The organism is Gemmobacter sp. 24YEA27, assembly GCF_030052995.1.
In the GTDB taxonomy this organism is placed as follows: Bacteria; Pseudomonadota; Alphaproteobacteria; order Rhodobacterales; family Rhodobacteraceae; genus Pseudogemmobacter.
Window position 1 is genome coordinate 1 of the sequence record NZ_JASJPW010000006.1, and the last position, 56500, is coordinate 56500.

55 protein-coding genes and 6 pseudogenes are annotated in these 56500 nt (G+C 62.4%); 28 read left to right on the forward strand and 33 right to left on the reverse strand.

The genetic code is table 11. The features are described from left to right. The 7 genes from QNO18_RS23045 to QNO18_RS23075 all read right to left on the reverse strand — a co-directional run. Positions 1 to 381 (reverse strand): SDR family NAD(P)-dependent oxidoreductase (locus tag QNO18_RS23045; protein WP_283179812.1); only part of this gene is annotated, 381 nt, incomplete at its 3' end. A 4-nt stretch (positions 382 to 385) separates the two neighbouring features. Beyond that, positions 386 to 1537 (reverse strand): galactonate dehydratase, encoded by a 1152-nt coding sequence (gene dgoD / locus QNO18_RS23050; RefSeq protein WP_283179813.1) that lies wholly within the window; start codon positions 1535 to 1537, stop codon positions 386 to 388. Then, on the reverse strand, positions 1534 to 2421 hold the full coding sequence (locus QNO18_RS23055) for an aldose 1-epimerase (RefSeq protein WP_283179814.1): 888 nt from the start codon (positions 2419 to 2421) through the stop codon (positions 1534 to 1536). Before QNO18_RS23055 ends, dgoD begins: the two co-directional genes overlap by 4 nt. Positions 2422 to 2437: 16 nt before the next feature. Next, a complete protein-coding gene (gene araH / locus QNO18_RS23060) occupies positions 2438 to 3388 on the reverse strand; it encodes an L-arabinose ABC transporter permease AraH (RefSeq protein WP_283179815.1) in 951 nt (316 codons plus the stop codon). Positions 3389 to 3405: 17 nt separating this feature from the next. Further along, positions 3406 to 4674: an ATP-binding cassette domain-containing protein gene (locus QNO18_RS23065; RefSeq protein ID WP_283179816.1), complete on the reverse strand. Its 1269-nt coding sequence runs from the start codon at positions 4672 to 4674 to the stop codon at positions 3406 to 3408. Next, positions 4635 to 4916 carry an ATP-binding cassette domain-containing protein gene (locus QNO18_RS23070; protein WP_283179817.1) on the reverse strand — a complete coding sequence of 94 codons (282 nt, stop codon included), beginning with the start codon at positions 4914 to 4916 and terminating at the stop codon, positions 4635 to 4637. The genes QNO18_RS23065 and QNO18_RS23070 overlap by 40 nt, the downstream gene beginning before the upstream one ends. A 65-nt stretch (positions 4917 to 4981) precedes the next feature. Next, positions 4982 to 5977 (reverse strand): arabinose ABC transporter substrate-binding protein, encoded by a 996-nt coding sequence (locus QNO18_RS23075; protein ID WP_283179818.1) that lies wholly within the window; start codon positions 5975 to 5977, stop codon positions 4982 to 4984. Between the two features lie 207 nt (positions 5978 to 6184). Between QNO18_RS23075 and QNO18_RS23080 the strand changes: the two genes are divergently transcribed. The 9 genes and pseudogenes from QNO18_RS23080 to QNO18_RS23120 all read left to right on the forward strand — a co-directional run bounded on the left by QNO18_RS23080 (position 6185) and on the right by QNO18_RS23120 (position 11199). Beyond that, positions 6185 to 6874: a FadR/GntR family transcriptional regulator gene (locus QNO18_RS23080; protein WP_283179819.1), complete on the forward strand. Its 690-nt coding sequence runs from the start codon at positions 6185 to 6187 to the stop codon at positions 6872 to 6874. Positions 6875 to 7192: 318 nt separating this feature from the next. Further along, positions 7193 to 7324 (forward strand): annotated as a pseudogene (locus QNO18_RS23085) (IS481 family transposase); the annotation flags it as partial. 258 nt (positions 7325 to 7582) lie between these two features. Next, entirely contained in the window at positions 7583 to 7795 is a 213-nt protein-coding gene (locus QNO18_RS23090; RefSeq protein ID WP_283179820.1) for a hypothetical protein, read from the forward strand. A 181-nt stretch (positions 7796 to 7976) separates the two neighbouring features. Next, positions 7977 to 8528 (forward strand): DeoR/GlpR transcriptional regulator, encoded by a 552-nt coding sequence (locus QNO18_RS23095; protein WP_283179821.1) that lies wholly within the window; start codon positions 7977 to 7979, stop codon positions 8526 to 8528. Between the two features lie 21 nt (positions 8529 to 8549). Next, complete coding sequence (locus QNO18_RS23100) at positions 8550 to 9185, forward strand: hypothetical protein (RefSeq protein ID WP_283179822.1); 636 nt, start codon at positions 8550 to 8552, stop codon at positions 9183 to 9185. Then, entirely contained in the window at positions 9119 to 9682 is a 564-nt protein-coding gene (locus QNO18_RS23105) for a hypothetical protein (protein WP_283179823.1), read from the forward strand. The genes QNO18_RS23100 and QNO18_RS23105 overlap by 67 nt, the downstream gene beginning before the upstream one ends. A gap of 300 nt (positions 9683 to 9982) precedes the next feature. Continuing rightward, positions 9983 to 10767, forward strand: a pseudogene (locus tag QNO18_RS23110) (IS5 family transposase). Positions 10768 to 10808: 41 nt separating this feature from the next. Beyond that, positions 10809 to 10985: a hypothetical protein gene (locus QNO18_RS23115; protein WP_283179824.1), complete on the forward strand. Its 177-nt coding sequence runs from the start codon at positions 10809 to 10811 to the stop codon at positions 10983 to 10985. After that, positions 10978 to 11199: a hypothetical protein gene (locus tag QNO18_RS23120; protein ID WP_283179825.1), complete on the forward strand. Its 222-nt coding sequence runs from the start codon at positions 10978 to 10980 to the stop codon at positions 11197 to 11199. The genes QNO18_RS23115 and QNO18_RS23120 overlap by 8 nt, the downstream gene beginning before the upstream one ends. A gap of 112 nt (positions 11200 to 11311) precedes the next feature. Here the strand turns inward: QNO18_RS23120 and QNO18_RS23125 are convergent, their stop codons facing one another. Further along, on the reverse strand, positions 11312 to 11533 hold the full coding sequence (locus tag QNO18_RS23125) for a hypothetical protein (protein WP_283179826.1): 222 nt from the start codon (positions 11531 to 11533) through the stop codon (positions 11312 to 11314). Between the two features lie 657 nt (positions 11534 to 12190). Between QNO18_RS23125 and QNO18_RS23130 the strand changes: the two genes are divergently transcribed. The 5 genes from QNO18_RS23130 to QNO18_RS23150 are packed head-to-tail and all read left to right on the forward strand — an operon-like array spanning position 12191 to position 15651. Then, positions 12191 to 13423, forward strand: coding sequence for an amidohydrolase family protein (locus tag QNO18_RS23130; protein WP_283179827.1), 1233 nt, complete (start codon positions 12191 to 12193; stop codon positions 13421 to 13423). Continuing rightward, positions 13420 to 13554: a hypothetical protein gene (locus QNO18_RS23135; protein WP_283179828.1), complete on the forward strand. Its 135-nt coding sequence runs from the start codon at positions 13420 to 13422 to the stop codon at positions 13552 to 13554. Before QNO18_RS23130 ends, QNO18_RS23135 begins: the two co-directional genes overlap by 4 nt. Positions 13555 to 13564: 10 nt before the next feature. After that, on the forward strand, positions 13565 to 14290 hold the full coding sequence (locus QNO18_RS23140) for a hypothetical protein (protein ID WP_283179829.1): 726 nt from the start codon (positions 13565 to 13567) through the stop codon (positions 14288 to 14290). Positions 14291 to 14300: 10 nt separating this feature from the next. Beyond that, the gene (locus tag QNO18_RS23145; protein WP_283179830.1) at positions 14301 to 15347 is read left to right on the forward strand and encodes a linear amide C-N hydrolase; all 1047 of its coding nucleotides are present in this window, start codon (positions 14301 to 14303) and stop codon (positions 15345 to 15347) included. Between the two features lie 13 nt (positions 15348 to 15360). Then, a complete protein-coding gene (locus tag QNO18_RS23150) occupies positions 15361 to 15651 on the forward strand; it encodes a hypothetical protein (RefSeq protein WP_283179831.1) in 291 nt (96 codons plus the stop codon). 144 nt (positions 15652 to 15795) lie between these two features. On the opposite strand, the gene QNO18_RS23155 is transcribed toward QNO18_RS23150, so the two are convergent. Next, positions 15796 to 16608 (reverse strand): helix-turn-helix transcriptional regulator, encoded by an 813-nt coding sequence (locus tag QNO18_RS23155; protein WP_283179832.1) that lies wholly within the window; start codon positions 16606 to 16608, stop codon positions 15796 to 15798. Between the two features lie 115 nt (positions 16609 to 16723). Here QNO18_RS23155 and QNO18_RS23160 point away from each other — a divergent pair, with 115 nt between their 5' ends. The 5 genes from QNO18_RS23160 to QNO18_RS23180 all read left to right on the forward strand — a co-directional run bounded on the left by QNO18_RS23160 (position 16724) and on the right by QNO18_RS23180 (position 23653). Next, a complete protein-coding gene (locus QNO18_RS23160) occupies positions 16724 to 18292 on the forward strand; it encodes an ABC transporter substrate-binding protein (RefSeq protein WP_283179833.1) in 1569 nt (522 codons plus the stop codon). A 66-nt stretch (positions 18293 to 18358) separates the two neighbouring features. Continuing rightward, entirely contained in the window at positions 18359 to 19303 is a 945-nt protein-coding gene (locus tag QNO18_RS23165) for an ABC transporter permease (protein ID WP_283179834.1), read from the forward strand. Then, positions 19284 to 20177, forward strand: a complete 894-nt coding sequence (locus QNO18_RS23170) for an ABC transporter permease (protein ID WP_249499359.1) — start codon at positions 19284 to 19286, stop codon at positions 20175 to 20177. The genes QNO18_RS23165 and QNO18_RS23170 overlap by 20 nt, the downstream gene beginning before the upstream one ends. A 2-nt stretch (positions 20178 to 20179) precedes the next feature. Further along, positions 20180 to 22060: an ABC transporter ATP-binding protein gene (locus QNO18_RS23175; protein WP_283179835.1), complete on the forward strand. Its 1881-nt coding sequence runs from the start codon at positions 20180 to 20182 to the stop codon at positions 22058 to 22060. A 165-nt stretch (positions 22061 to 22225) separates the two neighbouring features. Then, a complete protein-coding gene (locus tag QNO18_RS23180) occupies positions 22226 to 23653 on the forward strand; it encodes a C69 family dipeptidase (RefSeq protein ID WP_283179836.1) in 1428 nt (475 codons plus the stop codon). 624 nt (positions 23654 to 24277) lie between these two features. On the opposite strand, the gene QNO18_RS23185 is transcribed toward QNO18_RS23180, so the two are convergent. Continuing rightward, entirely contained in the window at positions 24278 to 24586 is a 309-nt protein-coding gene (locus QNO18_RS23185) for a type II toxin-antitoxin system RelE/ParE family toxin (protein ID WP_283179837.1), read from the reverse strand. 1 nt (position 24587) lies between these two features. After that, a complete protein-coding gene (locus QNO18_RS23190) occupies positions 24588 to 24830 on the reverse strand; it encodes a type II toxin-antitoxin system ParD family antitoxin (RefSeq protein ID WP_283179838.1) in 243 nt (80 codons plus the stop codon). A 329-nt stretch (positions 24831 to 25159) separates the two neighbouring features. Between QNO18_RS23190 and QNO18_RS23195 the strand changes: the two genes are divergently transcribed. Then, on the forward strand, positions 25160 to 27184 hold the full coding sequence (locus tag QNO18_RS23195) for a TonB-dependent receptor plug domain-containing protein (protein WP_283179839.1): 2025 nt from the start codon (positions 25160 to 25162) through the stop codon (positions 27182 to 27184). Between the two features lie 72 nt (positions 27185 to 27256). On the opposite strand, the gene QNO18_RS23200 is transcribed toward QNO18_RS23195, so the two are convergent. The 9 genes and pseudogenes from QNO18_RS23200 to QNO18_RS23240 form a co-directional block, all read right to left on the reverse strand. Next, positions 27257 to 28681 carry an ATP-binding protein gene (locus QNO18_RS23200; RefSeq protein ID WP_283179840.1) on the reverse strand — a complete coding sequence of 475 codons (1425 nt, stop codon included), beginning with the start codon at positions 28679 to 28681 and terminating at the stop codon, positions 27257 to 27259. A gap of 428 nt (positions 28682 to 29109) precedes the next feature. Beyond that, positions 29110 to 29328: pseudogene (locus QNO18_RS23205) on the reverse strand (transposase); the annotation flags it as partial. Positions 29329 to 29854: 526 nt separating this feature from the next. Beyond that, the gene (locus QNO18_RS23210; protein WP_283179841.1) at positions 29855 to 31018 is read right to left on the reverse strand and encodes an ABC transporter permease; all 1164 of its coding nucleotides are present in this window, start codon (positions 31016 to 31018) and stop codon (positions 29855 to 29857) included. After that, a complete protein-coding gene (locus QNO18_RS23215) occupies positions 31018 to 31704 on the reverse strand; it encodes an ABC transporter ATP-binding protein (protein WP_283179842.1) in 687 nt (228 codons plus the stop codon). Before QNO18_RS23215 ends, QNO18_RS23210 begins: the two co-directional genes overlap by 1 nt. Further along, on the reverse strand, positions 31697 to 32962 hold the full coding sequence (locus QNO18_RS23220; RefSeq protein WP_283179843.1) for a hypothetical protein: 1266 nt from the start codon (positions 32960 to 32962) through the stop codon (positions 31697 to 31699). The genes QNO18_RS23215 and QNO18_RS23220 overlap by 8 nt, the downstream gene beginning before the upstream one ends. Next, positions 32959 to 33990 (reverse strand): HlyD family efflux transporter periplasmic adaptor subunit, encoded by a 1032-nt coding sequence (locus QNO18_RS23225; protein ID WP_283179844.1) that lies wholly within the window; start codon positions 33988 to 33990, stop codon positions 32959 to 32961. The genes QNO18_RS23220 and QNO18_RS23225 overlap by 4 nt, the downstream gene beginning before the upstream one ends. 11 nt (positions 33991 to 34001) lie before the next feature. Beyond that, positions 34002 to 34346 (reverse strand): hypothetical protein, encoded by a 345-nt coding sequence (locus QNO18_RS23230; protein WP_249498915.1) that lies wholly within the window; start codon positions 34344 to 34346, stop codon positions 34002 to 34004. 249 nt (positions 34347 to 34595) lie between these two features. Beyond that, positions 34596 to 35684 carry a helix-turn-helix transcriptional regulator gene (locus QNO18_RS23235; RefSeq protein WP_283179845.1) on the reverse strand — a complete coding sequence of 363 codons (1089 nt, stop codon included), beginning with the start codon at positions 35682 to 35684 and terminating at the stop codon, positions 34596 to 34598. Positions 35685 to 35852: 168 nt separating this feature from the next. Further along, a complete protein-coding gene (locus QNO18_RS23240; protein WP_283179846.1) occupies positions 35853 to 37409 on the reverse strand; it encodes an ABC transporter ATP-binding protein in 1557 nt (518 codons plus the stop codon). Between the two features lie 191 nt (positions 37410 to 37600). Here QNO18_RS23240 and QNO18_RS23245 point away from each other — a divergent pair, with 191 nt between their 5' ends. From QNO18_RS23245 to QNO18_RS23280, 8 genes and pseudogenes are all read left to right on the forward strand, one after another. Next, complete coding sequence (locus QNO18_RS23245) at positions 37601 to 38938, forward strand: LLM class flavin-dependent oxidoreductase (RefSeq protein WP_283179847.1); 1338 nt, start codon at positions 37601 to 37603, stop codon at positions 38936 to 38938. 23 nt (positions 38939 to 38961) lie between these two features. Then, positions 38962 to 40635 carry an ABC transporter substrate-binding protein gene (locus QNO18_RS23250; protein ID WP_283179848.1) on the forward strand — a complete coding sequence of 558 codons (1674 nt, stop codon included), beginning with the start codon at positions 38962 to 38964 and terminating at the stop codon, positions 40633 to 40635. Between the two features lie 42 nt (positions 40636 to 40677). Then, a complete protein-coding gene (locus QNO18_RS23255; RefSeq protein ID WP_283179849.1) occupies positions 40678 to 41634 on the forward strand; it encodes an ABC transporter permease in 957 nt (318 codons plus the stop codon). Continuing rightward, a complete protein-coding gene (locus QNO18_RS23260) occupies positions 41631 to 42335 on the forward strand; it encodes an ABC transporter permease (protein ID WP_283179850.1) in 705 nt (234 codons plus the stop codon). The genes QNO18_RS23255 and QNO18_RS23260 overlap by 4 nt, the downstream gene beginning before the upstream one ends. After that, a complete protein-coding gene (locus QNO18_RS23265) occupies positions 42311 to 42439 on the forward strand; it encodes a hypothetical protein (RefSeq protein WP_283179851.1) in 129 nt (42 codons plus the stop codon). Before QNO18_RS23260 ends, QNO18_RS23265 begins: the two co-directional genes overlap by 25 nt. 8 nt (positions 42440 to 42447) lie before the next feature. Then, positions 42448 to 43398 (forward strand): fatty acid desaturase, encoded by a 951-nt coding sequence (locus QNO18_RS23270; protein ID WP_283179852.1) that lies wholly within the window; start codon positions 42448 to 42450, stop codon positions 43396 to 43398. After that, on the forward strand, positions 43395 to 43637 hold the full coding sequence (locus QNO18_RS23275) for a hypothetical protein (RefSeq protein WP_283179853.1): 243 nt from the start codon (positions 43395 to 43397) through the stop codon (positions 43635 to 43637). The genes QNO18_RS23270 and QNO18_RS23275 overlap by 4 nt, the downstream gene beginning before the upstream one ends. Before the next feature lie 223 nt (positions 43638 to 43860). After that, positions 43861 to 44001 (forward strand): annotated as a pseudogene (locus QNO18_RS23280) (transposase); the annotation flags it as partial. Positions 44002 to 44036: 35 nt separating this feature from the next. Here the strand turns inward: QNO18_RS23280 and QNO18_RS25855 are convergent. From QNO18_RS25855 to QNO18_RS23340, 13 genes and pseudogenes are all read right to left on the reverse strand, one after another. Then, positions 44037 to 44165, reverse strand: a pseudogene (locus QNO18_RS25855) (IS5/IS1182 family transposase); the annotation flags it as partial. Between the two features lie 236 nt (positions 44166 to 44401). Beyond that, positions 44402 to 45568 carry an iron-containing alcohol dehydrogenase gene (locus tag QNO18_RS23285; RefSeq protein ID WP_283179854.1) on the reverse strand — a complete coding sequence of 389 codons (1167 nt, stop codon included), beginning with the start codon at positions 45566 to 45568 and terminating at the stop codon, positions 44402 to 44404. 59 nt (positions 45569 to 45627) lie between these two features. After that, complete coding sequence (locus QNO18_RS23290) at positions 45628 to 47073, reverse strand: NAD-dependent succinate-semialdehyde dehydrogenase (RefSeq protein WP_283179855.1); 1446 nt, start codon at positions 47071 to 47073, stop codon at positions 45628 to 45630. 91 nt (positions 47074 to 47164) lie between these two features. Further along, complete coding sequence (locus QNO18_RS23295) at positions 47165 to 47800, reverse strand: hypothetical protein (RefSeq protein WP_283179856.1); 636 nt, start codon at positions 47798 to 47800, stop codon at positions 47165 to 47167. Further along, positions 47793 to 48944: a transporter substrate-binding domain-containing protein gene (locus QNO18_RS23300; protein ID WP_283179857.1), complete on the reverse strand. Its 1152-nt coding sequence runs from the start codon at positions 48942 to 48944 to the stop codon at positions 47793 to 47795. Before QNO18_RS23300 ends, QNO18_RS23295 begins: the two co-directional genes overlap by 8 nt. Beyond that, positions 48944 to 50458: an amidase gene (locus QNO18_RS23305; protein ID WP_283179858.1), complete on the reverse strand. Its 1515-nt coding sequence runs from the start codon at positions 50456 to 50458 to the stop codon at positions 48944 to 48946. The genes QNO18_RS23300 and QNO18_RS23305 overlap by 1 nt, the downstream gene beginning before the upstream one ends. 3 nt (positions 50459 to 50461) lie before the next feature. After that, the gene (locus tag QNO18_RS23310; RefSeq protein ID WP_283179859.1) at positions 50462 to 51166 is read right to left on the reverse strand and encodes an ABC transporter ATP-binding protein; all 705 of its coding nucleotides are present in this window, start codon (positions 51164 to 51166) and stop codon (positions 50462 to 50464) included. Beyond that, entirely contained in the window at positions 51159 to 51890 is a 732-nt protein-coding gene (locus QNO18_RS23315; protein WP_283179860.1) for an ATP-binding cassette domain-containing protein, read from the reverse strand. The genes QNO18_RS23310 and QNO18_RS23315 overlap by 8 nt, the downstream gene beginning before the upstream one ends. Further along, the gene (locus tag QNO18_RS23320) at positions 51887 to 52876 is read right to left on the reverse strand and encodes a hypothetical protein (RefSeq protein ID WP_283179861.1); all 990 of its coding nucleotides are present in this window, start codon (positions 52874 to 52876) and stop codon (positions 51887 to 51889) included. Before QNO18_RS23320 ends, QNO18_RS23315 begins: the two co-directional genes overlap by 4 nt. Beyond that, positions 52876 to 53523 carry a branched-chain amino acid ABC transporter permease gene (locus tag QNO18_RS23325; RefSeq protein ID WP_283179862.1) on the reverse strand — a complete coding sequence of 216 codons (648 nt, stop codon included), beginning with the start codon at positions 53521 to 53523 and terminating at the stop codon, positions 52876 to 52878. The genes QNO18_RS23320 and QNO18_RS23325 overlap by 1 nt, the downstream gene beginning before the upstream one ends. After that, a complete protein-coding gene (locus QNO18_RS23330) occupies positions 53469 to 53744 on the reverse strand; it encodes a hypothetical protein (protein ID WP_283179863.1) in 276 nt (91 codons plus the stop codon). Before QNO18_RS23330 ends, QNO18_RS23325 begins: the two co-directional genes overlap by 55 nt. 9 nt (positions 53745 to 53753) lie before the next feature. After that, positions 53754 to 54980 carry an ABC transporter substrate-binding protein gene (locus QNO18_RS23335; protein ID WP_283179864.1) on the reverse strand — a complete coding sequence of 409 codons (1227 nt, stop codon included), beginning with the start codon at positions 54978 to 54980 and terminating at the stop codon, positions 53754 to 53756. 414 nt (positions 54981 to 55394) lie between these two features. Further along, positions 55395 to 55565, reverse strand: a pseudogene (locus QNO18_RS23340) (IS110 family transposase); the annotation flags it as partial. Between the last annotated feature and the right edge of the window lie 935 nt (positions 55566 to 56500).

The following is a 56500-nucleotide window of genomic DNA, read 5'->3' on the forward strand; positions in this document are numbered from 1 at the left end:
CGCACGGGCGCAGGACCATGCGCCATCCAGATTGATCGCGAAGGCCCGGCGCCATTCGGCCTCGGTTGTGTCCAGCGGTGTGTGGAAGACATTGACGCCCGCATTGTTCACCAGCCCATCGAGGCTGCGGCCGGCCTGTGCCGCCGCATCGGCAAAAACCTCCACGACCCGGCCGGGATCGGCGATATCGGCCGCCGCCTGCAGAATGCGGCCGCCGGGGGTGGCGAGCAGATCCGCCACCGTTGCCGCCAGCAGATCCGCATCCAGATCCAGTAAGAACAGATCCGCGCCTTCGGCCCGGAAATCCGCAGCAATCGCCCGCCCGATGCCCTGTGCAGCGCCCGTCACTGCGATGAAACGCCCGCTCAGCCTGCCTGTCATCTCGTCACCACTCTGCCACGGAGCCGTCTTCATGACGCCAGACCGGGTTGCGCCAGCGATGCCCGATCCGGGCCGCCTCGATCACGGCCTCTTCATTCACCTCGATGCCCAGACCCACGCCCTGCGGGATCGTGACCATACCATCGGCATAGGTGAAAACATCGGGATCGACCAGATAATCCAGCAGATCGCGCCCGGGCCCGTTGTAATGGATGCCCAGCGACTGTTCCTGGATGAAAGCATTGTAGCTGACCGCATCGACCTGCAGGCAGGCTGCCAGTGCAATCGGCCCCAGCGGGCAATGCGGCGCAAGGGCCACGTCATAGGCCTCCGCCATAGCTGCAATCTTGCGGCATTCGGTGATGCCCCCGGCATGGGAGAGGTCGGGCTGGATGATATCGACCACCCGGCTTTCCAGCACATGACGGAAATCCCAGCGGGAATAGAGCCGCTCGCCAAGCGCGATCGGAGTGCTCGAGCCCTTGGCAACCTCGCCGATCGCATCGAGATGCTCCGAAAGCAGCGGTTCCTCGATGAACATCAGCCGGAACTGTTCCAGCTCGCGGATCAGCGCCTTGGCCATCGGCCGGTGCACCCGGCCATGGAAGTCGACGCCAAGGCCGATATGCGGGCCGACGGCGGCACGCACCGTCGCCAGGGTCTCGACCACAGCGTCGATCTTGGCATGGCTGTCAACGATCTGCAGCTCTTCGGTACCGTTCATCTTCAGCGCCTGGAAGCCGCGCGCCACCGCCTGCTGCGCCGCCTTGGCCACATCCGAGGGGCGGTCGCCGCCAACCCAGGAATAGACCTTGATCCGGTCGCGGCACGGCCCGCCCAGCAACTGATGCACCGGCTGGCCGTAAGCGCGGCCCTTGATGTCCCACAGGGCCTGATCGACACCCGCGATCGCGCTCATCAGGATCGGGCCGCCGCGATAAAAACCGCCGCGATACATCACCTGCCAGTGATCCTCGATCTTCAGCGGGTCCTGCCCGATCAGATAATCCGCTAACTCCTGCACCGCCGCCTCGACGGTATGGGCGCGCCCCTCGACCACCGGCTCGCCCCAGCCCGAAATGCCCTCATCGGTTTCGATCTTCAGGAAGCACCAGCGCGGCGGCACGATGAAGGTTTTCAGCGCAGTGATCTTCACGACTTTTCTCCGGAAACGGCCCCGGCTGCGCCGGGCAGGGATGAGGGAACAAGGGTGATGCTGCCCGCAAGGCTTTCGCCGGGGGCAAGCGGGGTCAGGCCACCATGACCGGGCCGGGACAGCGCGTCGGGCAGATGGCTCATCGGCTCGAAAGCGAAAGGGGCGCCGTCCTGCGGAGCGTAAAGCTGATAGCAGCCAAAGACCGGATCGGCGCTGATGCGCAGGGACAGGCCACGCTGCGGCCAGTCGATCCTGGCGTGACCGCTCCATCCATCAAAGGCATTGTTGATCCAGCGGCCGGGCAGCGGGCGCGGCTGCGCGAAATCCAGATCTTCGGGCAGGACGGTACGGCCATCCGGCAGATGGCCGGGGCCTTCGGTCCAGACCCCCTGTGCCGGCGCGGTCAGCACCGCCCCCGGCAGAAAAAACGGATGCCAGCCAATGCCGAAAGGCAAGGTGTCGGCCCCGGTATTGGTCACTGCAAGGCTGATCGTGAGCGAGCCGGGCGTCAGGGTGAAGCTTTGCACCGCCTCATAGCGATGCGGCAGATCGGGGCCGTCATAGCGGTGGATCAGCCGGGCCGAGCTCTGATCGGAGCCGGCCAGGTCCCAATCGGCCTGCCAGCCGGCACCATGCAGATGCAGCGGCTCGGGCAGGGCATTGGGGGTCACGCGGTAGGTCTGCCCGCCAAAGTCAAAGCGGTTGTCGCGGATGCGGTTGCCCAGCGGCACCAGCGGAAAGCAGGCGCTGTCGCCCGGGGCCGCGCCCTCTGGCGTGGGGCGCATCAGGGCCCCTGCCCCAAGGCGGAAGTCAAGGATCACCCCGCCCCGGCAGCCCAGCCGAAGCGCAAGATCCCCCGACCTCAGCGTGATGGTCTTTGTCATTGCAGCACCCCTTCGCTCAGCGACGAATGCCGCTGGAGCTGCGCAGATTGTCGAGCAGCACCGCGAAGAGCAGGATCAGGCCGCGCACGACATATTGGTAGAAGGCCTGGATGTTCAGCAGGTTCATCACGTTTTCCGCGATGCCAAGGATCAGCACCCCGACGATCACGCCGGTCATCGTCGCCCGCCCCCCGGCCAGCGACACGCCGCCCAGCACACAGGCAGAGATCGCCGAGAGTTCCAGCCCGGTGGCGGCATTCGGCTGCCCCGAGGTGATCCGCGAGGCCAGCAGAACGCCGGCGATGGCACACATCACGCCCTGGATGGCAAAGATGGTCACCCGGGTCCAGACCACCTTGACCCCGGCCAGCCGCGCCGCGTCCGGGTTGCCGCCGATGGCCAGCGTATTGCGGCCAAAGACAGTGCGGTTCAGCACAACACCGAAGAGGATGAAGGCCAGCGCCAGCACGATGATCGGCGTCGGAATACCAAAGACACTGGACAGCGCGATATTGTAGAAGGCGGGCTCCTTGACCCCGACCGCGCGCCCGTCCGAAATGATAAGGCCAAAGCCGCGCACCAGCTGCATCGTCGCCAGCGTGGTGATCAGGGCGTTGATGCCGATCTTCGCGATGATCACGCCATTGACCAGACCGACCGCCGCGCCGGCGGCAATCGCCCCCAGGATGCCCAGCGGGATCGACCCGGTGGCATTGGTCACCATCACTGCCATCATGCCGGTAAAGGCCACCGTCGAGCCGACCGAAAGGTCGAAGTCGCGGGTCGCCAGACAGAGCATCATTGAGCAGGCGACCAGCCCGACCGTGACCACCGCCTGCAACAGGCCGATCACATTGCGGGTGGACAGGAAGTTCGGCACGAAGACCGACACCAGCACCAGAGCGATGGCGAAGATCACCAAAAGCCCCTGTTCGCCGAGCAGGATTTTCTTCAACGTCGTTGTCATTGTCTGATCTCCGGGCCTCAGGCGGCGGTGGAATGGTCCTGCCCATCGGGCAGCGCGGCGGCCAGCAGGGCCTGCTCTCTGAAGGTCTCTCGGGTGAATTCGGCGCGGATGCGGTGCTGGCACATCACCAGCACCCGGTCGCAGATCCCCATCACCTCTGGCAGTTCCGAGGAAACGACAAGAATGGTCATTCCCTGTTCGGCCAGTTTGTAGAGCAGATCGTAGATCTCGGACTTCGCCCCGACATCGATGCCGCGCGTCGGCTCGTCCACGATCAGCACGCGGATGCCCTCCTCGGCCAGCCATCGGCCAAGGATCACTTTCTGCTGGTTGCCGCCCGAGAGGTTCACGATGTCCTGGAACCGCGACGGGGTGCGCACCCGCAGCTGTCTGATCTGGTCTTCCGCCACCTGCGCCTCGCGCTTCAGGCGCAGGAAACCGCCCTTTGACCACAGGCGGCGCGCGGAAATGGTGATGTTTTCTTCGATCGAACGGCCATTGAGGATGCCGTCATGTTTGCGGTCTTCGGAACAGTACCCAATGCCACGCCGGATCGACTGGCGCGGATCGGTGGCGGTATAGCTTTCGCCATCCAGCGTCACGCGCCCGGCCTTCGCAGGATCCGCACCATAGATCAGCCGCATCAGCTCGGAGCGGCCCGCCCCGATCAGGCCGAAAAAGCCAAGGATCTCGCCTTTTTTCGCGCTGAAACTGCCCGGGGCGGACAGGCGCGGGCCGCTCAGGCCTTCGACCGTCAGCCGGGTCTCGCCCAGCGGGCGGCCACGCCAGTTCCAGATATCGGCAATCTCGCGCCCGACCATCTCCGAGACGATCTGCGCGCGGGTCACGCCTTCCAGCGTGTCATGATGTGCGGCCAGCCTGCCATCGCGCAGCACGGTCATGGAATCGCAGAGCTGGAAAATCTCATCCATGCGGTGCGAGACATAAAGGATCACTGTCCCTTCGGCCTTGAGCCGCGCGATCATGCGAAACAGCACCTCGCTTTCGCGCGAGGACAGCGACGAGGTCGGCTCGTCCAGCGCGATCACGCGGGCCCTGACCATGGCGGCCTTCGCCACCTCGACCATCTGGCGCGCGCCCAGAGGCAGGCTGGCCACGCGGGCGCCCGCATCGGCGTCGATGCCGTAATCATCCAGTACCGCCTGCACATCGGCGATCATCCGGCGGCGCGAGACGAACCCCGCGCGCGCCGGAAACCGGCCAAGGCAGAGGTTTTCGGCGACTGTCAGATCCGGCACCAGCTGCAATTCCTGATGCACCACCATGACCCATTATCCGAGGCATCGCGCACTGAGGTGAAGTTCTGCTCCGCTCCGTCGATCAGGATCGTCCCGGCATTGGCCTGCTGGTCGCCCGAGAGGATGCGGATCAGCGTGGACTTGCCGGCGCCGTTCTCTCCCATCAACCCGTGGACTGCACCCCGGCGCACGCCGAAGCTGACATCCTCCAGCGCCCTGACACCGGGATAGGTCTTGGTGATGCCGCGATATTCGAAGAAGTAGCTCATGGTTGCGCCCATAGCTGATGCGGGAAAAGGATGGGCCGACCCGGAGGCCGGCCCGGGGTCAGGCGTCAGTTGACGCCCAGATCGACCAGCACCTGCTTATAGTCGTCGCGCCTGGCCAGCGCGCCTGCGGTCAGGGTCAGCTTTTCCGGCTCGACGCCATTGGCAACCCATTCATACATATTCAGCGCGGTTTCATAGCCGTGCCGCTTGGGCGAGATCACCACGGTGCCGAAGAAGCCCGTCGCATCGGGCTTTTCAAACTCGTTGATCGCCGATGCCGCGCCGCCGATGCCGACGCCGATGATGTCGGCCGATTTGATGCCGACGCTTTCCGCTGCGCGCACCGCGCCCAGAACCGCCTCGTCATTCAGGCCGAAAGCGATCCAGTGCTTGACCTCGGGATGCTGGTTCAGCACCACGGTGGCCGCGTTCAGTGCCGCTTCGGTATCGGTGCGGGTTTGCGGCGCGTCATAGATATTGGCCTCGGGGAAGCCTGCCGCCTTCAGCGCATCCACTGCCCCGCCGGTACGATCAACGGCCGTCGGCAGCTGGTCATAGGAGATTTTGAGCGCACCCACTTCGGCCGGGTTCCAGTCGCGCGCCTTGATCTCTGCCGCCAGCGCTTCACCGACGGTTTCGCCGATCTTGCGGGCCGAAATGCCCATATGCACGACCGAGTCGATTTCCGCACCCGATGCATCGACCAGACGGTCATCGACGGTCATCAGCTTCAGCCCGGCGGCTTCGGCGCGGGCCACAATGGCCGGGCCAAGGTTCACATCCGGCGTGCAGACGATAAAGCCTTGCGCACCCTGTGCCGCCAGATTGTCGATGGCCGCCATCAGCTGTTCGCCATCGGTGGCCCCAATTTTGACCACCTCGAAGCCTTTCTCGGCGCCGGCCTGATCTGCGAACTTCCATTCGTCCTGGAACCACGGCTCCTCGGGCTGCTTGACGATGAAGCCGATCTTTACCGTATCGGCCATGACCGAGGTGGCCAGACCAGCAATAGTGCTCAGCCCGAGGCCAGCAGCCAGGGCAATGGAATTCAGGAAACGCATGAGTCCTCCCACGGATCAAGGTCTATATGACCCCGACAGGCTAACACAAATATCAGTGCAGTCAATTCTGTGGTATGATAATTAAATTCACTGGCCAGACATGCAAAAATCGTGTTGATATATCGCAGCTTAATGCGGCGCCGGACATATTGCCGCCGCAAGGATGGACGGAAAACCGATGCAGGCCAGCAGCCCCAGGCGCCCCGCGTGCGCAGCGACATTCAGGCCGATCTGGCAAGGCTCATCGCCTCCGGCGCCGTGATTCCTGGCCAGAATCTGCCATCCGAAGCCGAACTGTCGCTGCAATTCGGCGTCTCTCGCACTGTCGTGCGCGAGGCGATCAAGGGGCTCGAGGCAAAACATCTGGTCCGCTCCCGCCCGCGGGTGGGCACCATCGTGCTGCCGCGGGAAGACTGGGCCTTGCTGGATGCCGAGGTTCTCCACTGGGTGGCGGATTATCTGGATGTTGCAGAATTTGCCGATAGCGTGCTGGAAGCCCGCCGCGCCATCGAACCCGCAGCAGCGGAGCTGGCCTGCAAGCGCGCAAGTCTCGCCGACCTTTCCCATATAGAAGCCGCGGTGAATGACATGGCCAGGGCAGGAAACGACCCGGAGGCCTTTACACGCGCCGATCTCGCATTTCACGAGGCCCTGCTGCGCGCCAGCCATAACGCGGTCTTTCTGCAGTTTATCCATTCCATCCGGGCGGGGCTGAATCTGATGCTGCTGGCCTCGAACAAATCGGTCGATGATTTCTCCCGGACAGTAGCATCGCATCGCGCCCTGCTGGACGCCCTGGTCACGCGGGATATAGATCGGTCGAGAGAGTGCAGTTTGACGCTCATTCAGCATGCGATGGACGATCTGGGAAGATCCGGAGCCACGTCTGGCCCGTAAGAAATCAGCGCAATCGAACCGAAGGGTGGCGATGGCGCGGATCGCCTGGTCTCCCCAGCCCCTCCGGCCGACCGGTCTGCCACTGGGCGAGAGTGACAGTGCCACCGTTTGAGCCGCCACTGGTCCATGCAGGTCTGGTGGCAATCGGCGCCTGCTCGCCGCAGTGGATCTGGCCGCAAAAATGCCTGGCGCTGCGCCCTGCCCCACGCACAAACAATTCTCAAGAATAAACTAATCCCTCTCGTAGCGCAGTCTCGGAACAGGATCACCATCTCCCCCCGGCCGATGCGCTACGACGTGACTTGCAAAGCCAGAGGCATCAAACAGCGGCTGACCAGGCCCAGCCATCTCCGGACCAATGGCCAGGTCGAGCGGATGAACTGCGCGATCAAGGAGGCCACCGCCAAACGCTTTCAGTACGAAAGCCACTACCAGCTGCAAACGCACCTGGCAGACGCCATCTTGTATCGGGCCAGACACTCCGCCGGACGGGCTGCCGATCCCGCCTCACCTGCAACGTATTACAAAGGCTCAGGCCCCCGGCGGTCGCACGCCTTGTGACTGCATCTGCAAAATCTGGCGATCAGAGCCTGACAGATCCATCTTCACTCCGTTTCATCACATGCCGGGCCGGACACCCAGGACGTGTTGACAAAAGGGATCCCCGTTTTCGATGCCCAGTTACTCAAGGTCATAACGATATGGGAAATGACCCTGGCGCCCAATCTGACAGTTGTGCGAGACCACACAGGACGCTCCAAACCTTGCCGGCGTTTCGTCGGCTCGGGCGATGTTTATGCGGTGATCTTCATGAAGGAGGGACAGGTCGCGGCGAGTTTGGCTTGCATCGACGGCAGAATTCTTGTTTATGCACGTTTATGTCCGATACCGCACGAATCCCAAAACATCGAAAGCACCTGATCCGTGATCGGCTTGCCGCCGGGCACGCGGTCATATCAACCGATCTGGCCGCAGAATTCGGGGTCTCTGAAGATGCGATCCGCCGCGATCTGCGCACGCTTGCCGCCGAGGGCGTTTGTGAGCGTGTTTATGGGGGGCATTGCCGCTCTCGCCAGCAATCGGGGCCCTGTCCGAGCGAGTGTTGCAGAACTCAGACGAGAAGACCGTGCTGGCACAGGCTGCTCTGCCGCTGATCAGGCCTGGTCAAACCGTGTTCCTGGATTCGTCCTCGGGCAATCTTGCACTGGCGCGGATCCTTCCGGGCGGGGCGCAGTTGCATGTCATCACAAACTGCCTTGCCATCGCGTCAGAACTGCTCTCGCGCAGCGACATTGTCACATCCCTGCTCGGCGGACGTCTGTCCCCTGAAACAGGTGGCTGCGTGGATGCCAGGGCGATCCAGGATCTTCAAGATTACAGCATTGATCTCGCCTTTGCCGGTGTCTGCGCCTTTGACCCTGTCGAAGGGCTGGCCGGCTATTTTGCCGATGACGTGCAGTTCAAGAAGGCGCTGATCCGTTCAGCGCGCGAAACAGCTGTGCTGCTGACCACAGATAAGATCGCCACAACCGCGCCCTATCGTATCTGCGCAAGTGACAGGATTACGACTTATGTCTTGACGCATCCGGCCACGGAACGCATTGGCCTGACCCTGCGTGAAGAGGGCCGCAACGTTCTGACAGCCCCCCCGTAACAAGCGCGACGCTCTTCCATCATGTCCGGTAATCTCCCCTCTGCACGCCTTGCAACCCGGCTCGCTTTTGTCGTCGCGGGCTTTTCCATCGCGGCCTGGGCCGCGACTGTGCCCTATGCAAAAGCCCGTGTGGGCGTGGACGAGGCCGGGCTGGGCATCCTGCTCCTCTGCCTTGGTGGCGGCTCTATCCTTATGATGCCCGCGACGGGCGGGCTTTGCGCCCGCTTCGGCAGCCGCAAAATCATCCTGGCAGGCGGGATCGGCGTTACGCTGTTCCTGCCCATGCTGGCACTTGCCGATACTCCGGCTTTACTGGGCCTGCTCCTGGCCGCATTCGGCGCTTCGCTTGGTGCACTGGAAGTGGCGATGAACATTCACGCCAGCGAGGTTCAGAGCGATTCCCCGCACCCGCTGATGTCGGGCTTTCACGCGATGTTCAGCGTGGGCGGCTTTATCGGCGCAGGCGGGATGGCCCTGCTGCTCTCTTTCGGCCTTCAACCCGTAAAGGCCCTGATGATAGGCAGCCTTGGCATGGCGCTGGCCCTTTTCATAGCCTCCCCCGCCTGCTGGCCTCGCGTCAGGGGGAGCCCGTGCGCTTTGTGCTGCCGCGTGGCAGCATCCTGCTCTTCGCCTTCCTCGCCTGGATCGCCTTCCTGATGGAAGGTTCGCTGCTGGACTGGAGCGCGCTGCTGATCGTGCAGAAAGGGCTGGTCCCGGTGGAACAGGGGGGCGCCGGTTACATGGTCTTTGCCGTGGCAATGACGCTTGCCCGGCTGACAGGAGACCGTATCGTCGCAGTAGCCGGCCCAAGGCGGGTGCTGATCGTCGGGGGCAGCGTGGTCGTGCTTGGTGTCGCGCTTCTGGCGGCGGCCCCGGCGCTGTGGGTCGCGATGGTCGGGCTTGTCTTGCTGGGACTTGGCGCGGCGAACATCGTGCCGGTGCTGGTCAGCCTCTCAGCGCAGGAAGGCACAATGGCGCCGGGGCTTGCCATAGCTGCCGTGACGACCGCGGGCTATGCGGGGGTGCTGCTTGGCCCTGCGCTGCTGGGTGGCCTTGCGCATCACAGCTCACTGCCTGTCGCTTTCGCGATCCTTGCCGCCATCATGGTTGCGATCCCGGTTGCCGCACTTGTTGCAATCCGGAGCAGCCGCTGAAACTCGCCCATATCGCTTCGCCGGCCCCCGATATTGAAGCAGATCCCGCCTTTTGGGCGGCACATTTTGCCGCAGAGATCGGGGAGCGCTATGCAAGCCGCACCCGCCCCGTTTTCGTCTCGCGGTTTGTAACGCTGCCAGAAAGTGGTCTGCGTCTGGAACTGATGCCCGGCCCCGGGTCGCCACTCGCACCGCCGAAGCCACTGGATGGGCCCGGACCTTCCTCTCGCTTAGGTAGTGTTCACAAAATCGATTCCACGGGTCCGCGCTCTATGATTCAAGCTCATCGCTGCGTGGGAGATGAACTTGGCTCGCAGCCTGATATCCGACCATGAGTGGGCCTTATTCCAGGGCTTCATTCATGCCAGCCGGTACCCGAACGGGCGGAAAAATGCGGACAATCGCCTTGTTGTGGATGGAAGTTTCTGGATCGCAAGGACTGGTTCGCCACAGCGTGATCTGCCCGAAGAGTTTGGCAAGTGGTCCTCGGTCTGCCGTCTGTTCCGCCGCTGGACTTTGGCGGGATTGTGGGAGGATATCCTTAATCCGCTGAACCACGCCGGGATCGCGCCAGACAAGCTCCAGATGGTTGATCGAACTGTGATCCGTGCCGATCAACATGCGGCGGGCGCAAAAGGGGGACTGCTGACAACAAGTTCCTGGCTGTTCGAGAGGTGGGTTCTCGACCAGGATCCATCGTCCTTCGTCAACGGCGCAGGCCTCCCGATGAGGACCGAGATCACGCTAGGGCAGGATTCCTATTAAACCGGCTACAATCTGGTGATGGCCGACAATCTGCCACAGCCCGCCGTTCTGGTCGCCGACTGGGGCTACGGGTATGATAAAATTCGGGAAGACATCGAGGGCCGCAACCCCCGCCCATGATACCGATGCGAAGGACCCGATGGGTGCGCAAGGCTGTCGACATGACCATCTACACCCTGCGCAACATGGGCGAGTGCTGCTTCAACAGGCTGAAAAACAGCCGTCGGCTGGCAACTCGCTACGACAAAACCACCAAAAGCTTCCTCGGCTTCGTCGATGTCGCCTGCATCAGGTTATGGCACCACAGTTTGTCAACATGACCTAAGCCTCAGTGGATCTGCTAACATTCGTCTGGATCAAAATGCACACGGAGTCCCTTTCGGTCGCAAAAACCAAAGAGGAGGCGACATGGGAGCAGGTGCTGGCAGCAAGGGGAGCAAAGCTGGCCGGTGACAGCACCGATCCGAAACAGCGCTATGCGGCTGCCTGTGATCTGGCCGAAACCCTCCATGAGGTGGTGAAAAACTTAGTTGGATAAAGCGCTGCGGGTAATTGAGGTTGCGTGTGAGCTGACCGCCACTCGTGGTGCCGCGGTGTTTATCATCATGGGGGTGGCCGAAACTATCGCGTCCACCCTTCTGGGCCGCGCCTATCCGGCACAGGGCTTCCTCGAAGCGGCGGGCTATTCCGGCGCTGACCCGGCCAATGCAGGCCTCGCCCTGCAGCTGGCAATGGCGCCGGAGCGTCGGTGATGCGCCTCGTTTTGCTACTGGCCGCCCTCCTCTCTCACACAGCCTGAGGCCCGCCGGATGACTACAGCGGGCGCAGCAGGGGTTTCTATCCCGGTGGCTGAGGCGCCGGCGGTCACTCTTCTTTCGGGATCCGGTTTGCCGAGTGATCCTCGTACTGCTCGGTCTGCACGTGTTTGCCGTCATGCCCGCCCTTGCGCGGATCCTGCTGCTTATCGCGGTTGGACAAGACTTCGTTCGGCGGGATCCTGTCGATGTCGGACATGGTCATAGCGCCTGAGGCATCCCCTTTGCCCTGGACACCCTTGCCGAATTTTTTGTGCGATGCGTTTGCCATTATTGTTCTCCTTCCGAAGAGATAACGGGCGACAAGCTCACGGGGTTCATGACGATGGTGTGAGGCTGCCGATCCGGGTCAGCCACCCCTCGCGCGCTCGGGGCTGATCCGCTTCTGGTATATGCGCGAGCTGTCCGACCGGAAGGCTGCGACGATCAGTCGTCCGGATCGGGGATGCGAGAGGCGAGCCGTCCTTCTCTGGTGCATGGAAGCGCGAAAGGACCCTGATGCCGGTCGGTGGCTATGTCGGAGGCTCGTATGATTGGACCAGCGACACGGGGCCCCAGGCAGCCGCATATCTTTCAGGGTGCAGGGAATGAGGATCTGCTGTGGTTCGCTGACCTAACCACGTTCTGGCGGGATCTGCTGACTATCATTATCATATCGCGGGCAGCAAATGACGCGGTGGAGCCAGCCCATAACAGGATGCCGGTTATCCTGAATGCTGGCTCTCCGTGCTGGCGATCTCAATTCAGGCTTGCATAGGCAGTTGACTTTCATTCCAGAGTTGCGATCTGCTTGGGATTCTGCAGATCGTTGAATTATTGCCTTTTTTCGTCATGGAGCTATCGCATGTGTCAAACCTGCTGTGCATCTCTTGCCGACACAGGACTAATGCACTTTTGCCATTGCGGCAGCCCCGATACCCTGGCCGCAATGCGCCGGATTGAGGCGGATATCTCGCGTCGTCAGATGCTCGGCGGGATGTCAGCGGTCGTCGGTATGTTCGCAGGTTTTGGCCTTGCCCCAAAGGAGGTGCGGGCGCAGACGGCTGGCGCGCCTCTTTTGCTGACCAATCTGAAATATTTCGACGGTACAAGGCTGAACCTTCACAGTGGCGTCGACATTCTGGTTGAGGGCGGCCGGATTGCCGGGCTGCCGGCGGCGGGCCAGGGCCCGGCAGAGGCTGAACGGATCGATTGCGGCGGGCGCACTGTCATTCCTGGTCTGATCGACAGCCATTGGCATACGACGCTTGCCTCGGTCAGCCAGCTGGCCGCGATGACCCAGGATATCGGCTTCCTGCATCTGATGGCGGGGAGAGAGGCGGGCGCGACGCTGATGCGCGGCTTCACCACGGTGCGCGATGTCGGCGGACCGGCCTTTGGCCTGCAGGCCGCGGTGGATCGCGGTGTGGTGACCGGCCCGCGCATTTTCCCCGCCGGGGCGATCATCAGCCAGACCTCGGGCCATGGCGATTTCCGCTTTCAGAACACGCTGCCGATGATGCCGATCGACCAGCCCGATTATGCGACCAAAGCTGGCATGTCGGCGCTGGCTGACGGCGTCCCCGAGGTGCTGCGCCGCACCCGCGAGCAGCTGATGAAGGGCGCGAGCCAGATCAAGATCGCGGCGGGCGGCGGCGTCGCCTCACAATATGACCCGCTGGAATCGCTGCAGTTCACGCTGGAAGAGATGCGCGCCGCAGTCGATGCCGCGAGCGACTGGGGCACCTATGTCTGCGCCCATGTCTATACCTCGGCTGGCATCCAGCGCTGTATCAAAGCAGGCGTGAAATCGATCGAACATGGCCAGCTGGCGGATGAGGACACCGTCCGCATGATGGCGGATAATGGCACCTGGTGGTCGATCCAGCCGTTCCTCGCCGATGAAGATGCGAATAAATACACCGATCCCAAGGCGATTGCCGCGCAGAAAATGGTCGCTGAAGGCACGATGCGGGCCTTTGAATGGGCCGACAAGCACAAGGTCAACTGGGCGTTCGGCACAGATATCCTTTACGGCGGCGGCGAAACCCAGGCGAAGCAGCTGACCAAGCTGGCCCGTTTCATGTCGCCGCTGGAGGCGCTGCACCGGGCAACCGGGGCAGCGGGTGATCTTCTGGCACTGTCGGGGCACGCGCACCCTATGACGGACGGCTTGGCGTGATCGCCGAGGGAGCACTGGCGGATCTTCTGGTGGTTGATGGCGATGCTGAAGCCGGGCTCGACTGGCTTTCTGACAGCAGCAATCTGAGGGTCATCCTCAAAGATGGCCGCCTGTTCAAAAATACCTTGTGAGGAGCATGACATGATCCGCAACCTGCTGGGGGCTATGGCCATTCTCGCCCTTGGATCAACCGCGGCTCTGGCCGAGGGCTGGTCACGCCAGGTCACCCCCTATGTCTGGGCCGCAGGCTTTGGCGGCGATGTCACCCCCTTTACGGGCGCACCGACGCTGTCCTTCAAAAAAGGTTTTTCCGACGTCATCGAAGATGTCGACGGTGCCTTTTTCCTTTCGGTCTATGCGCGGCGCGACCGCCTGGTGCTCATGGGGGATCTGAGCTGGTCCTCAAGTTCTAAATCCGGACATGTGCCGCCGGGGCTGCCGGCCGAGGGCAAGCTGACACAACGCTCTCTGACCCTGCTGGCAGGCTGGCGGGCGGTGCAGAATGAGGCCTTTACCCTAGACCTCCTGGGCGGCGCCCGGGCCTTCAGCATCAAAAGCAGCGTCACCGTTGCGGGCGGAATGATGCAGGCATCGCCGGGAAAGGATTTCGTCGATCCGATCCTCGCGGCCCGCGCCAATATCGCGCTGGCCCCGCAATGGTCTGCGGTGGTTTATGCCGATTTTGGTGGCTTCGGAGTTGGCTCGGAAAGCACCAGCCAGATTCTTGCGACGGTTAATTATGAGGTGAATGACAATCTCTGGCTGTCTTTCGGCTACCGGCAGCTGAATGTCGATTACCGCAGTGGCGGCACAGCGGTCGATGTGCGCATGGGCGGGCCGCTTTTCGGCGCGACCTGGCGATTCTGAGGAGAAACAGATGATCAGATCCCTTACCCTCGCGCTTGCGCTCGCAGTCGCGGCAGCCCCGATTGCCGAGGCCTGCACCCGTGTTGTTTATCACGGGCCCGAAGGCCGCGTCCTGACCGCACGGTCCATGGACTGGAGCCTGCCGATGGTCTCGAATCTCTGGGTCTTTCCGCGCGGCATGGCCCGCACCGGCGAGGCAGGTCCGCGCTCGCTGGAATGGACCTCGAAATATGGCAGCCTGATCGTCTCAGGCTATGACATCTCGACCGTCGACGGCATGAACGAGGCGGGGCTGGTTGCCAATATGCTCTGGCTGGTGGCCTCGGACTATCCCGAGGATGATGGCCAGACACCACAGATGTCGCTTTCGCTCTGGGCGCAGTATTTCATGGATAATTACGCAACCGTTGCCGAGGCAGTGAAGGATCTGGAGGCGCAGCCCTTTCATGTCCTGACCAGGGAAGTGCCGATGCAGCCGGGACGGCTGACGACCGTGCATCTGTCTTTGTCGGATGCGAGCGGTGACAGTGCCATTCTGGAATGGCTCAATGGCGAATTGGTGATCCATCACGGGCCAGAATTCAACGTCATGACCAATGACCCGCCTTATGATGAGCAACTCGCGCTGGCCTCCTACTGGAAGGGTGTCAACCCGCGCGAGGTGCTGCCCGGCACCACCCGCGCCGCTGACCGTTTCGTGCGCGCCGGCACCTATATCGACATGGTCGTGCAATCGGATGACCCGCGCGAGGCTGCGGCAGCGGCCTTCAGCGTGATCCGCAATGCCTCGGTGCCTTATGGGATCTCGACGCCGGACGCGCCGAACCTTTCGACCACACGCTGGCGGGTGGTGGCGGATCAGAAGGACCGGCTGTTCTACGTCGAATCCGCGATCTCGCCCAATGTGTTCTGGGTTGATCTGAAGCAGCTGGATTTTGACAGTGACAGCGGTGTACGTCAGCTGGATCTGGGCGTGGATATGGGCAGCATCCGCTCGGGCGAGGTCTCGGCGGAATTTGTCGCTGCAGAGCCTTTCCGTTTCGAACCTGCCGAATGAGAGAGGTATCAGCATGACCAGGACCCTGACCCGACTGCCGCTGATTTTGTTGCTTGCCGCAACACAGGCGGCCTGCGTCAGCGGCCCCAGGCCCGAAGAGCCGGTGAGAATTCTGCGAAGCACCACCGATGGAGTTGTGCTGCACGGGCTGATTGACGCCACGCGGAAGAGCCCGCCCGAGCGCTATGACATGCTGGCACAAAGCGAGTGTGCGCGTTCAGGGAGGCATGCTGTTCTGACCGGAATGGAACAGAAATCGACATTCGGCTTTGATGTGACCTATCGCTGCATCGCAAAGACCTGACGCAACCCGGCTGCGCGGATCCGTTAAGAGCGTGCATCTGCCTCGAGTCGGAGGCAGATCGCGCAGCGCCCGAAAGTGGCCTGCCACAATGACCTGCACTTCGTTCCGCGCGAAAAGCCGTGATCGCGGCGCTGATCGCGGGGCTCAGGGTTCGTCCACTTCAAGCACATAGGTGCCTGGCTCGATCCGGTTCATCACCAGATCGGGGATATCGGCCGGCAATGCGGCGGCCTGCGGCGGGAAGACGCCCACCGCCCGCAGGGCCTTGCGCAGATCGATATTGCGACCGAGGTAATCAAGCGCCACTTTTGACGCCCCGGGTTTGCGCCCGCGGCGGGTTGGACCACCCGTCTGGATGCCCATCAGCCGGAGCAGCTGGTGACGATAGCTGGGATAGAGCGTGACCTGGGTCAGGGATTTAAAGTCGAGCGTCTCGTATTCGATGACATGGATACGGTCGGCGAGATAGAGCAGGACACCGCTGTATTTGCTGAGCCCGACGACTTTCCCGGTCACCGGATCGCGCATGATCTCGATGTTCTTCCAGTAATAGCGGTCATTGCGCCGATAGACTGAGACGAGAGACTTCGTGATTAAGCCATTGTTGCCAAAAGAATAAAAATACCTGTAGTAATAGCCGACATATTTTTCGAGCGACTGGCTGTGACGGTAAAGCGCCTCGACATGCGCGCTGGCTTCACCCGGTTGCGGCTGGGGATCGGGTACGCGCCGCAACGAGATGATCTGCTCAAGCTGCGATGGCTCCATCAGGATCTCAGTCTCGGTTACCCCGAAGAAATCGCAGAGCCGGCGCATGTTGCGCCGCGAAGGCCGGCTTTGGCCGTTGAGATATTTGTTGAACTGCTGCCGGTTCATTTTCAACCGACGGCAAGCCTCCGCCACCGAATGGTGATAGCTGCAAAGCAGTGACAGGTTTCGCGGGAAATCGTCTTCCATGATTCTACATCACATTGAAGCGTAATTCGCGTCAAGTCGCGAAGGACAACAGACTGGAAAAGAGGAGGGTCTGATGCGAGTTTCCTTAAAAAATAATATCCAGGGAATGAGAATCATGAGTCGTTTCGGCTTTACACGGCGGGGCTTTCTCGCAACGGGCACTGCGTTTTCCGCGCTTGCCGGCATCGGACTGCCCATGCGGCATGCCGTGGCTCAGGAGGCTGGCGCTTCGACCCGCCCACTGCTGCGGGTACGCCAGGACGGGGATATCAAGATCCTTGATCCGGGCTATATGACTGGCGGGCTCGAGATCGAAGTGCAGAAGCAATGTCTGCCCTTCCTCGCGCAATATGTCACCAGAGACGGTGTGCTGGACTGGGAGCCGACCTACTATGTGACCCGGCTGGAGCTGCGTGACCCGACCCATATCGATTTTGAGCTGACCGAGGGGCTGAACTGGTCTGGAGGCTATGGCCCGCTGCGCGCCTCGGATGTCAAATTCTCTTATGAGCGGATGAAGGATTCCGAATGGGGCGGCTACTTTGAGGTGCTCGACCATGTCGAGGTCACCGGCGAGCGTACCGGGACGATCGTTCTGAAGAACGCTTTCGCACCCTTCTTCCTTGTAACGCTCTGCCACGGACCAGGGGCCATTCTGTGCGAAAAGGCGATGGCGGATGTGGGGGGGCGCTTCACCACCGAATTCCCCGCCATCTGCGGCCCCTACCGGATCGAGAATATCCCCGGCCAGATGGTCAAATTCCTGCCAAATCCTGACTGGACCGGTCCGAAGCCTGCCTTTGATGAGGTGCAGTCTTACATCATCTCGCAGGTCAAGGCGACCGAACTGGCCTATGAGGCCGGCGAGCTGGATATCACACAGATCGCTTCGGATGCCGTCGCGCGTTACCAGACGTCTGTTCCGGAAAATTCAGCGCTGACCAAGGCCGGCGAGCTGAATTTCATGTGGCTGGGGATGAACACCGAACATCCGATTCTGCAGGATATTCGTGTGCGCCGCGCAATCCAGCATGCGGTGGATTGCGACGCGATCATTGCGGCCGCCTATTCGAATGTCGCGAGCCGGTCGTATGGCGTGGTCTGCCCGGGGCTGATCGGCCATCGCAGCGAGACAAAGTTCTACACATTTGATGTCGCGGCAGCGCAGGCGCTGCTGGATGAAGCCGGTGTCAGCGGGTTGCAGCTCAGCCTCAGAGTGCTGAACCAGCAGCAGCCGATGCTTGCGGCTCAGATCATCCAGGCCAATCTGGCGATGATCGGGATCACGCTGGAAATCATCCCGATGGACAGCGGCAGCTTCTGGGAAATGGGCATGGAATCTGCCGGTGACACCTGGAAAGATCTGCAGCTGTGGATCATGCGGTTTGGCAGCGTTCCCGATCCCTATGAAGCGACGCAATGGTTCGTCTCGTCTCAGGTTGGCGAATGGAACTGGGAACGCTGGACCAATCCGGAATATGACACCCTGGTCGAGAAGGGGATTGCCGAAACCGACCCGGCGATCCGCAATGACATCTATCTGCGGCTCCAGGATCTCATGGAAGAGACTGGTGCCTATGTCTGGCTCTGCCATGAGCCGCGCTATTACATCCACAAAACCGATGTTGCGGTGCGGATCTCCCCTTCGGGGCAGCAGGACTACCGGCTGTTTCAGCCTGCCTGAGCGGCGATGACAGCTGACTGTGCCCCCGCCATTCCGGCGGGGGCAGGCGAATTCGACGGAACTCTGATGATTGCATATCTCATAAAGCGCGTCGGATTGGCATTTGCCATTGTGACGACGGTTGTGATCACGCTCTTTGCCCTGCTGCGGCTGGTAAAGGGCAATCCGGTCACGATTGCGCTCGGGCCACAGGCAACCCCCGAAGCCATTGCGCGCTATACTGCCAAGATGAATCTCGACCAGCCGGTCTGGGTGCAGTTCCTCACCTATGCGCGCAGCCTGTTTTCCGGCGATCTGGGCGAGGATATCTTTTCGGGCCGCGCTGTCTCGGCCATCATCGGCGAGCAGATCGGCTATACTTTGGCCCTGATGGCCGGTGCGATGGGCTGGGCCATTGTGATCGGCATTCCGCTGGGCTGTCTGGCTGCGGTGCGGCCGAACGGCTGGCTGGACCGGGTGACCGGCGTCCTTTCGGTCGGAACCATTGCAATCCCCTCCTTTCTGATGGCGATCTGGTCGCTGCTGATCCTTTCGGTTCAGCTGAACTGGCTGCCGGCGATGAGCGCGGGCCAGTCCGGCAATATCTCCAGCCAGCTGCGTCATCTTATTCTGCCCGCTTTCGCGGTCGGGGTGGGCTGGGTCGGCTATCTGGCGCGAATGGTGCGCGCGTCGATGCTGGAGGTGATGGGCGAGCCCTATATCCGTTCGGCCCGTGCCTTCGGCCTGCGGCCTTTGCGCATCGTTTTTGGCTATGCCCTGCCGGTGGCCGTTCTGCCCACGATCACCCTGATCGGCATGGGCTTCGGAGGCCTCGTGTCTTCGGCCGTTTTCGCCGAGGTGATTTTTGCCCGGCCGGGCATCGGCAAACTGCTCTATGACGCCGTGCAGGCGCGAAACTTCCCGATCGTCCAGGGCACTGTGGTGGTGACCACCGCGCTTTACATCCTGGTCGTGCTTATCTCAGACCTTCTTATCAGCTGGATCGACCCCCGTGTCCGAAACTCGCTCTGATTCCGGCTTTGCTGCGGGGCGCGGCGCCCGCAATGAGCGCCGCCGCCAGATTGCCGCCTTTCTGTCAAACCGTCAGGCCATGATCGGGCTGGCGCTGGTGCTGCTATTCTGCCTTTCGGCCCTGCTGGCGCCCCTGATCGCGCCCTATGATCCGAATGCCATGGATATTCCGGCCCGGCTGTCCGCCCCCGGCTGGCAACATCTGGCCGGCACCGACCAGCTGGGACGCGATACGTTGTCGCGCATTCTTTATGGCGGCCGCATTGCTTTGCTGATCGCAACCGTTGGCGTGACGATCTCGCTGGTTCTGGGGCTGATGCTGGGCATGATGGCGGCCTTCGGACCGCGCTGGCTCGATCAGCTGCTGCTGTTGCTGTTCGACGCGATCCGCTCTTTCCCGACCATCATTCTGGGTCTTGCCATGGTGGCACTGACCGGGCCAAGCCTTGCGCTGGTGATGGCGATCGTCATCCTGACCTCGATCCCGCAATATGCCAGGGTGACGCGCACAGCCGCGCTGGCGCTGCGCGGCACCGATTTCGTGATGGCTGAACGCTCGCTGGGGGCATCGACGCTCCGGATCATGCTGCACCATATCCTGCCCAATATCATGGGGCCGCTTCTGATCCTTGCCGCCATGGATGTGCCGGCGGTGGTTGCGCTGGAGGCGGGGCTTTCCTTCCTCGGGCTGGGGGTACGGCCGCCGCTGGCCAGCTGGGGAACGCTGCTCAATGACGGCTATCTGGTGATCCGCGACTCGCCCTGGATGGTGCTGATGGCGGGCCTGCCGCTGGTGCTGACCACGCTTGGCTTCACATTCTTTGCCGAAGGCCTTCGGGATGCCTTCGATCCGCGCATGAACAAGGCACGCTGACGATGGAAAACCTGCTTGAGATCAGGGGGCTCTCGGTCGATTTCCAGACCAGCCAGGGCCGCATGAAGGCCCTGCGCAATATCAGCTTTGATCTGCGCAAGGGCCGCATCACCGGCATTGTCGGTGAAAGCGGCTCGGGAAAAAGCTCGGTCCTGTGGTCTGTCATGGGGTTGCTTGCGGCTAATGCCGAGATCACTGACGGCACGATCCGCTATGAGGGCCGTGACATTCTGCGCCTGTCCGAGCGCACGCGCCGCGCGCTGCGCGGAGAGGAAATCTCGGTCGTCTTCCAGGACCCGATGACCTCGCAGGCGCCCTTGCTGACCTATGGCACCCAGATGCGCGACCTGCTTTACCGTCGCCGTAAAATGAGCCGCAGTGCCAAGCGCAAGGCTGCTGTGGAAATGCTGGGAAAGGTGGGAATTCCGGATCCTGGATATCGGCTGGGCCGCTATCCGCATGAGTTTTCCGGTGGCATGCGGCAGCGGGCCGGCATCGCTATGGCGCTGCTGACCGGGCCAAATCTTTTGCTGGCGGATGAGCCGACCACCGCGCTTGATGTGACGATGGAGGCGCAGATCATCGAGCTTTTGCGCAATCTTCAGCGCGACAGCGAAACCACCATGGCGGTGGTCTCGCATAATCTGGGTCTGATTGCGCAGCTTTGCGACGATGTTGTGGTGATGTATGCGGGAGAAGTGGTCGAAACCGGCACCGTTTCGCAGATTTTCCATGCGCCGCAGCATCCCTATACACGCGCATTGCTGGAATGCGATCCGGCGCGGATCCCCGAACGGGTCAGCCGGCTGCCGATCATTCCGGGCGATCTGCCCGATCTGATTGCCTTGCCAACGGGCTGCATCTTTGCCCCCCGCTGCGGCCAGGCCGTCGCGGAATGTCGTGAGAGCGCGCCGCCGGAAGTGCGACGCGACGCGACCGCAATGGTGCGCTGCTGGCGCAGTGAACAACCGGCACCGGTACCGGCTGCTGTCATCACGTCACCGCCGCGCGCGCCGATAGCAGCGCAGGACAGCGCCGCGCCGCTTCTGGAAGTGTCCGATCTGGGCGTTCGCTTCCAGATCGGCAGCCAGCTCGCCGCAAAACTTGCGCGGCGGGCCCCGCGCGGGCTGGATGCTGTGCTCGATGTCAGCCTGCGGCTTCGCGCGGGAGAGACGCTGGGCCTTGTCGGGGAAAGCGGCTCGGGCAAAAGCACGCTTGGCAGGGCCATTCTGAACCTGGTGCCCGTGACCTCGGGCAAGGTGTTGTTCGACGGCACCGAGGTGCAGAACATGCCCGAACGCACCTTCAAGCCCCTCCGCCGCAATATGGCGATGATGTTCCAGGACCCGAATGGCTCGCTCTCGCCGCGCAAAACCGTGCGCGCCCTGATCGCCGAGCCGTTCCAGATTCATGGTGAGGAAGGGCGCAGCCTTGACGCCGAGGTGGAACGCCTTGCCGATATGGTGCGGCTGCCAAGGGCATTGTTGTCGCGCCATCCGCATCAGCTGTCGGGCGGCCAGGCGAGGCGCGTCGGGGTGGCACGGGCGCTGGCACTGAGCCCGCGTCTTCTGCTGGCCGATGAACCGACCGCCGGGCTTGATGTCTCGGTGCAGGGTGAGGTGCTTAATCTGATGGCCGGGCTGCAGAGCAGCTATAACCTCGGTTACCTTATCATCACCCACAATCTGCCGGTGGTCCGCCATATCAGCGACCGCATCGCGATCATGTATCTTGGCCGTATCGTGGAAGAAGGGCCGACAGACGCGATTTTCCGCGACTGCCGCCATCCCTATACCGCGTCGCTGCTGAAGGGGATCGCGCAGCCCGATCCGATCAGCGTCAGAGCGGTCTGGGTCTTGCGGGCGAGGTGCCCAGCCTGCTGAACCGGCCAAAGGGCTGTGATTTCGTGACCCGCTGCCCGCTGGCCCAGCCAATATGCCACCAGCTTAAGCCGGCCCATCAGGCCGAAGGCACTGACCGGGTTTTTGCCTGCCACTTCCCGCTTTCCGGCTGACCCCGGACAGCAGCAGAGACGACAAGGACGTTCCATGAGTTACGGTATCTATATCGGCCGCGCCCATACGGCCGACGGTCTTCCCTATCTGGCCGGCTATGGCGATGAGCCATCAAGCCACTGGCTGGAGATCATTCCTGCCGCCAGCCATGCGCCCGAGGCGACAATCACCGTTGGGGTGACGCCTGCTGCGCTGATGCCGGGCCTGCTTTCGGAGATTCCGCAGGCTGCCAGCACATTTCGCCATATGCGGGTCAGCTACAGCCATTATCTTGGCGTGCCCTGCCCGCTGACCAATGGCGGACTGAACGAATACGGGGTGGCCGTCCGCGATATCTGGTCAACCTCGTCCGAGCGGCTGATTGCCATGACGCCAAAGGATCAGACCGGACCAAATTACTCGGATCTGGCGCGCATCGTGCTGGAACGCGCCCGCACCGCCCGCGAAGGGGTGCAGATCATAGGGGATCTGATCGCCAGCCACGGCTATTCAACCTATGGCGGGAATTCGCATATCATCGCGGATGGCAATGAAGCCTGGGTGGTGATTGAATTTGCCGGCGGACGGCGTCTCTGGGTCGCCGAGCGGCTGGGGGACCACAGCATCCGTGTCTCCCGCCCGGGCTATATCGGGCAGATCCCGGCCGAGCCGGACGAAGATTTCCTGTTCCCGCAGCATTTCATCAGCACTGCCATAGATCTGGGCTGGTATGATCCGGCTGCAGGTGTCTTTGACGTCAATGCCGTCTATGGCGATGGCAAGGGTCGCTGGGAAGGTCAGGCCTGGATCGAGGCTGAGATGCAGTCCCGCGCCGCCCGCCCCGAAAAGCTGGGACTCGAGGATATCGTCTGGGCCATCGCGACCGAAAAGCTGACCGGGGATACTGCCGGTTATGGACAGATCGTGCCGCTGACGGAACCCGACTTCCCGGAGCAAAGGATGATGTGGCATGCCGCCATCGGCCCGGTTGCCGCGCCACTGACGCCGGTCTTCCTTGGCATGGATGAGGTGCCGCCGGCCTATCGCCAGCACCGCCATCTGACCGAAGGTGAAAGCGGCCGTTTCCTCGATCGCCGCAAGGAAGCGAAATCACCCGAGGTGGTGTCACGGATCCCGCAGGGGATCGAAAGCGCCGATGGTGCGGTCTATCAGTTCCGCAAGCTCATGCATCTGGCCTTTCAGGATGGCGAGGCCCTGCTGCCCGAAATCTACAGCCACTGGCGCGATCTTGAGGCGCTGATCCGGGCCGATCTGCCTGAGACGCTGCGGGCCTCGGGCCTGTTGAGCGCAGCGGGAGAACGCGGTCTCGCCTGCCGCCTGCTGTCGGACTTCAGCACGCGCTGGATGGAGCGCAGCCTTGACGACTGTGATGCGCTGGCCCGGGCCGCCTATGTGCGCCTCAGGGTGCGCGGCGGGCTGAATATGACAACGAGCCCGCTTTCCCCTGCGCAGATCTGGTAGGCAAAGGCTGCTCCGGTCGTAAGACCGGGGCAGTGAGCTGCTGCCAGTTTCATGGACACGAAGATAAGATCGCGCCCAAGGAACCGGAATGCAGATATGACGAGACGGAAGTTCAGCCGCGAGTTCAAATGAAGGAGGCCACCATCTGGGACCCCAAGGCGATATCGACGAAGCCGCAGGCCACGGCGGCCGCCGATCCGCCGGAGGACCCTTCCTGCATGCGCGTCAGTCATGAGCGTTCCGGGTCGGGCCAGGTGAGAAGAAGGCGAATTCTGTGGTCACGTTCTTTCCCACTGTCACGGCGTCCGCTGCATTCAACTGAGCAACGGAAACGGCATCAGCGGCGGGTTCGGAACGCAGGCCTTCGGCTTCTGTTGATCGGGGGACAAAATGAAACCACTCTTTCCGAAGGCTTCCGGTCCGTGATGCGGGACAAACTGGATGAGGGCCTCCTGCCCGGCGCCTTATGCCGGCGCAGGTTCATCCTGTGGTCGTTGGCGCCTTGCGCCTCGATGCAGGCGACGGCGCGGGCCATACCCCTTTGGTCCTGGAGTGCGTCACGACGCTGATAGGGCTGGCGGGGAACATTGCCATTCTGATCGGCGGGCCAGGCCAGTTACAGGGTCACCCCTCCGCCAGATAATTGGTCAGGTTCTGATGCGCATAGAGCAGGCGGATGATCTCAATCCCCTGCCCGGCCTGCTGATAGATCACCAGATGGCTGCCGCTGGGATGGATCCGCACCGGAGGCGTAAACTCTGCCCGCTCACGCGCCATGTCGGGAAAATCCGCCAGAAGGTCAAGGAGTGTGAACAGGACATCCGCATAGCGATCTGCCCGGTCAGGCCCCCAGCTTTCTGCCCCGTGGCGCCAGATCGCAGCCAGATCGGGCCGTGCAGCCGGACGCAGCAGCCAGCCCGGTTCGCTCTGCATCTCAGCCGTCGCGCCCGGTCCGCATCGCAGTCTTGAAAGCGGCCCTGTCCAGGGCTTCGGCCGGGCCACTGCCCAGCCCCGCATCCACTGCCTCCTGCAAGCTCACCCGCGCCTCGATCCGCTGCCGGTCGCGCCGGATCAGGTCGCGGACATAATCGCTGGAATTGGCATAGCGCCCGGATTTCGCCTGATCTTCGACCCAGGCCTTCATTGGCTCGGGCAGCGAAATGTTCATCGTGCTCATCGGCGTTCTCCTTGCCCGCAAGGTATGGCAATCTTTGCCATCCGGCAACAGAGAATCCCGCGCAAACTTGCCCCGGCAACCATCTGCTGCCACCAGCCAGGGCAAATCGGAGGGTCGCTCTGGCAACCGGGCCAGCCACAATTCGGTTGCGCGGCGCGCTATGCCCGAACCGCAACTGCCGCAATCCGGGGCGTGATGGATGCCGGATACGGGGGGCGGAGCGTACTCAGTAAGAAGTTGACAACAACTGTCAATTTTCGGACTAGGGGATAAAGCAAGCCAGCGTCCGCAAGCCAAGCTTCCAATCAGACAGTTTCCAGCAGGACAGCATGGCCAGATCCAGACTTCTATTCGCGGCAACGCTTGCGCTCACCACTTCACCGCTTGCGCTCTTTGCCCAGACCACAGCAACCAACAACGACACAGCAGACACCAACCACCTGGGCGTGATTGTGCTTGATGCCGACGCGCCCGCAGTCACTGCGGGAACCGGGCCGAATTTCAGCCTCGATGCAGAGGGTATCGCGCGCACGCAGGCGAGCACCTTGCAGGATGCGTTGCGCGATGCGCCTTCGGTCACGACCACCCGCCGCGGCAATCTGCTGACCGGTGGCATTTCGATCCGCGGTTTCGGTGGCAACCACCATTATCCCGGCGACCCGGCGACAAAGATTGTGGTTGATGGTGTGGCTGACAATCCGGGCCGCTTTTATCAGGGCTCCTCGGGCGCGATCTCAGACCCCGCTTTGTTGCGCTCGATCGATGTGACCACCGGGCCGCTGGCCTCGCTGGAATATGGATCGGGGATTACCGGCGGTGCGGTCACCGCGCGCACCATCAACGGATCAGACCTGACCGGCGACCAGGACGGGTTCCGTATCCGCCAGATGCTCGGCGCCAACAGCAATGGCGATGGCTGGGTGACCTCATCCACGCTGGCCTGGCAGATGAACAGCTCGGTCGACTTCCTGCTGAACTATACCCGGCGCGGACAGGGTGCCCAGGAAGATCCCGATGGCAATGAGACCGCGCGCGGTTTCAACGTGCCGTCGATGCTGTTCAAGTCGCGGTTCCGGCTGGACGACGCCAATAGCATCACCCTCAGCTATACCCGCTATGAAAGCTCGGAAAGCAACGTCAACCTCTCGAACCTGCTGAATGATTTCGGGGGGCTTGGCCTTGCGAATATCGACCGCAAGGGGAATGTGGCCGCGCTGACCTGGAACTACAATCCTGCCGACAATGATCTGCTTGATCTTGAACTGACCTACTCGCATTCGGATCAGGATCACAATATCGAGGCGCTGACGCCCGGCTTTGCCCAGACCCAGGCCGGCCTGTTCAACACCAAAACCGACCGGGTCACGCTGACCAATACCGCGCGGTTTGACACCGGTGTCATCGGCCACAGCCTGCGCGCGGGTCTCTCCTGGTCCAACGAAGACCGCACCCGCCTGAGAACCTCGCCCGCGAGTGGCAAGGATCGTCGTCTCAGCCTCTTCGCCATCGACACGATGGATTTCGGCAATGAGCTGCTTGCGACCATCGGTCTGCGTCTCGAAGATCAGAAGATCAGCGCCACGACCGCCCCGCGTGGGCCCTATGACAATCTGGCCCGCACGCTTGGCCTCGGGTTGGAAAAGGGCTTTGGCAACGGTCTGAAGGTCTTTGGCTCGTTCACCTATACCGAAGCGCTGCCGACCTATGACGTGCTGGCCACCTATGACGACAATCTGCAGCAGTCGCGCAACTGGGAAGGCGGCGTTCGCTATGAGGGCAGCGATCTCCTGGCGGCGGGCGATACGCTCAGCGGCTCGATCACGCTTTACCGCAGCGAAATCTGGAACACGATGTATGCCCTTTCCGTTCCCGGCCGGCAGCTGACGCGTGAAGGTGTCGAGATCGCGGCGCATTACAACATGGCAAGCGGCACCTATCTGAACGGCACCGTGAACCTGACCAAGAACGAGCGCCTCGTCGCAGGCGGCGTATGGACGTCGGACAACTACAGCCCCAGCGACACCCTCGCGCTGACGGTTGGCCATAAATTTGCGTCCGGGCTTGATGTATCCTGGCGCATGGAGGCCCAGAAGGGCATTATCGTCAGTAATGCGAGCAACACCGGCACTGATCATCACGGCGGGTTTGGCGTACATGACCTCAAGGTCAGCTACACCGTGCCGCAGGGCAATCTTGAAGGCCTGGTGGTCGATTTCGGCGTCGAGAACGTCTTCGACCGCTCTTACCACTATGCAATGACGCCTCTGCAAGGCGCGACCGGCCCCCGCCCCGGTGAGCCATGGGTGAACGAGAACGGCCGCAACTTCCGCCTGAATCTCTCGAAAACCTTCTGATCCAGGCCCAGCCGAAAGAAAAAGCCCCGGATGCAATCGCATCCGGGGCTTTTTTGTCTGGTCAGGTAAGGATCAGTTCGCGCGGGTGATCCGGCGCAGGAAATCCGCCTTCTCATCCTCGGCGCCAAGCGATTTGTTGACCGCAAAGACCGCGCCTTTGCCATCAATCGCGACATGGTTGGCATAGCTGCCGCCCTCGAGATGCGCGACCACCTCACCCTCATTGTTCACCGCAGTCACGCTGCCCGCCTCACGCGAGGAAACCCAGGCAAGCCCGCTGGTCGCATCATAGACAACATTCAATGCGCCTGCGCCGACAGTAATATCATGAAGCACGTCGCCGGTCTCGCGGTTCAGCACCAACAGATTATTGCTGTCCTGCGCGGCCACGAACAGACGACCGGTCGCAGGGTCGACATCAAGCCCGGTTGCATTCTTCGCCCCCGGAAGCGCGAAGACCTTCTTCACCTCAAGGCTGGCAGCATCAATGACCGCCAGTTCATTGCTGACGCGGCTGACAACATAGACCTCGCCTTTCGCCGGATCGATGGCAAGGCTCATGACATAGAAGTCACCGCCGCGCTCAGCCGAACGGATGTCGATGACGCCCAGCGGCGCAAAGCTTTCGCTGTCAAAGACATAGACATTGCTGGTGGCCGAAGACGAGACAAAGGCGCGTTTGCGCACGGGGTCGATGATGACATCGCGCGAATGGTAAACAGTGCCGGGGGCGAACTGATGCACCAGCGACAGATCGTCCTGCGCGTAGACCGCAATCGTATTGTCCGGCGTATTGGTCACCCAGATCCGGCCTGCAGCCTCGTCAAGGCCAAGCCCGAACACACCCGCAGGCGCCAGTTTGAACGGCCCCTTCGGAGCGCCCTCCTTTTCCGGCGGCTTCTGATCTTCGGGGAAATCCGCCGGAGTGACGCGGGCCAGAACCTCAAGAGTTTCCGGGTCGACGCGCAATAGTTCAGAGGTCGCCGCATTGAAATCCGCCGCGGTCACAAAGAGCGCATCGCTGCGGGCGCTGTAGGTGGACTGATACAGTCCCTTCGCCGGTTGCACGGCCGTGACTGTCCAGTCCTTCTCGTTCAGATAGTCCAGTGGCTTTGAAATCTTGAGGTCGACCGTCGTCGTCATCGACGGATCTTCCAGCAGCGCCACCAGGGGATGCAGGCCAGTGGCCGCATCGGAGGGCAGCGTGAAGGTCAGGCTGGCATTCCCCTTTTCATCTGCTACCAGCACCATATCGGACAGAACCTCTGTGCCACGCTGCAAAACAAGTTTCTGCCCCGGCGCGAGACCCGTGGCCGAGATACGGACTTCGCCGCCGGCATGAACCGGAATGCCGGGAACAGCACTTTCCGCCCGGATGCGGCCTTTGAAGTCTAAGGGGGTCGGAAAGCCCGCATCAGCAAGGACCAGCGATGGTGCACTGAATGTGGCGATGCAAAGCGTGGCGAGGAGGGTTCGTCTGAAACCGGAGCTGTACAAGTCTTGATCCTTTTCGCGAGACCCGTCTCTTGGATGATACTGCAGTAAAAAAGTCAACTATTCTCGCCAGCGGATGTACCCCCTGCCGCTGACCCTCCTGCCATCGGCCCCCTCCACCGGCCATAATCCGGATAATCCGCTGTCACTCATTGCTGCTCAGGTCACCGGAGAGATCATTCAGGAATTGCGGGCCATCAAAGATCTCGCCTGCAACAGCAAAAGCGCGCCAACCTTGCGCCAGCGGAGCAGTAAACAAATCGGGTCTTTCTGATCAGCTCTCAAACATCATCCTGATATAGGGCTTTGAAAGCCAATGGCTGCGACATGTCGGTTTCCGGGCTGGATGCCGACAGCTCGATCCGGGATGTGATTATTTCCCAGGCCTGACCAGGCGAGGACAGATCCGGATGAGGCGATCCCTTACGGTGCAGAACGGGTCCCCGCGCGGCTTCCGTCAGGATCAGCTTGTCCAGCGTCAGATCCGAAACACCACGCCTGAGCCGGTCATTCTCCTGCTGAAGGTGCTTCAGTTCTTTCAGCTGGTCTACGCCTATTCCGCCATATCGCTTGCGCCAGCGGTAATACGTCTGTTCGACAACGCCGATACGCCTGATCCCGTCCAGACAGGGCAAACCTTGCCCCATCAGAACCTCAACCTACCGCAACTTCGAGACAATCTCTTCCGCGTTAGGTCGCTTGTTTGCCATTTTCGGTCCTCCGTTTCCTAAACGTAACGGCGGACCACTTCACCGGGGGAGGATCAACAACGCGATGGTCGAGACCTTCTACAAAACCATCAAGTCGGAACTGACCTGGCCGGTCGCATGGCCATCCCGCCAACAGGCCGACAGCGCCGTCGCGAGAGACATCTGCGAGCTCCAAAATCCCGTCGGAGACATTCATCGTTTGGCGACCACTGCCCCATCGCATTCGAGTGATGGGCAGGGGAAGTGAGCTAAATGCTCTCTACAAAAGCCGGCCAAGTCCGGCGACCCGAGGCCGGGAATTTCGGATCGCCGCATCTTACGCGGAACTGAGCCACGTCTGACGATGGATTTCCGGTCCTGTTTGGGTCAGAGGGGTGTTTTCCTTGTTCTTTTCCCTGGCTGCATTTGCCGGGCCTTCGCTTTGTGATGCCGATCAGGGACGGCGGCATGGAGAGCGACAGCGGGATCAGCCGCCGCGCAGTACGATGGCAGGGTCAATTCTGGCGGCGATAATGGCAGGGATCAGACCCGCCGTTACGCCTGCCGCCAGAAACATGGCTGCAAGCTGGATAAGGCCGACAGGAGACAGAACCGCATGTGCCGCCGGGTCCAGCAATCCGGCCCCCTGCATCTGCGCCAGAAGATAAAGGCCGAGGTATTTGCCGCCGATCATACCTGTCAGCAGACCACCAAGAACCAGGGCTGCGATCTCGGTCTGAACATGGCCGATGATCTGCCATTGCGTCGCCCCTATCGCGCGGCGAATGGCGATTTCCCGGCGTTGCTCCGACACCGAGAACATGAAGGTTGTGGCAATCGCGAAAGCACAAAGGCCCAATGCGACACCACTGATTGCGGCTGCGACGAAATTGTAGATTGCAAGGATACCCGCCGCGCGTTCGGCGTGATGCTGGCTGGACCAGATTTCCACCGCCCCGGCCTCCAGCCAGGGGGCCAGGCCCGCGCGCAGATCCGCCTCGTTCAAAACGGCGGTATCCGCCTGCAGATAGCTGCTCCAGAGAATGGTCTCCTCCGCCATGACCCGGTCACGCGCGGCCAGCCGCAGCACCGCCCGGTCGATCGTCCAGAAAGGCGGGCGGATCTCACCGTCAAAGACCCCGGCAAGCCTGCAGCGCATGGTGCCGAAATGCAGCCATTCGGGCAGCGGCCCCTTTAGCTGATCGGCAAGGCGGCGACCCATCAGGCAGCTTCCCGGCTCCGGCTTGCGATCGGGGCTGAGGCTCAGCCGGTAGGCCAAAGGGAAATGCGGATCGCTTGTCAGGATTTCCACCATGCCGGCGGCAGGCAGTTCGGCAATCGGGCTAAATTGCCGCGCATAGGGCGAGACGGAGATCCCCGCCCCGGCAAAGGCGGCTTTCAGCGCCTCCTCCGTCCAGGGGGCGAGATGGTCCGCATCGGTGTGGCCCCGGCTGACCTTCTGTGCCGAGAGCATCGGAAAAGTCAGCACCGCCTCATGATAGAGGCTGGCACGAATGCGGGCATCGAAGCCTTCGGTCGCGGCAGATGTGATGATGCGATTGGCAAGAATGACCGCGAAACAGGCCGAGACGAGGCAATAGATCAGCAGTCTGCGCAGGATCACGCGACGAAAGGGGCGTCGCACCTTCATCAGGCGACCTCATGCAGCCGACCGTCCCGCAGCACGAGAACGCGGTCGAAATGGCGGCTGTACGCGTGGTTATGTGTCACCATCACGAGGCTGTGCGGGCTGTCCTGCCCTCGCCCAAGGATCATCTCCAGTATTTCCTGGCCTGTCTGGGGGTCGAGGCTGCCGGTCGGCTCATCCGCCAGGATCAGGCGGGGCGCATGGATTGTGGCGCGGGCAAAGGCCACGCGTTGCTTTTCGCCCCCCGAAAGCGCGCTGGCGGGCACCGCAGCAAGATGCGTGAGGCCAAGGGCTGCCAGCCGTTCCGCCGCACGCTGATGAGCAGCCTCAGCCCGGACGCCGTCAAGCCGCAGGGGCATGGCGATATTGGCAAGCGCCGTCAGCCCTTCGATCAGAGCATAATCCTGGAAGATGAACCCCAGCTGCTGACGGCGCAGCCTGGCACGAACCCGGTCTGCGGCCCCCGCCGGATCAATGTCGAAAAGGCGCACCCGCCCGGCATCCGGGCTCCGGAAACCGCTGATCACCTCCAGAAGCGTGGTCTTTCCCGAACCGCTTTCGCCAAGGATGCAAAGCCGCTCGCCGGGCGCGACCGTCAGATCGACATGGTCCAGCACCACCCGGCGGTCCTGGCCGCCATGATGCACCACAACCCGCTCAAGATGCAGCGGCAGCGCGGCCTCACTCATTGGCCGCCGCTCCGTCAGGCCCGCCTGGCTTCCGCGCAGCAGGCATACACAAAAGGGCAAGCCCGGCTTCCAGATGCTCCTGCACCAGCCTGGCGCGGCGTTTTTCCAGATCGTAAAGCCTGGCGGAAAGATCGGCGGCGCATCCGGTCTCTGCCCTGGCCGGAGGCGTCAACCCGGCCTGCAGCACATGGGCCTCGGCCAGGGCCAGGGTCAGCTCGGCATGGGCCAGCATGAAGGCCGCTTTGCTTTCACGGGCCGCGATCAGCGCATTGGCGACCGCGATCCGTGCCCGCTGCACCTGCCGGTCACCCTTGCCCTGATCAATCAGCGGCACCATCAGATTGAGCAAAAGTTCCAGCTGGGCCGGGCTGTCCGGCCCAAGCTGATTGGGCACGATGCCAGACAGCGCGATCCAGCGATCAATGCGGGCGGCGTCCAGCCCGTCTTTGGCAATCCGGTGCAAAACCGCGTTGCGCGCTTCCAGCGCGGAACCTTCATAGCATTGCTCTGCCGTCCGGGCACGCAAGGGCCCCGGGTGCAAAGCCGCGATCCGCAGATCCGGACCGAAGGGGGCGCCGCCTGTGCCATGGGCAAGACTGGCGCGGCTGGCCTCATACATGGTCCGGCGCGCGGCATGGGCGGATTTGCGGCTTTGCAGCGCGGTCTGCCCGGCCGCAACCTCGTTGCGCGGCAGGGTACCAAGCGCCAGCTCACCCTGCATGTCCTTTATGCGGCAGCTCTCGGCATCAAGGGTCAGGCCGGCCTCTTCAAGCGCCAGCCCAGCGTCTAGGGTATCTGCCAGCTGGTCTAGCAGTTGCTTTTCGGCGCCTTGCCGGGCAAGCGCGCTTTCCTGTGCAACCAGAATGGCGAAGATCTCGGGCGTATTCCGGAACAGGACATAGATCGCCCGGATGAAATCCCATTCGATAACAAAGGCATGATTGCGACCCCTGACCGAGAAGCCGCCGCTTTCATGCCATTGGGACCTGCCCTGAACCATGACGCTCAGGCGCGGCAATGCGCCCCGGCGCAGTTGATCCAGATCCAGCAAAAGCTCTGCCTCGCGCAGTCGGGCGGTGTGAAAGGCCGGGCCATAACGGCGGACGTGATCGCCAAAGGCAAGACCTTTGGCGGGCGCATCCTGCGCGAGATCCAGGGTAACCTGGTCGATCAGCGCTTCCGCCCGGTCAAAATCGGGCGCAGCACATCCCGCGCCAAAGGCCACCGCAAGCCAGAGCAGGCGGGAACGCAGGGTCATGGCGCGGCCTCTGTGATGGTTTCGAACAGGCAGCTTGCCGATTGCGGTTCGCTCGCGAGACCTGTCGGATCGAAGCGAATTTCAACCTCATGCGTGCTGCCATCGGGCAGAGGGCTGCGAAGGGCCGAGATGCGCGTGACCTGACCCGTCAGGATCCCCGCCTCCAGCGCTAGGCGGGCGGTGACGCGGCGATCGGTGAAAAGCGACAGGTCGCGCAGATGCACCGGAACTTTCGCGCGGAACATGCCAGGGCGGGCAAGGCTGATCACATGTTCGCCGCGCCGCACCGCGACAAGGGCACCCGTCGTCAGCGCGGGCGCCACAAAGCTGATCACACCAGCGGTTTCGCTGCGCAGAGAAAGTGTCCCGATATGGTCCTGAAGCGCCTTTCTTTCATTGGCGAGGGCCGCGCTTTCCTGCTGCAACTCAATCAGTCTGAGGGCATGTTCTGCCTCCAGCAGGGTAAGCGCAGGGGCGGTCTGCGCGGCAAGATCGTCAATTTCGGCAAGCTGATCCTCGGCAAGTTCCAGCGAGAGGCGGTCGAGCCTGCCTTCGCGATGGCGGGTGGCGGCAAGCGCCGCCGCCTCGCGCGCGCGCATGCGTTTGCGATCAACGGCGCGGGCCTCGGTCGCGTGACGGGCGAGGGCGGAGGCATGGGCGGCTGTTGCAAGGCGCTGCCGGTCCTCAAGTCCAAGGGCGCGCAGATCCAGCATTTCCAGCTGAGCGCGTTCATTTTCAGCGCGGAAGGTCAGTAGAACGTTGTCCGGCTGGACCAAGTCTGAAACCGAAAGCCCGGTTGACGCAAATCCATCGCGCAGAGCAATCAGTGGCGTCTCTTCGGCCCAGTCCAGAAAGCAGGTCCTGAATGTCGCAGGTTCAACCGCAGCCCCCGATGGAGACGTAGCCGTCAAAGCCACTGCCGCCCGGACCTCCGGTGCGACACTGGCGGGGCCATGGCCAAGTCCTGCTGCGACGGCACCGGTCAGGGCCATCGCAGCAAGACCTGCGGTTATGTAAAAACGCAGCACGTCAGGCAGCGTCAGGGGGCGCAGCCGATCTGCTGCACCATGCTGCGCGCCAACCCGGCGGACCGGGCATGGTTGTCGTAAAGCTGTTCCAGCGTCGATGCGGCTGTGCCGGCCCGCGCGTTTTCGACATAGACCTGGTAATAGGATTCTGCGGCCTGGCAGCTGGTGCGGGTCTGCACATTCTGGCAATTCGATGGGCAGGTATAGGCGGGCGGGCGAACAGTGACACTGCCACCACCGGTACCGCCAGTGCTGCCGGAGCCGCCGCTGCTGTTGCTGTCAGAGCTGCCGCTTTCATAGCAGCCTGCAAGCACAAGAACTGCGGCGAGGGTCAGGCTGAGCTTCAGAATTTTCAAGGTATTACTCCCGTTTTCATCAGACCGGGCAGGAAGACTGCGTCCCTGAACTGCCCGTCCTGAACCATGTGATCAGGACGGGCCTAGCATCGGGCGGATGCGGCGGGCTGCCCCCATATGGGTGAAGACCCCGCCCGACAGCCTCGGAAACTGACATGGCGCGCGGTTCGCCCCCCCTTACGGGCGAGGTGATGCCGGGCTGCACAGGGCAAGACCCGGTGAAGACCTGATGGGGGGACAGGCGTGATGTCAGTCGGGATCGGGGTCCGTCAGACCGATGGCCATGCGGATAAGCTGGGGCTGGCCATTCGCGCCGGTCTTCGAGAAGACAGATTTCAGCTGGCTGCGCACCGTCTCGACCGAAAGCGAGGCTGCCGTCGCGATTTCAGCCGGCCGCTGTCCGTCAAGGATGGCGGTGAGAACCCTCGTCTCGGCAGGCGTCAGCCCATAGCGCCGGGCAAATTCAAGCGCCGGTGCAGCGGTCCGCGCCAGAACCGGAGTGAATACGGCAGCCACGGTCTGGCCGCTGAAGGCAATGCCCCCTTCGTTCTGGCCAACCGGCATCAGGGTGATCCCGAAACCGCCATCCTGCAGGGTGACGGGCAGCACGGCCCGCGGGCCACGCAGCATCTGTTGCAGCGCGCTCTGGATATCGGGATTGCGAAACCGCAGCGTCGCATTTGGCCCAAGGCTCGCCGCGCGGCCATCTGCCAGGTATTTTTCGGCGGCGGGGCTGACATGGCTTGCCCGGCCCACCGGATCGACCAGCACAAAGCCGACACCGCCCGCTTCGCTCAGCCAGCCGGTCAGTTCAGCGCCGATGCCGGAGTGATGGTTGCGCCGGTAAAACTCCGACGCGCGGCGCAGATGCGGGGCAAGGCGGCTCAGAAGCCTGGCCCGCGCGGCATTGCGTTCCTCATCGACGTCGCCGCTGAGGGTGGACAGCAGCAGGAAACGGCCTTCGGTGCGCTCGATGGTCACGCCGACCCCGGTTTCCTGGTCAAAGCGGCGCAGGAAATCGTTGTAATATTCGGTACGGTGAAACCTGTCGCGCGCGACCAGCTGCTCGCCGACGATCGCTGTGCCGACAGGGGTGCGCCCGACCTGCCACATCCAGGGATTCAGGGCCCCGTAATGGCTGAGATAATCGCGTTGCGCGACATCCGGGATGCCCGACTGAAGGGTGACGGCGCCCCTGCCGCTCTGGCTGTCATGAAAGAAAAGCGTGGCGCATTCCACATCCGCCAGTACCGCAAGACGACCGATGAATTCCTCCCAACGGGTCTCTCGCAACAGAGAGGCATAGATCAGGGGAATAAGCTCGTCGGCAGCATCCATGGGCGGCGACAATCCCTTCTTCGACTGGCTCTGGTGGAAATGAAAATCACATCAAAAGGACGCCAGATGAAACTGACGCCAGATGAAACTAAAGACTATATCTGCTGCATTTATACTGACCGCAGTGGCGGGCTGTGTCGATGGTTTTGACGAAAATGGTGTGTCATCTCAGAAAATCGAATTGCCTGCTTCGATCAGCGCGCGCGTATAGGCATGGCGCGGCGCGTTCAGCACCTGGTCCTGTGGCCCCTTTTCGACGATCCTGCCGTCTTTGAGAACGACCAGGTCATCGGCCATCCCGGGCAGGATGCTCAGATCATGAGTGATCAGCAGAAAGGCCACCTGTTCCCGGTGCTGCAACTCTTGTAAAAGGCTCAGCACTTCTTTTTGCACCGTGGCATCCAGCGCGGAGGTCGGTTCGTCAAGTACGACGAGCTTTGGCGAGGAGGCGAAGGCGCGGGCAATCGCCACACGCTGCTTTTGTCCGCCCGAAAGCCCCGCCGGAAAGCGCGATGCCAGCTCGGGCGGCAACCTGACGAGATCAAACAGCTCTCGCATCCGCCCCCCGGGATCGGGAGAACCGGCCAGATGCGCTGCCCGTTTCAGGATATCCCCGACCCGATGCGCCGGGTTCAGCGTCGCATCGGGGGACTGGAAGACCATGCGCACAAGGTTGCGCTGTGCGAGGCTGCGGGCGTCCCCCGCTGCGGGAAGATCGCTTCCCGCCATCTCGATCCGGCCGTCTTGCAGATCATGTATGCCGCAGATCAGCTTGCCGATCGTCGACTTCCCAGAGCCGGATTCGCCGATCAGCCCCAGACAGCGCCCCGGTGCGATGTCAAAGCTGATCTCTTGCAACACGGATGTGCTCGCGTTGCGGAAGCTGTGCCCAAGGCCGCTGACGCGCAAAAGCGGGGGGGTGGCAACCGCGGCCGTCTGCCTGCCTGAAGCCGGAACCAGCGCACTGGCCAGAAGATGGCGGGTATAGTCATGCGCAGGGGTTTCGGTCAGGTGCAGGACGCTGCCGGTTTCGAGGATCTCGCCCCCGCGCATCACCGCGATCCGGTCGGCAAAGCCGCTGACGAGGCGAAGATCGTGGCTGATCAGCAGATAGGCGGTGCCGCGCCGCTGTTGCAGATCGGCCAGCAGCTCAAGGATCTCGCGCTGCACCGTGGCATCCAGCGCGGTGGTAGGCTCGTCGAGCACGATCAGGTCAGGCTCTGGCGCCAGCGCGATAGCGATGGCAACCCGCTGCTGCATGCCCCCCGAAAGCTGATGCGGGTAAAGCCCTGCCACCTGGCCGGGGTTGCGGATCTGCACCTCTCCCAGCAGTGCCAGAGCGCGCGCATGCGAGGCGGCGCGGGAGAGACCCAGCACATGGCGCGAAACCTCAGTCAGCTGCGCGCCAATGGTCATTGCGGGGTTCAGGGACGTGCCGGGATGCTGGCTGACCGCCGTGATCCGCCTGCCCCGCAACGCCCTGAGCGCGGATGGGCGCAGCGCCATCAGATCCTGCCCCATCAGGTGCAGGCCCCGCGCCTCGCGCCGCGCACCGGGGGGCAGATAGTCCAGCACCGCCAGAGCCGTCGTGCTTTTGCCACTGCCTGATTCCCCGACCAGCGCCAGCGTCTCTCCGGCGGCGAGGCTGAACGAAATGTCTTTCAGCGCAGCGACAAAGCCGGACACAGTCGGATAGCTGACCGAAAGCCCGCACACCTCCAACACTGGCCCCGTCTCCGGGCCCGGCGCGGTCCGGCCCCGGGCGGCAAATGATTCCACCGAAGCAGAAGAAATTTCCCTTTCCAGCACGGACACACGCATCGCTTTCCCTTTTCCTGCCCAGACAGAGAATAGACTACAAGTTCAGTCGTGATTAAAACCCAGACTGAGAAAATACTCAATCGAAAGCTTTGATCTTGTCCCGAAGACTTCTCCTTGCTGGCTTTTTCTACAATCCGCAGGGCAATCACCGGATTTCCTGGCGCCATGCCGATGCGCCATCAGCCGAGGTCTACGGGCTGGAATATTACGCCGGTCTCGCGCGTGAGGCCGAGGCGGCGAAGCTGGATTTCATCTTCGTGGCCGATCACCTCGCGGTCTGGACCGAGGCGAAATCCTCGCTCCACCATTACGCCAATACCCGGCTGGAGCCGATCACGCTTCTGACTGCGCTGTCGGCGCTGACTAAAGAGATCGGCCTCGTCTCGACCGCTTCTTCCTCCTATTCCGAACCCTATAATCTTGCGCGGCAGTTCGCGTCCTGGGATCATATCAGCGGCGGGCGGGCGGCGATCAATATCGTGACCTCGGCCATGGTGAGCGAGGCCCAGAATTACGGCCACGCGGATGTGTTTCGCCACGCAGACCGCTATCGTCGCGCCGAAGAATTCGTGCGCGTTCTGCGTGATCTGTGGGACAGCTGGGAAGATGACGCCCAGTTATTCGATCGCGAAAGGGGCGAGATAGCCGATCCCGCAAAGGTGCATGAGTTGCGCCACGAGGGCGAATTCTTCCGGGTGCGCGGGCCGCTGAACGTGCCGCGCCCGCCGCAGGGCCATTTGCCGGTGTTTCAGGCCGGATCCTCTGAGGATGGCAAGAATTTCGTAGCGCAACATGTGGATGTGCAATTCGTCTCGCTGCGCACCATCGAAGAGGGACTGGCATATCGTGCCGATATCAACGCAAGGCTGGCTGCGCGGGGCCGCGCGCCGGAAAGCCTGAAGATCCTGCACGGTATCCAGCCGGTGGTTGCCGCCAGCCAGGAAGAGGCGCGTGAGAAATTCGCAGCGCTGCAGGCGCTTCAGCCCGACAGGTTGTCGATTGATCTTCTGTCCACCTGGTCGGGGCTGGATCTGAGTGGTGTCGATCCCCATGGCCCATTGCCCGACCTGCCCGCCGCCGACGGCTATAAAGGCGTCCAGACCACACTGGAGCGGGTGCGCCACCATGCGCAGAAAGGCCTGAGCGTGATCGAGATCGCACGGCTGATGTCCGCTGGTGGCGAGATGCACTTTGTTGGCGGCACTCCCGTCCAGATTGCCGATGAGATTGAGGCCTGGTTTTCCTCGGGCGCGGTAGACGGGTTCAATCTGATGTTCCCGCATCTGCCCGGTGACTGGACCGATTTCACCCGGCTCGTGGTTCCCGAACTGCAACGCCGTGGCCTGTTTCAAACTGAATATGGGCCGGGCACCTTCCGCGACCGCCTTGGTCTCGCCCATGCCGAAAACCGTTTTCGCGCAACTGCGCGCTGACCCTCTTCACAAAGGTAGCCACAATGACCCGCAATACCCGCCTCCCTGCCCCGCTGCTCACGCGCCTGCGTGACGCATTCGGTCGCGATACCCGCGCCGATCTTTGGAACGTCGCGCTGGACGAACATGCAAAGGGTTATCTCGACCGCCGCAACCTGCTGAAATACGCGGGCGCGCTCGGGATAGGGTCGGCCCTTGGCGTGACTGGCCTGCTCGGCAGCACTGTCCCGGCACGGGCCGAGGGCAAGCCCGGTGGTACCATTCGCGTGGGCCTTGGCCAGCCGACGGCGGCGTTCAACCCGGTCTTGCTGACCGACAGTTCCTCGATCGGGGTGCTGAGCCAGGTCGGCGAATATCTGATCCTGGATGACGCGGAAAACGGCCTCGTACCGCAGCTCGCTTTATCCTGGGAGGCCAATGACGATCTTTCCGAATGGGTGTTCAATTTGCGCCCGGGCGTGAAATTCCATGACGGGCGCGATGTGACCTCGGCCGATGTCGTCGCGACGTTCGAGCGGCTGGCGGACCCGGAAAGCGGCTCTTCGGCACTCTCGGCCTTCCGGGGGCTCCTGTCCAAAGGGGCTACTTCGGCGAAAGATCCGCTGACGGTAGTGTTCCGCCCCGACGTGCCCAATGCAAATTTCCCCTATTACGTTTCTTCCAGCGTGGTGGCGACCATCATCCTGCCCGCCGATCACGCCGGCGATTACGAGCAAAGCTTCATCGGCACCGGCCCGTTCCGCTTTGACAGCTATCAGCCGCAGCGGGGCATCAGCTTTGTCCGCAATGAAGAGTACTGGGGCGAGAAAGCGCTGCCTGACCGGGTCGAAATCCGCTTTTACGATGACCAGCAGGCGCAGTTCCTCGCGCTGAAATCGGGCGAGGTTGATGTTATCCCCGAGGTCAACAGCCTGACCTCGACCGTCGAGCAGGATCCGGCGCTCAGGGTGCTTGCGGTTGACAGCACCCGCAATGATACGATCCACCTGCGCACCGACAGTGCTGAATTCAAAGATGCCCGCATCCGCCGGGCCTTTGCCCTGGCCATCGACCGTGATGCGGTGGTGGATGGGCTTTACAAAGGCCGCGCGCTCAAGGGAAACGATTCCATCTTCGCGCCGATCTATGCCTCCAGCGACCCCGGCGTGCCGCAAAGGAACCGCGATCTGGCCGAGGCAAGGCGGCTTTTGGGTGAGGCGGGTGTGCCCAATGGATTCAAGGTGACGCTGACCACGGAACGCGCCTATTCGATCCCGGAATATTCCGTCCTGCTGCAAAATCAGCTGAAAGAGGCGGGGATCGAGATCGAGCTGAACCTGATCCCGCAGGATGCCTATTATGGCAAGGCGGTATTCGGGGAATCGCCCTGGCTGGATTCGACGCTCGGCATCACCGATTATGGCCATCGCGGCACGCCGGATCTCATCCTGAACGCAACTCTGCGCAGTGACGGGGCGTGGAATTCGGCACAGTTCAAAAGCGCCGAATATGACGCGCTTCTGGTCGATTACGCAAAAGCGCGCGATCTTGCGGCACAGCGCGAGGCGGCGGGTAAGATCCAGCGGCTCCTGCTGGAGGAAACTCCGACAATCATCACCTATTTCAATAAGTTCATCCGCTTCTCCAGCCGCCGTGTAGAGGGGGTGCGCTTTACGGCAATCTCGCATCTGCTGCTCGCGCGCGCCTGGGTGGCCTGACGGAACGGGGGCTCCGGCCCCCACCGCTGGTGTTTTCGGTAAATGCTGCTTCGGACGTTCCTGCTGCGCAGGCTGACCACGACCCTTGTGACCCTGTTCCTCGCAAGCCTGCTGGTTTTTGCGGCCTGCCAGCTTTTGCCTGGCGATATCGGTCGGGCAGTGCTGGGGCCTTTCGCCGCGCCCGAGGCTGTGGCGGCGCTGAATGCAAAGCTGGGCACCGATCAGCCGGCGCATCTGCAGTATCTGCGCTGGCTCGGCGGGGTGTTCAACGGGTCGCTCGGCGTCTCGCTTTCGCATGGCCAGCCGGTGGCGCCGAAGCTTTGGGCGGCGATGGCGCAATCGGCGCAACTGGCGCTGGTGGTGGTCGGGCTGCTGGTGCCGCTGGCCATGGCTGCCGGTATCTGGGCGGGGCTGCGCAAAGGAAAGCTGGTTGACCGGGTGATCCTTCTGACCGGCATCTCGCTTGCAACAGTGCCGGATTTCGTCACCGCATTGCTTCTGGTGATCCTGTTCAGCCTCTGGCTTGGCTGGCTGCCGGTCTCCGGCCCGCCCGATGGCGCGGGCGCGGCCGAGACGCTGCGCCATCTGATCCTGCCCGCGCTGCCCCTGGTGATCAACCTCTTCGGCTATATCGCCCGCATCGTTCGCGCCGGCGTGATCCGTGCCAGCGAGGCCGATTTCACCCGAACCGCGATCCTGAAGGGCCTGCCATTCCGCATCGTGCTTTTGTGCCATATCCTGCCCAATGCACTGGCGCCGACGGTTGCAGTTCTGGCAACGCAGATCTCGAACCTGCTTGGCGGGATCGTGGTGATCGAGGCGCTTTTCAACATCCAGGGGCTGGGCGCATTGGTGGCACAGGCGGCTAAGGGCCGCGATTATCCGACTTTGCAGGCGGGCGTGCTGACCATGGTCGTGATTTATGGCGTGGTCACATTGCTTGGGGATCTGCTGCAACTGATCCTTGATCCGCGTCAGCGCGAAAGGCCCGGCGGATGACAAACTCCCGCGCCTCGCGCGCCCCTTTGATCATCGGCCTCGTGATCCTCGCGTTCTGGCTGTTTTGCGCGTTCTTTGCCGGCGTGATCGCGCCGCAGGATGCCTATGCCGACAATATCCTGCGCACGATGGAGCCCCCCTCGGCCGAGTTCTGGTTCGGCACCGATATGCTGGGCCGCGATGTGTTCTCGCGCGTGTTGACCGGCGCGCGCCCGATCCTGACCACCGCGCCGCCCGCAACTCTGGCCGGAGTGGCGCTCGGGGTGATCCTCGGGCTGGTCCTTGGTTATCTCGGGGGCTGGGCCGATGTGGTGTTCAGCCGGATCCTTGATACATTGCTCGCGATGCCGCTGATCGTGACCGCCATGCTGGTTCTGACCACGCTGGGCGGCTCGCCGCTGACGGTGACGCTGGTGATCATCGTGATCTACACGCCACTTGTCGCGCGCACCATTCGAGCCGCGGTCCGCGTCGAGGCGGCCAAAGACTATGCGATCTCCGCTCGGATCTGCGGCGAATCCGCCTTTGGCGTGATGTTTCGCGAGATCTTGCCCAATATCCGTCAGGTCGTGCTGATCGAGGCGATGACGCGTCTTGGTTATGCGTTTTTCACCATTTCGACGCTGAGCTTTCTGGGCCTCGGCCTGCAACCCCCTCAACCGACTGGGGGCTTGCGGTGGCCGAATCCTATGGGCTGTTGACGGCAGGCATCTGGTGGGTGGCGACCTTCCCCGCCCTCGCGATTGTGTCGCTGGTGATCTCCACCAACCTCATCGCCGAAGGGCTTGGCGCATTCGATGACTGAGAGGCCTCATGACCACATTGCCTGATTTGCCGCGCGAAGGCCTGGTGCCGCCGCGGATCGAATGGCCAACATGGGGCTTGCTGGCTTTGTGCTATGGGCTTTGGCTCTGGGCCGGGTTCTGGCTTTATCCGCTGTCCCCCGGGCTGGCGCTGATTGTCATCGGGGTCACTGTCGCGCTGCATTCCTCTTTGCAGCATGAGGTGCTGCATGGCCATCCGACCAGAAATGCGCGGCTCAACGAAGCGCTGGTCTGGCTGCCGATCGGCATCTTCTACCCCTATCGCAGTTATAAGCTGACCCATCTGCAGCATCATAATGACGAGCGCCTGACCGACCCGCATGATGATCCCGAAAGCTATTACATCGCGCTGTTCGACTGGCTCGGGATGCCGCGCATCCTTCGGGCGGCGCGGATCGCGAATAATACGCTGATCGGGCGGGTGGTGATCGGCCCCTGGTTTGCGGTGACCGGCTTTACCCTGGCCGAAATGCACCGTGTCGCGGCAGGGGATTCCAAGACCCGTAACGCCTGGGCGCATCATCTTGCAGGCCTCGTGCCGGTGCTGGCCTTCATCCAGTTCGGCATGGGGATCCCGGTCTGGCTTTATGTGCTGGTCTCGGGCTGGATCGGGCTGGGCCTTCTGGCAATCCGCACCTATTGCGAACATCAATGGGCCGAAGATCCGAATGGCCGCACGATCATCGTCGAGCGCTCCATTCTGGCGCCGCTGTTTCTTTATAACAACCTGCATTTTGTGCATCACAAGTTGCCGCGTGTGCCCTGGTATCGGCTGCCCGCCACATATCGCGCAGCGCGCGGCGACTGGGCGCGGCTGAATGGAGGCTATGTGTTTCCCAGCTATTTCAGCATCCTGCAGCGCTTCGCCTGGAAAGTGAAAGAGCCGGTTCCGCATCCGCGCTGGCGTCGAAACCGGGACGGGGAAGGGGACGCGCCATGAGCCTTGTGGTCTCTTTCGGCATGTATGACTGGCCCGAGGCCCGGGCGGCGAGTGACGCGGCATGGGCGGACATCCGGCCCGGCTTGCTTGTCGCTGGCCTTGCGGCCCCGGCCCGGCTTGTCCGTCGCAACCGCGATTTGCCACCTGTGCCTGGCGGGATCCGGGCGCCCGGGGGGCGGTTGCTGGCCCCTGATCCGGCGCAGCTTGCCCCCGATGATCTGGATTTCACGGCGGTCTGACACCATCCGGCGCTGCTCTTGGCCGAGATCTGCCATGGGGTGCTGGATTACAAAGCTTTCCCGGGGCGCGAACGTGTGGGTCAGCTGGATTACGACGGGATCGACGGCTACAGCGGTGCCGCGTATTCCAGTGCCCTGGTAATCCTCCCCTTGGTTAATGGGATGCGGCAGTAGAGTTTTCTCGTGAGCCGTGAGCCGTGAGCCGTGAGCTGAGGAGATTCGAATGAGAAAGAGCCGTTTCACGGAACCGCAGATCATGGCTGTACTTCGCCAGGCCGAGAGCGGTGTGGCCGTGCCTGAACTTTGCCGTGAGCATGGGATCAGCACGGCAAGCTTCTACAAGTGGCGTTCCAAGTATAGCGGCTTCATCGGGCACTGTTGCAAAAGTCAGCCAGCGCGACCGGCCTGGAGCGCGCGCCCGATCATATACTTGTCCAGCCAGATCAGCGGAGAGCCACGTCGCTTCAATGCAGCGTTTTATGACTTCCAGTTCGTCGTGCGACAGCGGGCGGGTTCAGGCCTGGTCATCCCAGCCTCCCAAACCCATGGATTCGCCGTGCGAATCCTGCTCGTTGGGGACTCTGCAACAACGCCGGATGACCCGCGCAAGCTGCGCGGATCAGGTCTGAACAGAAGCCCCGGCAGGGTAGCGACCAGGATTAGGTCCGCCTCGCTCCTGCCCCGACGGTTTTTCCTTTTACCCGATCCGCCAGATTCCCATTACCGGGAAATACAGGGGCTGTGGTGCCGCGCCAGAGCAGCGCTCAATAGGCCTGACGGTAAAGGGCCAGCGCGGCCTCCTCGTCCACGGTGACCGGATTATTCTGCAGCAAACGTGTCTGCAGCATCGCGTCCCTGGCGAGCATTGGCAGGCTGTCTTCCGGCACACTGACATCGCGCAGGCGGCGCGGTGCGCCGGAGCGGTCCATCAGATCCTCCATAAAGTCGACAAAGGCGGCGGCACGGGCCTGCACGCCCTCCCCGGACGGGCCTGTCACCACATCCGCCAGCTCGGCATAAAGCGGCGCGGCGGCGGCCATGTTGTAGCGCAGCACTGGTCCCAGCATCAGCGCATTGGTCAGGCCATGCGGCAGGTGGAAGTGACCGCCCAGCGGATAGGCCAGGGCATGGACCGCGCCCACGGGGCTGTTGGAAAAGGCCTGGCCGGCGAAATTCGCGCCGATCAGCATCCCCTCGCGCGCGGCGCGGTCATCGCCATTCTGGCAGGCATTGACCAGATGAGTGGCCAGAAGCCGCAGCGCTTCGCGCGCGAAGATGTCAGAGAGAAGGTTCTTCCTGTGTCGGCTGGTATAGGCCTCAATCGCATGGACCATCGCGTCGATGCCGGTCGCGGCGGTCTGCACCGGCGGCAGGCCCGTGGTCAGCGCGGCATCCAGCAGCACCCGGTCGGCATAAAGCTGTTGCGAGACGATGCCCATTTTGGTCGTCTCGCCGGTGGTGAGGATGGTGATATTGGTCACTTCCGACCCGGTCCCGGCGGTGGTGGGCACCTGCACCAGCGGCAGGCGCTGGCCGGTCACTTTCCCGATACCGTAAAGCTCGGACAGGGGCTGTTCGCTGACCAGCATAACCGCCACCAGCTTTGCGATATCCATCGAAGAGCCGCCGCCCAACCCCATCACGATATCCGCGCCCGCAGCCCGTCCCTGCGCGACACAGGCCATCAGCACCGCCTCGGGCGGATCGGCGACCACATCGTCGAACACTGAAACCGTGAAGCCATGCGACAAAAGCGAGGCCTTCGCCGCATCAAGCAGCCCGCCATCATGCAGGAATTTATCCGTTACGATCAGCAGTTTGCGCGCCGGGAACCAGTCCTGCAGCAATTCACCCATTCGGGCCGCACCACCCCATTCCACCAGCGTCGAGCCGGGGGTATCAAATGAAAAGGCTTTGATCAGATCCGTCATCTTTCGTTCCTTCCCTTGAGGAAAGCAGAAGGGGGCATCTGGCCCCCGGGGCAGTCAGCTCAGAACGCGCTGCAGAGATATTTCAGTTCGAGATAGTCCTCGATCCCGTATTTCGAGCCCTCGCGGCCAAGGCCGGATTGCTTGACCCCGCCAAAGGGCGCGACCTCGTTTGAGATCAGGCCGGTATTATGGCCGACCATGCCATATTCCAGCGCTTCGGAGACGCGGATGACCCGGCCATGGTCTCGGGTGAAAAAATAAGCGGCAAGGCCGAAGATGGTGTCATTGGCCATGGCGATGGCGTCTTCTTCAGTGTCGAAGACAAAAACCGGGGCCATCGGGCCGAACGTCTCTTCGCGGGCGACCGCCATGTCCGGGGTCACGCCGGTCAGCAGCGCCGGTTGCAGATAAAGCCCGCCGAGGCGCTGGCCGCCGGTGACGAGTTCCGCGCCCTTTTCCACCGCGTCGCGGATATGGCTTTCGACCTTATCGATGGCTTTTGCCTCGATCATCGGGCCGACATCGGTGTCTGGCAGCATCCCGTCGCCCACCTTCAGGCCCGCAATCCGTTCGGACAGCCGCGCGACAAAGGCATCATGGATGCCGCGCTGCACGAGAAGACGGTTCGCACAAACGCAGGTCTGACCGGCATTGCGGAACTTGGACACCATCGCCCCTTCCACCGCCGCGTCCAGATCGGCGTCATCGAACACGATGAAAGGCGCATTGCCGCCCAGCTCCAGGCTCAGTTTCTTAATTGTGGGCGCGCATTGCGCCATCAAAAGCCGCCCCACCTCGGTCGAGCCGGTGAAGGAAAGTTTGCGCACGACATCGCTGTCGGTCAGCACTTTGCCGATTTTCGAGGCCGAGCCGGTGACGATCTGAAACACACCCGCAGGCACCCCGGCGCGCTGTGCCAGCTCACCAAGCGCCAGCGCCGAAAGCGGTGTCAGATCGGCAGGGCGCAGGATCATCGCGCAGCCCGCCGCCAGGGCGGGAGCCGCCTTGCGGGTGATCATTGCCGCCGGGAAGTTCCAGGGCGTGATGGCCGCCGTCACACCGATGGGCTGGCGCAGCACGGTGATGCGCTGATTTGCCTTCGGCGCCGGGATCGTATCACCATAGACGCGCTTCGCCTCTTCAGCGAACCATTCGACAAAACTGGCGGCATAGGCGATCTCGCCTTTGGCTTCGGACAGCGGTTTACCCTGTTCGGCGGTCATGATGCGGCCCAGATCGTCCTGGTGCTGCATCATCAGCTCGAACCAGCGGCGCAGGATCCTGCTGCGCTCGGCCGCCGGGCGGGCCGCCCAGAGCTTCTGCGCGGCTTCGGCGGCGGCGATCACCGCGGGGATTTCGGCCGGGTCCATCTGCGGCACGTGACCGACCTCGCTGCCATCGGCAGGGTTGGTCACCACAGTCATCGCGGCAGAGGCCGCACCGACCCATTCCCCATTGATCAGACAGGCGGATTTCAACAGGCTGGGGTCTTGCAGAACTGGCATTTTGCGTCCTTCGGGCAAACAGGGCGGCAGCAACGGGCAGCCATTAGCCCGTTGCGAAAGTGGTCAGGATCGGGTGGTAAGCCGGCTGAGGTCAGTCCGGCGGATCGTGCGGCGGGCCCTGGCCATGTGTCTCTGCGGTGATCCCGGCAATGACACGCTCTGCCGCAGCTTCGATAGAGATGCGGCCATCCATCGCGGCCTTTTGCAGATAGCGGTGGGTCTGGGCCATTTCGATATTGCGGACCCTGCAAAGCAGGGTCTTGGCGATATCGACAACGGAAAGCGCGGCCTGGCGCTGTTCGGCGGCAGCGATCCGTTCCAGGTTCTTCCGGCGGCGTTTCCAGATGTCACGGCTGATCATCAGATTGGTCAGAAGGCCAAAGGGTTTTACCGGGCGCTCGATCACCGCAGCCGCCCGCAATTCCAGCACCAGTTGCAGCGTCGAGGGATCCTCATAGCCGACAAGCACAATGATCGGCGGGCTCAGATCGGTCAGGCTGGTGATCAGAACCCGGACATCGGCGCGCGCATCGGAATCGACAGTGACGATTGCCACGTCAATATCGTCGGACAGCCGCGCAGGGATCGGCCAGTCAAGACGCGGCAGGCAGCCAATGCGGATCAGGTGGGTCATCAGCGCCTCGGCCTCGCGTCCGGGCGGCAGCAGCACCAGAACCCTGGTGCCTTTCAGATCGCTGATCTTTGGCTGGCCGCTGGGCTTAGGCATGGCTGATCAGATCACCCCCGAAGCTGTGCTCGACCATATAGGGTTCGGGCTTTACCGGGGCCGTGGCATCTTCGATCACCTCAAAGGCATTCTGGTCATTAACTCTGCCAATCCGCGGCCAGAGCCAGCAGTGATGGGTCGCAGCATCGATCCGCACCTCGCCTTCGGGTGCAGAAAAACGCACATCTGCCAGCCGGGCCAGCACCGCATCCAGCGCAGGCAGCTCCGCCTGCCGCGCCGCCTGTGCGAAGAGGTGAACCTGGAAATACGCGGCTTCTGCCCCGGAGGTCAGCGCAATATCCCCGCCAAAACGGGCCTGCATCCCGGCGCGGAAGACCTGGCTTTCCGGGTTTTGCAAAGTGGAAAACCAGGGCGCCGCAGCAAGGAAGCCTTCGGACAGCTCTGCGTCCATCTGTGCAAGATCCGCTTCGTTGGTCGCGAGGCTGGCGATCACTGCCCCCCCTGCCCGGCTGCGGGTTCCGGCAAAAGCCCGGTGCAGCCGGATCGTGTCGCTGCCGACCACGGTCGAGTAGATCACATCGGGGCGCAGGGCCTCAATCTTTGCGATCACATCCGACAGGTCGTCATCCGGAGCGCCAAAGGGCAGGTAAACCTCGCCCACCACCTGGCCCTCGGCCTGCTCAAAGAGATCGCGCATGATGCGGTTGGATTCATGGGCAAAGACGTAGTTATTGCCAATGAAGAACACCCGCCTGCCATGATGGCGCAGCAGATGCCGCGCCAGCGGGACCGAGTTCTGGTTAGGTGCGGCACCGGTATAGATGCAATTCCGCGAGAATTCGAACCCTTCATAAAGCGTCGGGTAGAACAGCAGCGCCTCGCGGCTTTCAACGACAGGCAGCACGGCCTTGCGTGAATGGGACATATGGGTGCCGAACAGCACCCGCACGCCATGGTCATCGGCCAGCTTTTCCGCCGCGAGACAATAATCATCCGGATGCGGCCCGACCGGCAGCCGGCAGGGCTCCAGCGGCAGGCCGTTGATGCCGCCCGCCGCATTCACCTCGTCAATCGCCAGCAAGGTCGCACAGGCCTGGCTGTGTTCGACCGCCGAAGTCTGGCTCGTCTCTGAGAAGAGCAGTCCGACGGGCCAGCTTTCCCGCCGCGTATTGAGAAGTTGCATCACAGCGTCTTCCAGTCGAAGGCCGCTTCCCAGGCCGCCGCCGCGCGGTAAAGCAGCGCCTCGGCGTGATCGCGCCCGACCAGCATCATTCCGACCGGCAGGCCTTCGGCCCGACCGCAGGGCAGACTGATCGCGGGCAGGCCGGTGGCATTGAACGGGGCGGTATTTGCGTTCATCTCCAGCGCGCGTCCGACCCATTCCGCCGGACCGCATCCCGGTTCGGGCAGTTTCGGGGCCTTGAGGGGAACGGTCGGCATCAAAAGCATGTCGTAATCCGCAAGCACCGCCAGATAGGCCGCCTTGAGACGGCGGACCAGGTTCTGTGCCTTGCCATAGGTCTGCCCCCGATACTGACCCCGGAAGTAATGCGCCGCAAGCAGAACCGATTTCACATCATCGGGAAAATCCGCCGCATGATCGCGCCAGTCGCTTTGCGCCCGCATCAGGCTGGTGACGTAAAGCCCCTTCCAGTTGGAGCCGTAATTCAGCCCTTCCATCTGGGCGACCGTGCCTTCGGTGGCAATCGGTGTCCAGATCGCATGGCCCTTGCGGTGCAGCGGGATTGAGACTTCGTCGACGGTGGCGCCCAGCTTGGCAAGGCGTTCTGCCCCCGCCCTGACCGTCCTGTCGATATCGGGTTCGGAATTCGGCCAGCCAAAGCCCTCGGGGATAACTGCGACACGCAGGCCTTTGGCCCCCGCCGCAAGCCCTTCGCTGTAATCCGTGGCGGCAGGCAGTGCCTGCTGGCGCGGATCAAGCCCGTCCGCCCCGGCAATCGCGGTCAGAACCCGCGCATTGGTCGCGACATTGCCCGACATTACCCCGGCATGGTCCAGCGTCATCTCGACCGGCATCACCCCTGTATAGGGCACCAGCCCATGCGTCGGTTTCATGCCGACAAAACCGGCATAGGCCGCCGGGATCCGCACGGATCCGCCCTGATCGGTGCCGATAGCGGCATCGACCAGGCCCGCAGCCACCAGCGCCGAACAGCCCGAGGAAGACCCGCCCGCCGAGCGCGTCTCGTCATGGGGGTTGCGCACCGGGCCCTGCGCGCCGGTATGGCTGCTGCCCGAGACGCAGAAATATTCACATTGCGCCTTGCCCTCGATCACCGCGCCGGCATCCAGCAGCCGGGTGACAAGCGTCGCGTCCACATCCGGCACATAGCCGCGCAGGGTCGAGGCGCCATTCATCATCGGCACGCCCGCCAGCATGACATTGTCTTTCAGCGCCATGCGCAGCCCCGAAAGCGGGCCGCCCTGCCGCCCCTCGACCCGGGTTTTCACATACCAGGCGTTATAGGGGTTCTCTTCCGGCGTGGGGTAATGGCCGGGGGTTCGCGGATAACGCAGTTCGGGCAGTTCCGGGGTCAGCGCATCGACGATCGCGTAATCTTCGGCCACGGCCTCCATCAGGGTGGTGAAGGTGGTCAGCTCGTCTTCGCTCAGCCCGAGGCCCAGATCCTGATCTGCGGCCAGCATATCGTCGAAATTGGGTTTGCGGATGGTCACGTCTCAGCCCTCGATCCCGATAAATGCCCTGGCTTCCTCTTCCGATCCGGCGGCTTTCGGGTCGATGGTCTTCGACACGCTGCCCTTGTCGACCGCCAGAACGCGGTCACAGATCGACCAGAGGAAATCGATGTCCTGTTCGACCAGAATGATCGACAGGTCCTTTTCTTTGCGCAGACGGATCAGCACATCGATGATCTCGTCGCAGATATTGGGCTGGATGCCCTCGGTCGGCTCATCCAGCAGGATCAGATCCGGCTCGCCGCAAAGGCAGCGGCCAAGCGCCAGAAGCTGCTGCTCGCCGCCCGAAAGCATGCCCGCAGGGCGTTCCAGCAGCGGCACGAGGCGCGGCAGCAGGTCAAGCACTTCGGCGATCCTCTCGCGGGCGGCGCGGAATTTCTTCACACAGCCCATGCGCAGGTTTTCCTCAACGCTGAGCAGCTTGAAAAGTTGTTTTCCCTGCGGCACATAGCCGATCCCGGCGCGGGCACGCGTCTGCACCGGCTTGCCCGTGAGCCTATGCCCCCCCTTGCGGATCTCGCCCGCCCAGTTCGGCAATTCGCCCATAATGGCACGCAAAAGCGTGGTTTTGCCCATGCCGTTGCGACCCAGAAGCCCGATACATTCACCACGGGCGAGCGTCAGATCGACCCCCCGCAGCACCGGCACACGGCCATAGCCCGATTTCAGACCGCTTACCTCAAGCATCTGCATTCTCCTTGCGGCCAAGATAGGCGGCCCGCACCTGCGGATCCTTTGAGATCTCAGTGAAACTGCCCTCGGCGATCACTGCGCCGCGCTCGAATACGGTGACGCGCTCGCCGATCAGGCGGATGAAATCCATGTCATGTTCGACCACGATCACTGCGCTGTGCTGTGTGATGTCGCGGATGATTTCGACGGTTTTCAGGCTCTCGCTATGGGTCATGCCCGCCGCCGGTTCATCAAGCAGCGCGACGGCGGGTTTCATCGCCAGCATCTGGCCCAGTTCGACCCATTGGCGCTGACCATGCGCCAGTTCAGCACAGGCGCGATGGCGCAGATCGCCAAGGCCGATATGGTCCAGTACATCGGTCACAACCCCGGCAACCGCCTTGCCCCGCACCCGCCGACGCGCCGCCATGTCGATGTTTTCCTGAACGCTCAGCCCCTCGAAAAGGCTGGGCACCTGGGTTTTGATGCCGATCCCGAGCCGGGCGATCTGCCAGGGTTTCAGCCCCGCCAGCGGCTTCTCCCTGAACGTCACCGCGCCGCGTGTCGGCGCATACTGGCCCGAGAGCAGCCGGAAGAAGGTGGTCTTGCCCGCACCATTCGGCCCGATCAGGCAGCGCAGCTCGCCCTGGCGCAGCTCGAAATCCACCGCCTTGACCGCGTCGACACCGCCAAAGCTGATGCCAAGGCCCCGGGCCTGAAGAATGATCTCGCCGCTCATGCGCTCTGCTCCGTTTCGGCTTTGGGCTTGCGGCGGAACAGGCCCGTGATCAGCGGCACGATCCCCTGCGGCACCAGGAGGACGAAGAAGGTCAGCACAAGGCCCAGCACCAGATTGACCTGCACAACCTGCTGGGTGCCCAGTTTCGTCGTGGCCCATTGCAGCGCGATACAACCCAGGATCGGCCCGATCAGCGTGCCGCGCCCGCCCACGATCACCCAGATGATGATCTGCGCCGATTGCACGAGGCTGAAGATGGTCGGGCTGACAAAAGCGCCCCAATTGGCGAAGAGACAGCCGCCAAGCCCCGCCAGCGCCCCGCCGAGGGTAAAGGTGATCAGCTTCGATTGCGCCACATTATAGCCCAGCAGCTCGGCCCGGACCTCGTTCTCGCGCACGGCGATCGCGGTCTTGCCGGGCGTTGTCTTCAGGTAGAGCGCGATGGCGACGATCGCCGCGACGATCACGATGACCGTCAGGCGGAAGATCTCGGCCGGATCCAGCGGTATCCCACCCGGCCAGGCCAGCGTCGGTATGCCGGTCATGCCGTTGAAGCCTCCGAGCAGCGCCGATCCGATGCGGTATTGCGGCCCCGAGGTAGAGTTGATCAGGTTGAAGAGGATCAGCGTCACCGCCAGTGTGATGACCCCGATGTAGATGTCATTGATGCGGCCATAGAACATGAAATAGCCAAGCACCGCCGCGAAAGCTGCGGGCACTGCCACGGCAATGGCCAGCGCAGCTATGCCTGGGCCGAAATTAATCGCCCCCACTGCCCAGGCATAGGCGCCCAGGCCGAAAAAGGCGGCCTGGCCGAGGCACATGATCCCGCCTTTGCCCCAGACAAAGGCAAGGCTCAGTGCCAGCACCGCCATGATGAGATAGGCGGTGAATTCATAGATGGTGAAGAGCTCCAGCCAGCCCGGGGCCAGTAGTCCCAGCACCAGAGCTGCGAAAAGCAACGTGGGTTGCAGGATGCGGGTCATCAGATCGACCTCCTGAAGAAGCGGCCGGTGATGCCCTGCGGCAGGATGCGGATCAGCACGATGGCAGTAAGCAAAAGCGCGACCTCACCGATCACCGGGGTGAAGACATAGGTGAAGATCTGCCCCACCGACCCAAAGAGGACCGAGGCCGAGAGGTTGCCGGCGATCACCGCCGCCCCGCCCGAAATCACCGTGATGAACGACTTTGCGATGTAAGAGGCACCGATGGTCGGTATCACCCCGGTCAGCGGCGCAAGGGCGGCCCCGCCAAGTCCCGCAAGCGCGGCCCCCAGGCCGAAGGTCAGCGCATAGATCCGGCGCGGCTTGCCGCCAAGGGCTGCAACCATTTCGGCATTTTGCGTAGTAGCCCGCGCCTGCAGGCCAAAGGTTGTCAGTTTGAACAGGCAAAACAGCCCGGCGAACACCGCCAGCGCCAGCGCGATCAGAAAGATCACATAGCCGCTGACGGAGTAGTCGCCGATGCTGACGCTTGGAAGCGGCGTCGGAATCCCCGTGGTCGTATTGCCCACCAGCATGGTCATGCCACCGATCAGTGCAAGGCTGATCCCCCAGGTTGCCAGCATGGTATCAATCATCCGCCCGTAAAGGTGACGGATGACCAGCCATTCCAGCGCCAGGCCGACCATTCCCACCACAAGGGGGCCAGGATCAGCGCGCTGATCCAGAAGTTCAGACCGGCATAGTTGGTGCCATAGATTGCCACATAGCCGCCGAGCATAAGAAACTCGCCATGGGCCATGTTGATGACCTTCATCATCCCGAAAACCACCGCCAGACCGATGCTGATCAGCACCAGAATGGCAATGGACCCCAGGATTTCGATCACGAGGACGGACGCGAAATCCATGCTTTTTCCTTAGAAATCGATGACGTATTGCTGGTTGTCATCCGGGTTTGCGATCAGGTCGCAGACCAGGGCGGTGTCAGCCGGAGGCTGCTGCTCAAACGTCTCGACCGGAATCAGGCCGCCGTTTTCGACCCGCGCGATATGCACATCCATCGTGGTGTGATGGGTTTTCGGATCGATGGTGACGCGCCCGCTGGGGGCATCCAGCGAAATGCCAGTCTCCAGCGCCTCGATCACCGAAAGCCGGTCGGTGGTTCCCGCCTTTTCAACGCCCGCCGCCCAGAGACGGAAGCCCTGATAGGCGCCCATGCCCAGCTCGGTGATATAGGGGTAATCCGCGCCGAATTTCGCGTGGAAATCAGCGACGAACTGCTGGTTCAGCGGATTGTCCAGCTCCTGCAGATAGTTCTGGCAGACCATGATACCATCGGATTCCGCAGGCGTCAGGATCACATGCTCATTGCCGCCCGCGAAGGTGGTCGAGGACATCGGGATCTTGCCCAGCATCCCCGCCGCCTTCCACTGGCGATAGAAGGAGATATGCGCGCCGCCGACCAGTGCCGACCAGACATAATCGGGTTTTGCCGCCTGGATCTTCGAGATCGAGGTCTTGAAATCGGTCACATCCATCGGGAAGAACTCGACGCCCAGCACCTCGCCACCGTGATCGGCGGTGTATTTCTTGACCCAATCGGCGATGATCTGGCCATAGTTGTAATCGGCGGCGACGATGTAGACCTTGCCGCCATTGTTCTTGACCGAATAGTCGACCAGCTTTTCAACGGTCTGACCCGGGGTCACGCCGGTTGCGAACATGTTGCGGTCGCAGACGCCGCCCTCATACTGGTTGGCGTAAAAGTAAAGCGTGTTGAACTGCCGCATGATCGGGCGGACCACTTCGCGCGAGGCCGAGGTGATACCGGCAAAGACCACCGCCGGTTTATCAGACAGCGCTGCCTGACGGGCGAACTGCGCGTAAAGCTGCATATTCGACTGCGGATCATAGATGCTGAGTTTCACCTCACGCCCCAGCAGCCCGCCCTTTGCATTTTGCTCATCTACGGCAAAGCGCAGCGCGTCAACGATGGGCTGGCCGTAGGATTCGAGCCCCCCCGACTGGTCGTAAAGGGCGGATACCGTGATCGGCCCCTCCTGCGCAAAGGCATGGGCCGAGGTGAGGCTGAGGGCAGTTGCAGCGCCAAAGGCGCCCAACGCCTGACGGCGGTTCATGGACATGGAAGCTCCGGTGTTGGGGGAAGGGCCGGCAACAGGCCAGGTGCTGCGCAAGCAACAGACAGCAACGCAAATGGTGCCAGACGTCCTGATCAGTGTGGTAGTTTTGATTTTGAAGCCAGATCTGCGGACCCGTTTGTCCTGATCCTGGCTCGATACTGAACGGTGCAACGCAGTTGTCGCAGCAGAATCAGGATTCCGCCTCGCTCGCCGCGCATGCTAGTTATCTTGCTGTCCGCTGTAAAGATACCGACAGAAAATTTCCTCCGCCAGGGTATTGCCGTGCCGATAGCTGCGCCATCGGGCCAGTTGCAGTGCGAAGGTTTGGGCAAACTCGGCTGGGGTCTGCCCATATGTATCTGCCGGCTCTTGTTCACAATCGATAGTTCAGCACGACTTCGGAAGCCACTCACATGTACCCTGCTCGATCAGGAAGCAGAGGATCTGGTTGATCGGCGCTGTGCGGCGCGAGACGAGCCGCGCGCGAGCCCGGTGCAGCACCTGCTGGTCGAACTGATCCCGGGTCTTCTCTGAAACCCCGCGCGGATTGGGGCGTAGCGCTGCTTCGGCATTGGTCTCGGCATCTGAACTTCTGCCGGTTTCGTGGACACGAATATAGGATGATCGTGACCAGGGAACTGGAGAATGGATATGACGAGACGGAAGTTCAGCGGTGAGTTTAAGATCGAGGCCGTCAGGCTGGTGACGGATCGTGGTGTGGCGGTTGCTAAGGCCGCGCGTGACCTTGATATTGCCCGAAGTATTCTTCGGCGGTGGATGCCGGAACTGACCGCGACACCGGCCACGGCGCTTCTCGGGAACGGGCCGATCGGGCCGGGTTTTCAGCCTTGAAGAAAGAGGTCGCACATCCTCGCACGGAGCGTGACATGCCTCGAAGAAAGCGGCAGCTTTTTTCGCGTGAGAGACGATATGAGGTTCGCCTTCATTGCCAGGCATCGTCATATCCGGCCAGTCAGCTGGCTCTGCGAGGGGCTGGAGGTCTCGCGGTCCGGTTTCCATGCCTGGCTGACCCGCCCGACCAGCCCTCGCGAGTGCTATGACGCCAAACTCGTCACGGCGATCGAGGCGAGCTTCAAGGCCAGAGACCAGCCCTGTGGCGCGCGTCGCATCTGGCGCGATGTTATGGAAATGGGGTTGGTCGGCGGCCTTCACCGGATCAAACACCTTGGGCTGCGGGTTCTTTGCTGTGGAGGGAATTCCACTCAAGTGATGAGGACGATTGCCGCGCCCCGTGCCCGTGGTTTCTTGTGCCGTGACCGGGATCGCTGAGGCCGCTTTCGGGGAGGGTTGCGGTGGGTCTAAGCGGGCGGGCAGCTTTTGTCACCGGGGCCCGGGTCGTCACCAGACCGGCGCGCGACTGTTACAACGCCGTTCGGTGACAGCGCGGACTGAGGCAGCTGTTCACCTTGCGCGATGGTCGCGGGCGCGGCCCGACTCGCTGTGAACCGCCCATCTTTCCTGACCAGCATGGCCTGCTGGTTTCTTTGAGCTTCGTAACTCCC

Excerpts from the sequence above, each read along its gene's own strand:
- QNO18_RS23055 (WP_283179814.1), bottom strand. The coding sequence starts at position 2,421 with ATGACAAAGACCATCACGCTGAGGTCGGGGGATCTTGCGCTTCGGCTG.
- araH (WP_283179815.1), bottom strand. The coding sequence starts at position 3,388 with ATGACAACGACGTTGAAGAAAATCCTGCTCGGCGAACAGGGGCTTTTG.
- QNO18_RS23065 (WP_283179816.1), bottom strand. The coding sequence starts at position 4,674 with ATGGTGGTGCATCAGGAATTGCAGCTGGTGCCGGATCTGACAGTCGCC.
- QNO18_RS23070 (WP_283179817.1), bottom strand. The coding sequence starts at position 4,916 with ATGAGCTACTTCTTCGAATATCGCGGCATCACCAAGACCTATCCCGGT.
- QNO18_RS23075 (WP_283179818.1), bottom strand. The coding sequence starts at position 5,977 with ATGCGTTTCCTGAATTCCATTGCCCTGGCTGCTGGCCTCGGGCTGAGC.
- QNO18_RS23090 (WP_283179820.1), top strand. The coding sequence starts at position 7,583 with ATGACCCTGGCGCCCAATCTGACAGTTGTGCGAGACCACACAGGACGC.
- QNO18_RS23100 (WP_283179822.1), top strand. The coding sequence starts at position 8,550 with ATGTCCGGTAATCTCCCCTCTGCACGCCTTGCAACCCGGCTCGCTTTT.
- QNO18_RS23115 (WP_283179824.1), top strand. The coding sequence starts at position 10,809 with ATGCACACGGAGTCCCTTTCGGTCGCAAAAACCAAAGAGGAGGCGACA.
- QNO18_RS23125 (WP_283179826.1), bottom strand. The coding sequence starts at position 11,533 with ATGGCAAACGCATCGCACAAAAAATTCGGCAAGGGTGTCCAGGGCAAA.
- QNO18_RS23130 (WP_283179827.1), top strand. The coding sequence starts at position 12,191 with ATGCGCCGGATTGAGGCGGATATCTCGCGTCGTCAGATGCTCGGCGGG.
- QNO18_RS23140 (WP_283179829.1), top strand. The coding sequence starts at position 13,565 with ATGATCCGCAACCTGCTGGGGGCTATGGCCATTCTCGCCCTTGGATCA.
- QNO18_RS23145 (WP_283179830.1), top strand. The coding sequence starts at position 14,301 with ATGATCAGATCCCTTACCCTCGCGCTTGCGCTCGCAGTCGCGGCAGCC.
- QNO18_RS23150 (WP_283179831.1), top strand. The coding sequence starts at position 15,361 with ATGACCAGGACCCTGACCCGACTGCCGCTGATTTTGTTGCTTGCCGCA.
- QNO18_RS23155 (WP_283179832.1), bottom strand. The coding sequence starts at position 16,608 with ATGGAAGACGATTTCCCGCGAAACCTGTCACTGCTTTGCAGCTATCAC.
- QNO18_RS23160 (WP_283179833.1), top strand. The coding sequence starts at position 16,724 with ATGAGTCGTTTCGGCTTTACACGGCGGGGCTTTCTCGCAACGGGCACT.
- QNO18_RS23165 (WP_283179834.1), top strand. The coding sequence starts at position 18,359 with ATGATTGCATATCTCATAAAGCGCGTCGGATTGGCATTTGCCATTGTG.
- QNO18_RS23175 (WP_283179835.1), top strand. The coding sequence starts at position 20,180 with ATGGAAAACCTGCTTGAGATCAGGGGGCTCTCGGTCGATTTCCAGACC.
- QNO18_RS23180 (WP_283179836.1), top strand. The coding sequence starts at position 22,226 with ATGAGTTACGGTATCTATATCGGCCGCGCCCATACGGCCGACGGTCTT.
- QNO18_RS23185 (WP_283179837.1), bottom strand. The coding sequence starts at position 24,586 with ATGCAGAGCGAACCGGGCTGGCTGCTGCGTCCGGCTGCACGGCCCGAT.
- QNO18_RS23190 (WP_283179838.1), bottom strand. The coding sequence starts at position 24,830 with ATGAGCACGATGAACATTTCGCTGCCCGAGCCAATGAAGGCCTGGGTC.
- QNO18_RS23195 (WP_283179839.1), top strand. The coding sequence starts at position 25,160 with ATGGCCAGATCCAGACTTCTATTCGCGGCAACGCTTGCGCTCACCACT.
- QNO18_RS23210 (WP_283179841.1), bottom strand. The coding sequence starts at position 31,018 with ATGAAGGTGCGACGCCCCTTTCGTCGCGTGATCCTGCGCAGACTGCTG.
- QNO18_RS23215 (WP_283179842.1), bottom strand. The coding sequence starts at position 31,704 with ATGAGTGAGGCCGCGCTGCCGCTGCATCTTGAGCGGGTTGTGGTGCAT.
- QNO18_RS23220 (WP_283179843.1), bottom strand. The coding sequence starts at position 32,962 with ATGACCCTGCGTTCCCGCCTGCTCTGGCTTGCGGTGGCCTTTGGCGCG.
- QNO18_RS23235 (WP_283179845.1), bottom strand. The coding sequence starts at position 35,684 with ATGGATGCTGCCGACGAGCTTATTCCCCTGATCTATGCCTCTCTGTTG.
- QNO18_RS23250 (WP_283179848.1), top strand. The coding sequence starts at position 38,962 with ATGACCCGCAATACCCGCCTCCCTGCCCCGCTGCTCACGCGCCTGCGT.
- QNO18_RS23255 (WP_283179849.1), top strand. The coding sequence starts at position 40,678 with ATGCTGCTTCGGACGTTCCTGCTGCGCAGGCTGACCACGACCCTTGTG.
- QNO18_RS23260 (WP_283179850.1), top strand. The coding sequence starts at position 41,631 with ATGACAAACTCCCGCGCCTCGCGCGCCCCTTTGATCATCGGCCTCGTG.
- QNO18_RS23270 (WP_283179852.1), top strand. The coding sequence starts at position 42,448 with ATGACCACATTGCCTGATTTGCCGCGCGAAGGCCTGGTGCCGCCGCGG.
- QNO18_RS23275 (WP_283179853.1), top strand. The coding sequence starts at position 43,395 with ATGAGCCTTGTGGTCTCTTTCGGCATGTATGACTGGCCCGAGGCCCGG.
- QNO18_RS23285 (WP_283179854.1), bottom strand. The coding sequence starts at position 45,568 with ATGACGGATCTGATCAAAGCCTTTTCATTTGATACCCCCGGCTCGACG.
- QNO18_RS23290 (WP_283179855.1), bottom strand. The coding sequence starts at position 47,073 with ATGCCAGTTCTGCAAGACCCCAGCCTGTTGAAATCCGCCTGTCTGATC.
- QNO18_RS23295 (WP_283179856.1), bottom strand. The coding sequence starts at position 47,800 with ATGCCTAAGCCCAGCGGCCAGCCAAAGATCAGCGATCTGAAAGGCACC.
- QNO18_RS23300 (WP_283179857.1), bottom strand. The coding sequence starts at position 48,944 with ATGCAACTTCTCAATACGCGGCGGGAAAGCTGGCCCGTCGGACTGCTC.
- QNO18_RS23310 (WP_283179859.1), bottom strand. The coding sequence starts at position 51,166 with ATGCTTGAGGTAAGCGGTCTGAAATCGGGCTATGGCCGTGTGCCGGTG.
- QNO18_RS23315 (WP_283179860.1), bottom strand. The coding sequence starts at position 51,890 with ATGAGCGGCGAGATCATTCTTCAGGCCCGGGGCCTTGGCATCAGCTTT.
- QNO18_RS23320 (WP_283179861.1), bottom strand. The coding sequence starts at position 52,876 with ATGACCCGCATCCTGCAACCCACGTTGCTTTTCGCAGCTCTGGTGCTG.
- QNO18_RS23325 (WP_283179862.1), bottom strand. The coding sequence starts at position 53,523 with ATGGTCGGCCTGGCGCTGGAATGGCTGGTCATCCGTCACCTTTACGGG.
- QNO18_RS23330 (WP_283179863.1), bottom strand. The coding sequence starts at position 53,744 with ATGGATTTCGCGTCCGTCCTCGTGATCGAAATCCTGGGGTCCATTGCC.
- QNO18_RS23335 (WP_283179864.1), bottom strand. The coding sequence starts at position 54,980 with ATGTCCATGAACCGCCGTCAGGCGTTGGGCGCCTTTGGCGCTGCAACT.